The following is a 54,690-nucleotide window of genomic DNA, read 5'->3' on the forward strand; positions in this document are numbered from 1 at the left end:
CAACGGCGCGCCGTTCACCGAGCTGCCGGTGGCCTTCAAGAAGCTGCAGACCGAGCTGCTCAAGAAGCCAGGCGGGGACCGCGAGATGGTGGAGGTGCTGGCGCTGGTGCTGCACCACGAGGAGCAGTCAGTGCTGGCCGCCGTGGAACTTGCGCTGGAGGTCGGCGTGCCGACCAAGATGTACGTCATCAACGTGCTGCACCGTCTGCTCGATGGCAAGGCCGATCCACCGCCGGTGGACGCACCACAGGCCCTGCGCCTGACGACCGAACCCCAAGCCAACGTGACGCGCTACGACGACCTGCGCAATGAAAGGAAGGTGCGCCATGCGTGACACCAAGATCAACGCGCTCGTCGTGGCACTGCCCGAGCTGAAGATGTTCGGCATGGCCCACGCGGTGGGCGAGTTGGCCGAGCAAGGCGCACCGGCCTTCGAGGCTGCGCAGCCGCTGCTGGCGCAACTGCTCAAGGCCGAGACCGCCGAGCGCGAGGTGCGCGCCGTGGCCTACCAGCTCAAGCAGGCGCGCTTCCCGGTCTACCGCGACCTGGCCGGCTTCGAGTTCGCGCACAGCGAGGTCAACGAAGCGCTGGTGCGGCAACTGCACCTCGGCGAGTTCATGGACCGCGCCGAGAACGTCGTGCTCGTCGGCGGGCCTGGCACGGGCAAGACCCACCTGGCCACGGCCATCGGCGTGCAGGCGCTGGAGCATCACAGGCGGCGTGTGCGGTTCTTCTCTACGGTCGAGCTGGTCAACCAGCTCGAACAGGAGAAGGTCTGCAACAAGACCGGGCAGATGGCGCACCGGCTGGCCCACATGGACATGGTCGTGCTCGACGAGCTGGGCTACTTGCCCTTCAGCGCGTCGGGCGGCGCGCTGCTGTTCCACCTGCTGAGCAAGCTCTACGAGCGCACCAGCGTCGTCATCACGACGAACCTGAGCTTCAGCGAATGGGCCAGCGTCTTCGGCGACGCCAAGATGACCACGGCCCTGCTGGACCGGCTCACGCATCACTGCCATATCCTTGAAACCGGCAACGACAGCTACCGGTTCAAGAACAGCTCAGCTCAACCCACCACCAAGAAGGAGTCCAAACCGAGGAAGTTACCCACAACCTGAGCCCGAGAGGCTCGAACAAGGGTGGGTCAGGATTGGATGGAAACGGTGGGTCAGGATGACGTGGGAATCAACATGGATGGTAGCGATTGCCTGCTGGGCAGCGTGCGGTGAGATGAGCGGCTCGCTTAGGCAGATGTCGGAGACGACACCAACCGGAACGGCCAAAGAAAAAGCCCCACACGCTTTCGCATGTGAGGCTTCTTGAATGGCTCCCCGACCTGGGCTCGAACCAGGGACCTACGGATTAACAGTCCGGCGCTCTACCGACTGAGCTATCGAGGAATGGATTTCTATGTCGGCATGACAAGCGGTTGCGTCATGCGTCTTGGCATCTTGCGATGCAATTCTGTGGCTCCCCGACCTGGGCTCGAACCAGGGACCTACGGATTAACAGTCCGGCGCTCTACCGACTGAGCTATCGAGGAACAGAGCCCATGACTATAGCAGCTTTTTCAGGCTCTCAGAGCCGAACCTCCAGACTTGCGCGCAAAGTCCGCGGCGCGAGGGGGTAGAGGTAGCTGTGTTCGTACTGCCAGGGCGACTCGCGCCAGGCGCGGCGGTTGGCGAGGTTGTCGACGGCGGCGCGCCAGATCCAGGTCTGGCTGCCTACGCCCTGCATGTAGCGCAGGCCGGCGTCGGCGACCGTCCAGGCAGGCACGGGGACGCTGTTGTCAGGCGTGGCGTAGCGCCGGCCTTCGTACTGCAGGCCGAACTGCGCCTGCAGGCCCGGCAGCAGGTCCTGGCGGAACTGCGCCTTGATCGTCGTCTGCGGCACGTTGGGCGGCACGAGGCCGTTGAGGCCGGCGTTGCTGCTGCCTTCGCGGCGGGCGCGCAGCCGCGTGGCGCTGGCGAACAGGCCGCCACCGCTCCACTTCAGGTCGGCGCTGGCCTCGATGCCGCGGTGGTGGGCGGTGCCGTCGATGCGGCGCTCGCAGCTGTCCTTGTCGCTGCATTCCGTGAAGCCGGGCAGCGGGATGTCGCTGTAGGTCGGGCGGCGGATGTCGAAGACGGTCAGCGAGCCTTCGACGCGCTGCGTGCCGGTCTTGAGGCCGATTTCGGTCTGGCGGCTCTTGAGCGCCGGCAGTGCCTGGCCATGGTTGGCGTACATCGGCAGGTTGGGCACGACCTCGCTCTCGACGCCCTGGCCCCAGCTCGCGTAGACCAGCCAGTCGGCGGCGATGGCGTGGCTGAGCGCGACCCAAGGCGTCGTGAGGTCTTGCGAGTAGTTGGTGGCCTCCTCGCCGTCCGTCTGCACGCTCTCGCGGTGCAGGCGGGTGTGGCGCAGGCCCAGCCAGGCGCTGGTGTCGGCGCCCAGCGCCACACGGTCGCGCAGGTAGAGCTCGTTGCTGCGCTCGTCGCGGTTGGTGTTCGTGCCGGTCAGCTCGGGCTGGGGCGCCGTGACGGCGCTTCCGTCGATGTTGCCGGTGCCCGCCGGGTTGTAGGCCTGGCCCTGGAAGCGGCTCTTGAACCGGCTCGTCAGGCCGCCGACGGTGAGGTCATGGCGCATGCCTGCGAGCTGCACTGGGCCGCTGGCCGAGACGTCGAGTGACGTCGTGTCGCGATGCTCGTTCTCGCTGCGGTAGTCGTAGAGGTCGTAGGTGCCGTCGGGGCAGAAGCTGGAGGCGTAGTAGGTGGTGCCGTCGGCGGCCGTGCAGCCGAAGGCGTAGGCCAGGCGGTCGTCGGTGCGCAGGCGCTGGATGCCGAGGCTGGCCTGGGCGCGCCAGTCGTTGCCCAGTTTCTGCTGCACGCGCAGCGACGCGTGCGTGTTGTCGAACACGACGGGTTGGCTCCACGGCTGGTTGTTCAGGTTGAGCTTGGGGTCGATGGTCTTCGCGTCGGGCAGCTGGTTGCCCAGCAGGCTGAAGCCTTGCTGGCTGGGCTGGGCCTGGTGGCTGAATTCGACCTCGGCTTCGACGAGGGTGTCGGCGCTGACGCGCCAGTCGGTGGCGACGGCCAGCGTGTGGGAGTTGCCCTTGCTGTTGCGCAGTTCGGGGTCGAGCCGGGCCGCTGCGAGATTGACGCGCAGGCCGAACTCGCGGTTCGCGCCGAAGCGCTGCGAGTGGTCGATGCTGGCCTCCACGGTGCCGTTCTGGACGACGCCGACCGCCAGCGTGGTGGCGTCATCGGCCAGCGGCCGCTTGACGACGAGGTTGAGCAGGCCGGCCGGCGAGCTGGTGCCGGCCTGGATGCCGGAGCTGCCCTTGAGCACCTCGATGGCGGACTTGTTGGCCAGCGTCAGCGCCGTCTCGCCGCTGACCGGCAGGCCGTCGCGGCGGATGTTGTAGCGGTTGTCGAGGTCGAAGCCGCGCACCTTCAACTGCGACCAGTAGCCGGTGGCGTTGTAGGCATCGGAAACGGAGGCGTCGAGCCGGGTGATGCCCGAGAACTGCGTGATGCCGAGGTCGTCCAGCCGTTCGGCGGACAGGCTCAGCGCCTGCATGGGCAGCTTGGCCGGCGGATCGGTGAAGCCGCTCAGGCTGGGGGCGGCCTCGATGGCCTTGCCGGTCACGGTGACGGCGGGCAGGGTCTGGGCGGATGCGAGGCCGGCGGCCAGCAGGGCGGCCGCCGTGGCGATGAGGGAGAGAGAAGTGCGTGCCATCGGAATGCGAAGCGATGGCAGGTCGGCAAACACTGAAGACGTCAGGCCCTCGGAGACGGGAGAGGAGGGGCTGCGATTCGGCTGCTTCCCTGCGCGAGGATTACCTCAATCAGGTTCAAAGGGACTGTCTCAGTCGATGGCGCCAGGCCATCAACACCCCTAGCGAAGACGCGCCGCATGAAGCGACGCGCAGCGGGATTCTATTCGTGGCCGTTGCCAGGCTTGCGCAATGGCGTCACAGCAAGGCGCACGGGCGCAGACAGTGGCATCGCCACGGCAGGCCCGCGCAACGCCGCTGTGGCGTCATTTCGCAAGCCCAATCCCGTCAGTCGAAGACGGGGGATTCGACGCCCAGCACCTTGTGCAGCTTGGGGCTCGTCGTCGTGTACTGCAGGTGCACGCGCTTGTCCGGGAAGACGTAGGGCGCGGCGCCGAAGGCGGCCAGCGCGGCCTCGTGGAAGCCGCTCAGGATGAGCTTCTTCTTGCCCGGGTAGGTGTTCACGTCGCCGACGGCGAAGATGCCCGGCACGCTGGTCTCGAACTTCTCGGTGTCGACGACGATCTGCTTGCGCTCCAGCGCGAGGCCCCATTCGGCAATCGGGCCGAGCTTGGGCGACAGGCCGAAGAAGGCCAGCACCTGGTCGCAGGGCACGACGCGCGTGATGCCGTCGTTGCCGGCGATCTTCAGGCCCGTGAGCTGACCGTCGCGTTCCTCGATGCCGACCGTCTGGCCGACGACGAACTGCATCTCCTGCGCCTCGCACAGCTCGCGCATCTTGGCGACGCTGGCCGGCGCGGCCCGGAAGCCATCGCGGCGGTGCACGAGGATGACGCTCTCGGCCTTGTGCGGGTTGCCGTCGGCGTGGGCGGCGCAGAAGTTCAGCGCCCAGTCCAGCGCCGAGTCGCCGCCGCCGATGATGAGCAGGTTCTTGCCGGCGAACTGCTCGGGGCCCTTGACGCGGTAGTGGACCTGCGTGCCCTCGTAGGGCTCGACGCCTTCGACCTTCAGCGTGCGCGGCTGGAACGAGCCCACGCCGCCGGCGATGAAGACCGTCCTGGTGACGAACTGCGTGCCCTTGCTGGTCTCGACAACGAAGCCGCCATCTTCCAGCTTCTGCACCTGCGTGACTTCCTGGCCCAGGTGAAAGGTCGCGCCGAAGGGCTCGATCTGCTTGAGCAGGCTGTCCGTCAACTCCTTGCCGGTGCACATGGGCACGGCCGGGATGTCGTAGATGGGCTTGTCGGGGTACAGCTCGATGCACTGGCCACCGGGGTAGGCCAGGCTATCGATGATGTGCGCCTTGATCTCCAGCAGGCCCAGCTCGAAGACCTGGAACAGGCCGACCGGCCCGGCACCGACGATGACGGCGTCGGTCGTGATGGCGTCGGGGCGGATAGCGGCTGCCGGCATGGAGAAGAAGGGCTCAGCGGATCAGTTCGGGCAGCTTGCCCGTCTTGTCCTTCCACTCCTCGGCGTCGGGCAGGGCGGGCTTGCGCTTGGTGATGCTGGGCCACTTCTTGGCCAGGTCCGCGTTGATCTTGATCATGTGGATCTGATCGCCGGGCACGTCTTCCTCCGGCAGGATCGCATTGACCGGGCATTCGGGGATGCAGACGGCGCAGTCGATGCACTCGTCGGGGTCGATGGTGAGGAAGTTCGGGCCTTCGCGGAAGCAGTCGACCGGGCAGACGTCGACGCAGTCGGTGTATTTGCAGCGGATGCAGGCTTCGGTGACGACGTGGGTCATGTGCGGCTCTGGGAGGTAAGGGGTGCCTGTTCAGGCGAAACAGCGATTTTATTGGACGCCGGCAGGGCGCCCGTGCCGACGATGAGAACGGCGGGGCGGCCGCCGTGCAATGGGGCCGCGTCGGCGAGGTCGGCCAGCAGGTGTTCGCTGGTCAGCGCGTCGGCGCAGCCGGCGCGGCTGACGACCAGCGCGGGCGTGTCCGCGGCCCAGCCGGCGGTGATGAGCTTGGGGCCCAGCGTGTCGAGCTGGCGGCCGGCCATGTAGAAGACTTCGGTGTCGGCCGACAGTGCCGCACGCAGCTCGCCCTCGGCTGTCATGGCCGTCGTGAGGCTGACGTTGCGGCCGCGGCCGCGGCGGGTGAGTGGCCGCTGGGTCAGCGCGGCAGCGGCCGAGGCGGCGGTGACACCGGGGATGATTTCGCTGGCGATGCCGGCATCGGCCAGGGCCTGCAGTTCCTCTTCGAGCCTGCCGAAGATGCTGGCGTCGCCGCCTTTGAGCCGAACGACGACGGCGTGTTCGCGGGCAGCCTGAACCAGTAACGCGTTGATCTCGGCCTGCTTGGCCGAGTGCTCGAAGCCACGCTTGCCGACGTAGGTCCAGCGGGCATTGGGCGCGAGATCCTGCAGCGCAGGGTCGGCAAGGGCGTCGGCCAGCACGATGTCGGCCGTGGCCAGCGCGCGGGCGCCGCGAACCGTGATGAGGTCCGCCGCGCCGGGGCCGGCGCTGACGAAGATCACGCGGCCGGTCGGCTGCGTGTTCCCATCCTCACGGCCCAGGCCCATCACCAGGCCTCTTCGACCGGAGCAGCCTGCACGTCCACCAGCAGCGCGCCGCTGGTGCGGTGGCTGGCGGGGTCGACCACGATCAGCGCGCCGCCGACGCGGTTGTCCTTGAACGGCTCGACCGGCAGCTCATGCTGCACTTCCATCTGCACGCGGCCGATGGTGTTGACGGGCAGTTCGTGCGCGTCCTGCGGCTGCAGCGTGTTGATGTCCAGCACCGACTTGATGGCCGAGATGCGCGCCTGCACCCAGCGGTTGCCGTGGCGCACCCAGTACTTGCGGCCGGGCTTGGCGGCTTCGGTGTCCAGCCAGGCCAGCGTGGCCGGGAAGGTCTTGGTCTGCGAGGCCGAGCCAGGCGTGACGATCCAGTCGCCGCGGCTCACATCCAGCTGGCGGTCCAGCACCAGGCCGGCCGAGTCGCCGGCGGCGGCGCTGTCCACGGTCTCGCCGGCCAGGCGCACTTCGGCGACGACGGCGGTCTGCTTGGACGGCAGCACCTCGATGGTGTCGCCGGCCTTCACGGCGCCGTGGGCGATGCGGCCCCACAGCACGCGCGGCTGGAAGCCGGTGCCTTCGGACTGGTGCGCGTTCTTCTGCACGTACTGCACGGGCAGCGACAGCGGTGCGTCGGTGCGCTCGCTGCTGGTGGGCAGGCGCTCCAGCACCTGCAGCAGGCTCTCGCCGTTCCACCAGGGCGCGTCCAGCGGCTGGGTCACGTTGTCGCCGCGCAGCGCGCTGACGGGCACCGTGGCGGCCACGTTCAGGCCCGCGGCGGCGGCGAACTTGTCCAGTGCCGTCTTGACCTTGGCAAAGCCGGCGCCAGCGTCGTCCAGCGCGTCGATCTTGTTGACGGCGAAGACGATGCTGGGCACACGCAGCAACTGGGCCAGCAGCGAGTGGCGGCGGGTCTGCGGCAGCAGCGTGACCTCGGCTTCGTTCAGGTTCAGCTTGGTGATGTCCACCAGCACGACGGCGGCGTCGCTGCCGGCGGCGGCCGTGACCATGTTGCGCGTGTACTGCTCATGGCCAGGGGCGTCGGCAATGATGAACTTGCGCGTCTTGGTCGCGAAGTAGCGGTAGGCCACGTCGATGGTGATGCCTTGCTCGCGCTCGGCTTCGAGGCCGTCGGTCAGCAGGCTCAGGTCGATGGGGCGGCCGGCGGCGCGGCGCTCCAGCGTGTCGAGCTGGTCGGCGAGGATGGCCTGGCCGTCGAACAGCAGGCGGCCGATCAGCGTGGACTTGCCGTCGTCGACGGAGCCGGCGGTGAGGAATCGCAGCGCCTTCATCAGAAATACCCTTCCTTCTTGCGCTTCTCCATGGAAGCTTCACTGGTGCGGTCGTCCATGCGGGTGGCGCCGCGTTCGCTCACCGTCACGGTCAGCGTCTCGGCCACGACCTCGCTCGCGTTGGCGGCGGGGCTCTCGACCGGGCAGGTGCAGGTCATGTCGCCAACGGTGCGGAAACGCACGGTGGCGGTCTCGACGGTTTCGCCTTCTTCCGGCGGTGTGACGTCGGTCAACGGCACCAGCAGGCCCTTGCGGCGGATGACCTGGCGCTGGTGCGCGAAGTACATCTGCGGCAGCGGGATGTTCTCGCGAGCGATGTAGAGCCACACGTCCAGCTCGGTCCAGTTGCTGATGGGGAAGCAGCGGAAATGCTCGCCCGGGCGGATGCGCGTGTTGAACAGCGTCCACAGCTCGGGGCGCTGCTCCTTGGGCTGCCATTGGCCGAAGCTGTCGCGGTGGCTGAAGATGCGCTCCTTGGCGCGCGCCTTCTCCTCGTCGCGGCGGGCGCCGCCGATGAGCGCGTCGAACTTGTGCTCCTCGATGGTCTCCAGCAGCGTGACCGTCTGGTGGCCGTTGCGGCTTTCCAGCGGGTGGCTCAGGCGGATGGTGCCCTTGGCCATGCTGTCTTCGAGGTGCCCGACGATCAGGCGCTCGCCCATCTCGGCGACGCGCTGATCACGGAAGGTGATGACCTCGGGGAAGTTGTGGCCCGTGTCGATGTGCACCAGCGGGAAGGGCAGCGAGCCCGAGTAGCCGCTCGGGTGCGCGGCGTTCTTCATCTTGAACGCCTTCTCGGCCAGGCGCAGCACGACGCAGGAGTCCTTGCCGCCCGAGAACAGCAGCGCGGGGCGCTCGAAACTGGCAGCGACCTCGCGCAGGATGAAGATGGCCTCTTCTTCCAGCGCATCCAGATGCGCGTGGTCGACGTCGGCGATGAGTTGTTCAGGTTTCACAGCAGCATTCATGATTTGGCGTGCAGGCCGCACTCTTTCGATGAGTCTTCCCACCACCAGCGGCCGGCGCGGAAGTCCTCGCCGACGGCGATGGCGCGCGTGCAGGGCGCGCAACCGATGCTGGGCATGAACTGGTCATGCAGCGGGTTGTAGGGGACCTCGTACTTTTGAACGTAGGCCCAGACTTCCGCCCAGGTCCAGTCGGCGATGGGGCTGATCTTGCGGCGGCCGTTGCCGTCGTCTTCGTCAAACGCAACATCACCACGGGCGCCGCTCTGCTCGCGGCGCAAGCCGGTGATCCAGGCCGTGCGGCCCTTCAGCATGCGGCCCAGCGGCTCCATCTTGCGCACGCCGCAGCAGGCCTTGCGCAGATCGATGCTCTTGTACATCGCGTCCTGGCCCTCGCGGGCGACGAACTGGATGACGGCCTCGGCGACGGGCGTGAACACTTCGACGTCGAAGCCGTAGCGGGCCTTGATCTGCGGCAGCAGGCCCAGCGTCTCGGCGTGCAGCTTGCCGGTGTCCAGCGTCGAGATGTGGACGGGCAGGCCGGTGCGGGAGATCAGGTCGGTGATGACCATGTCCTCCACGCCCAGGCTGCTGCTCTGCACGAGGCCATCGCCATGCGCGATGTTGGCGTCGCGCAGGCGTTGCAGTGCGGCCTCGATCTTGGCGTCCAGCGCCAGCGTCCACTTGGCGTAGAGCCCGATGGCGTTGCCGACGGCAGGCGCCGCCGCCCAGGGCAGGGCGCTCACCTCGCTCATGCCGCACTCCTCAGGAACCACGGGCGCGTCTCGGCCACGTCGCCCTGGTAGAAGCCGACGGGCGCGAACAGGTCCAGCGCCTTCTGCGCCGCGGCCTGCGACTGGTCGCCGCGCATGACGACTTCGTCGAAGCCGGTGCGGGCCAGCAACTGCATCATGTCCACGAGCACCTCGCCGCGGGCGCGGATGGCACCCTTGAACTGGTGGCGGATGCGCAGCAGGTGGGCCTGGCTGTAGGCGCGGCCATCGGTCCACTTCGGGAAGTCCAGCACGATCAGCGCGATGCGCGGCAGGTCAGCCGCAAGCTGGTTGATGTCGGCGTCGTTCGGGAACTCGATGGCGACGGGCACGTCCTGCGGCCAGTGGGCGCGCACGGCGTGCCACTGCTCCAGGGTCAGCAGGCGGTTGGCTGCAGGATCGGGATCGGGCTTGGGGCCGTCCTCGCCGATGGCGTGCTTCCAGGGGCAGGTGGTGGCGTTGATGAACTTCATGCTTGAGCCTTGGCAGTCGAAACGCGCACGGCGTTGGCGGCGGTCTTGAAGGGGTCGAGACCCAGGCGCTTCACGGCGTCGATGAAGTGTTCACCGGCCAAGCGTTCGCGCGTGAAGGTCTCGATGACGGCGTCGATGGCGTCGGCGATCTCGTCGGCCGCGAAGCTGGGGCCGACGACCTTGCCGGCCACGGTGGCGCCGGCGAGTTGGGTGCCATCACCGCCGCCCAGCGTCAGCTGGTACCACTCGGTGCCGTCCTTGTCGACGCCCAGCACGCCGATGTGGCCGCTGTGGTGGTGGCCGCAGGAGTTGATGCAGCCGCTGATGTGCAGGTCGATCTCGCCCAGGTCCTCGAGCTCGTCGATGTCCTGGTAGCGCTCGGCGATCTCGGCGGCCAGCGGCAGCGAGCGGGCGTTGGCCAGTGCGCAGAAGTCGCCGCCGGGGCAGGCGATCTGGTCGGTCAGCAGGCCGGCGTTGGGCGTGGCGAAACCGGCGGCGCGTGCGGCCTGGAACAGCTCGGGCAGGTCGGCCTCTCGCACCCAGGGCAGCACGAGGTTCTGGCGGTGCGACACGCGCAGCTCGCCGTGGCTGAAACGCTCGGCCAGCGCGGCGGCGGTGTCCATCACGTCGGCGCTGGTGTCTCCCGGGGCGATGCCCACGCGCTTGAGGCTGAGCGTGACGGCGCGGTAGCCGCTGACGCGGTGGCCGTGCACGTTGCGCGAGAGCCAACGCGCGAAGGCCGGGTCGCTGGTGTCCAGCTGCGCGGGGGCTTCGGGCTTCACGCCGGCGGGGTCGACGAAGCAGGCGGCCACGCGGTCCAGCTCGGCCTGCGGAATCACCTGCTCGTGGCCGGCCGGGTCATCGGCCAGGATGCGCTGGAACTCCTCGTTGACGGCGTCGAAGAACTTCTGGCCTTCGGCCTTGACGAGGATCTTGATGCGGGCCTTGTACAGGTTGTCACGGCGGCCGGCGAGGTTGTAGACGCGCACGATGGCCTCGATGTAGACGAGGATCAGGTGCCACGGCACGAACGGGTTGATCTCGACACCCGGGATGGGCGTGCGGCCCATGCCGCCACCGACGAAGACCTGGAAGCCGACCTCGCCCGCGGCGTTCTTCTTCAGCTGCAGGCCGATGTCGTGCCAGCCGATGGCCGCACGGTCCTCGGTAGCGCCCGAGATGGCGATCTTGAACTTGCGCGGCAGGTGGGCGAACTCGGGATGCAGCGTGCTCCACTGGCGCAGCACCTCGGCGTAGGGGCGGGCGTCGACGATCTCGTCGGGCGCGATGCCGACGAAGGCGTCGCTGGTGATGTTGCGGATGCAGTTGCCACTGGTCTGGATGCCGTGCATGTCGACCTCGGCCAGCAGGTCCATCACGTCGGCGCTCTTCACGAGCGGAATCCAGTTGTATTGCAGGTTCTGGCGTGTCGTGAAGTGGCCGTAGCCGCCCTGGCCGGCGAACGGGCCGTCGGGCTGGCGGTCGTACTCGCGGGCGATCTTGGCGAGCTGGCGCAACTGGCGCGAGGACAGCTCGCCGTAGGGCACGGCCACGCGCAGCATCGGCGCATGGCGCTGGATGTACCAGCCGTTCTGCAGGCGCAGCGCGCGGAACTCGTCCGTGCCCAGCGTGCCGGCGAGGTGGCGCTCGAGCTGGTCGCGGTACTGCGCGGCGCGGGCGTGGACGAAGCGGCGGTCGAAGTCGGTGTATTGGTACATCGAGAGACAGTCTTTAGTGGATCACTTTCCAGCCGGCCATCAGCAGCGACGCGCACAGCAGGCTGCGCACGACGCCGTCCGGCAGGCGGCGGGTCAATTGGGCGCCCAGCCAGATGCCGGGCAGGGAGCCGATCAAAAGGGACGCCAGCAGCGCCCAGTTCACGTTGCCCAGGCTCGCATGGCCGATGCCGGCGACGAGCGTCAGCGGCACGGCATGGGCAATGTCGGTGCCCACGATGTCGCGGGCCTTCATGCGGGGGTAGATCAGCAGGATCAGCGTCGCGCCGATGGCACCGGCGCCGATGGACGACAGCGACACCAGCACGCCGAGGATCAGGCCGCTGGCGATGGTCAGCCACGGCTTGCGCGACTCGGGAATCCAGCGCTCCAGCCGCAGGCCCAGCGCCTGCCAGCTGGCCTTGAACGCGACAACGACGGCCGTCAGCAGCAGCGCGATGCCCAGCGAGAACGTCAGCGCCGACGCCCAGCCCTTGGTGACGCCGCTCAGGTGCATCAGCGCGATGGTGGCGATGGAGGCGGGCACCGAGCCGGCCAGCAGGCGGCGCACGACGACCCAGTTCACGTGGCCGTGGCGGGCGTGCGCGACCGAGCCGCTCATCTTGGTCAGGCAGGCGAACCAGAGGTCGGTACCGATGGCGACCGCGGGGTTGAGCTTGAAGACGGACAGCAGCAGCGGCGTCATCAGCGAGCCGCCGCCCACGCCGGTGATACCGACGATCAGGCCGACGCCCCCTCCACTCGCGATCGCAATCCAGTCCAGCACCCGAAAAACTCCAGCGGCGACCCCATGACGCCTGAGGGCGCGACTCTAGGGAATGTTGCAGTGCCGCAGAACTACTTAATTCTTGGGGCCATATGCCCAGGCTGAATAAGCAACCTCAGTTTGTGGCGAGGAGCTTCAGCACGGCGACCTGTTCGGCAATGCGCGGGGGCACGGGTTCGGTGCCGTCCAGCATCGCGCGGATCAGCCGGGCATTGTCGCCCGGCTCGCAGGCCGGGGACAGCGGCCAGTCCAGATCGGCGGTGTCCGCCGCGTGCAGCGGCGCGGTCTGGCCGTCCTGGAAGCCGATCAGGTGTGACTTGCGTCGCAGGTGGGCGTAGGCCTCGCCCTCGCTGGCGCGCATCAGCAGCGCGCGGCCGCCGCCCGCCGTCAGGCCGGGCAGGGCGTTGGACATGCTGTCCAGGTACTCCGGGTGCGTCACGGCCACCACCCGCACGCCGCGGCCGGCGGGGAAGGGGTCCAGCAGCTTGGCGAGGCTGTGCGAGCTGTTGCGCAGGCCCAGGCGCGGGCGCAGCGCCATCAGTGCGTTCAAGCCAGGGTTGAGCATTTGCAAAGGCAGCACGGCCAGCCTGTCGGTCGCCAGGCGCTGTTCGGCGTCGGCCAGCGAGGGGCTGGCGTGCAGGTCGAGCGCGTCCAGCAGCTCGAAGGGGCTGTGGCGACTGTCGAAGTCGTGCCGGCCGAAGACCAGCACCGGCACGCCCTCGCGGGCCAGCAGCAGCGCCACCAGCGGCATCAGGTTGGCCTGCTTGCGGGCGCCGTTGAAGCTGGGCAGCAGCACCGTGCGCGGGCCTGCGGGGGCCTTCAGCGCGGCGGTGCGCGTCTGCATCGCCGCCAGGAAGCCGGCCACCTCGTCGGCACTCTCGCCCTTGATGCGCATCGCGACGAGGATGGCGCCGAGCTCGATGTCGGGCACGGCGCCGTCCAGCATCTGGCCGAAGAGCTGCTCGGCTTGGTCACGTGTGAGGTCACGGGCACCACGGGTGCCGCGGCCGATTTCCTTGATCAAGGGGGCGAAGTCCATGCCCGCCAGTGTAGAAACGACGAGAGCCGCTCGTGGCGGCTCTGGCTCTGGCTGCGGCACGGGGCCTCAGAACGCCATGCGTGCGCCCAGCGTCACCATGCGAACGTTGGTGTGCTCGCCTTGGTATTGCGCGCGGGTCGCGTCCACGCCGAGCTCGATGCGGGCCGACGGCGTCAGCGCGTAGTTCACGGCCAAGCCGACGATGGGCTGGGTCTTGCTCTCGCTGTCGGACCCGCTGAGCGTGCCGACATCGGCGCCGATCTTGGTGCGCACGCGGGCCACACCCAGGCGGCCGGTCAGGCCCCAGTCGGGCGACAGGGCCGCGGTGTAGGCGCCACCGAGCGATAGTGCTTCAGGCCGTGCGTTCAGGCCGATGGCGCCCTGCGATGCGTGAAAGCGTCCGAAGTTGGCATAGCCGCCTTCCAGCGCGAAGCCGTTGCCAAACGAGTAGCCCAGCAGCGCCTTGCCACCGGTGGCGTTGCGGTCGCAGGCCTGCACGCCGGTGCAGTCGGCGTTCAGGTGGCCTTGGCCGACGCCCAGCAGCCCGTAGACGCCGGGCTGGTTGCTCGAGTTGCCGGTCTGGGCATGCACGGCGCTAGCGGCCAGTGCGAGGGCGGCGAGGGTGAATGCGGTCTTGGTCATGGGTACTTCCTACTTCGTTCATCGGAAGCGACACGAGCTGTCGCTGGTGTGATCCTCGGAGCCGCTGCCGGGGGGACTTGTAGGAGTGCGTCACTCGGTGGCGACGGACTGACACCCGGCCGGGTGAACGCGGGTAAGTCGACGTAAATCACGCAAGCGGGCTTGCAGAATGCCGGCGCCGGGAAGCAAAAAGGCCGCACAAGGCGGCCTTTGGAATCGGGTGGAAGGCCGATCAGAACGCGAACGTCGCGCCCAGCGAGATCAGGCGCACGGCGCCCTTCTGGCCGACGATCTCGGCGTTGGTGGAGTCCGCGGCCAGTTCCAGCTTGACGGTCGGGCTGATGGCATAGGTCACGCCGACACCGGCGTAGGCCTTGGCCTTGCTTTCAGACCGCAAGCCACTGCCCAGGCCCACCACCACGGCGTCGCCCTTCGTCTTGACCTGGGCGATGCCCAGGCGCACGTTCAGGCCCCAGTCGGTGCCCAGCGGCAGCGCGTAGGCGCCGCCCAGCGTGATGGCGGTGGGCTTGAGCGTCAGGGCTTCCGTGCTGTCGGCGAACTTGAACTTGCCGAAGCTCATGTAGCCCAGTTCAACGCTGAAGCCATTGCCGAACTTGTAGCCGCCGACCAGCTTGCCGCCGGTGTCGGAGCTGTCGCAGGTCGTGGCGCCCGAACACTCGACGTTCAGGTGGGTCGAGCCGGCAGCGGCCGTGACGTAGAACTGCTCGTTGGATTGGGCTTGAGCCGAGGCGGCGCCGATCAGTGCGGCCAGGACGATTGCTTGCTTTTTCATTGTGAGAACTCTCCCTTGTTCTCTCGGTTGAGGGCCGATCTGGTGCCGGCTCTGGCCTTTGCGAGGCGGGCGCATCGTAAATAGGTGCAGCCCCGGTTTCGGTCTTGTTTGTCGCCGTGATGCGACAACGTGGCGGTGTGCGTGTAGTGACGATTCACGCACGACGGCCGGGCATGAAAAAAAGGCCGCACGCGGCGGCCTTTCTTGCTGCGGGGCGGCGGATCAGAACGCGTAGGTCACGCCGGCCGAGTAGAGGCGGACGGTGGGCTTCTGGTCGACCACGTCGGCTTCGGTCGAGTCTGCGGCGACCTCGACCTTGAAGTTCTTGTTGATGGCGTAGGTCGCCGCCAGGCCGTAGTAGACCTTGGGCTTGCTCTCGGTCTTGGCGACCGTGGCGGCCGTGTCCTGCGACCTCACCTGGGCGTAGCCGAGGCGCAGCTTGGCGCCGAAGTCGCCGTTCAGCGGCAGCGCCAGCGCACCGTTGAGCAGCAGGGCCGTCGGCTTCACCGTGTACGTCGTGTTGTTGGCGAAGGCGCTGAACTTGCCGAAGCTGATGTAGCCGACCTCCAGCCCCAGGCCGTGGTTGAACTGGTAGCCGCCCAGCAGCTTCATGCCGGTGTCGCTGGTGTCGCACGAGGCGGCGCAGTCGGTCTTGGCGCGGCTGGCGCCGACGGCAGCGGTGGCATAGAAGCCCTCGCCCTGCGCCGGCAGTTCGTCTTCCTGGCCCCACTTGGCACCGAACGCGTAGGTGGCGCCCAGCGTGACCTGGCGGGCCGAGCCCTGGCCGCCCACTGCCGCGCTGATGTTGTCGACGCCCAGTTCGATGTCCAGGTCCTTCATGACCCGGTAGGTCAGGCCCAGGCCGAGGTAGCCGCGGGTCTTGCTGTTCGTCGTCTTGCTCGCGAGCGTCGTGGTGGTGGTCGTGGTGCCGGTCACGACCGTCGTGGTCGTGGAGTCGGTCTTGGTTTTCACCTGGGCCACGCCCAGGCGCGCCTTCACGCCCCAGTTGTTGCCCAGCGCCTGCGTGTACGCGGCGCCGAGCAGGATGGCGATGGGCTTGTAGGTTTCGCTGGTGGTGATCTTGGTGGTGCTGCTGGGCGAAACCACGTTGGTGCCGCCGAACTTGCCGAGCTCGACCGCGCCCAGTTCCGCGCTGATGCCGTAGCCGAAGTTCTGGCCCAGGAGGATCTTGCCGCCCTTGCCCTTGTTGTCGCAGGACGTGTTGCAGTTCACGTCCAGGTGGCCGGCGCCGATGGCACCGGTCACGTAGAAGGGATTGCTGTCCTGGGCGTGCGCGTGGGCGCCAACGACCAGCGCGGCCAGCACGATTGCATGTTTTTTCATCTGGATCTCCTCCAAAGGTTTTGTCATCGGGGGTCCGGGCGGACGCACGGACCCGGCGCCTTTTCGAAGGCGGGGCGGATGCTAGTGAAGGCGGTGTTGCAGCGGGCGGCGCGAGATCGGTTTCGCAGCAACGTGACCATTTGGGGGGCTGCCCTTGACAGGTGCCGGCGTCGGAAGTATCCGCAGGAGGCCGTGCCATGCCGCCCGGAATGCCACGCCGCGCGTGGATACTCATGCCATCACGTCCGCTAACGGCACTCATGCTGCACATCAAGCCCAAGACGCTCTACATCACGCTCAGCATGTTGATGATCGGCCTGGTGATGCTGGTCTGGAGTGTGCTGATGCTGTACGAGCGCTCGCGCAGCGACTCGCTGCTGCTGCAGCAGGCGGGTGCCGCCGCCGGGCGCATCGGGCGAGAGGCTGCGGCCACCGTGGAGGCCGAGTTGCGGCCCGCGCGGGTCAGCGTGACGTTGCTGGCAACTGGTGTGCTGGGCCGCGCGACGACGCAGGCCGATCGCCTGGCCGCGCTGCCGCAGATGGCAGCGGCGCTGCGTGGCAATGCGTCGGTGTCGGCCGTCTATGTCGGCACGGCGGGCGGGTCTTTCGTGTTGCTGCGCCGGCTGAGCGACGACGCCGCGCGCAAGCGCATGGGCGCGCCGGCGGCGGCAGCGCTGGGGCTGCAGATCGTCAATCGCGACGGCGATGCGGCCGCGGGCGCCTACCGCTTCTACGATGCCGGACTGCGCGAGCTCGCGCGCGTCGAGCGGCCCGAGTACGACTTCGACCCGCGCACGCGGCCCTGGTTCGAGCTGGCGCGGCGTGCGGCCGACGGCACGGTCGTGCAGTCGGCACCCTACCGCTTCTTCACGACCGGCGAGACCGGCGTGACGCTGGCGCAGGCCCATGGCAATGCCGTCGTGGGGGCGGACGTGAGCCTGCACGAGCTGGGCGAGATGCTGAAGCGGCCGCAGATCAGCCGCTCGGCGCAGCTGCTGATTGCGACCCCGGGCGGCGAGGTGGTGGCCGAGGCCCGCCACGAGGCCGAAGGAAGCCCCCGGGACGGCCAGTCGCTGGCCCGCGTGGCTGATGCCGCCTCGCCGCTGATGCGTGCGTTGTGGCAGCGCCGTGACGGCGCGGGTCATCTCGATCCGGTGCAGGTGGTGGACGGCGTCGAGTGGGTCAGCCACGCCCTGCCGCTGCAGGGCGCGGTGGAGGCCGGCGCGCCGTTGCTGCTGTTGATGGCCGCGCCGCGCGAGGAGCTGCAGGCCTTCCAGCTCGAGAGCCGTCGCAACGGCTTCTACATCTCGCTGGCCCTGATGCTGCTGTTGATGCCGGTGGTGCATCTGCTGGCGGACCGCGTGTCGCGGCCGCTGCGCCACCTGGCGCGCCAGGCCGAGGCCATCGAGCACTTCGAGTTCGACGGCCCGGACCCGGCGCGCAGCCTGATCCGCGAGGTGGACCGGCTGGCCGTCGCGATGACGTCGATGAAGCACTCGCTGCGTCGCTTCCTCGACATCAGCGGCGCGCTCAGCGCCGAGCGCGACTTCGACGCGCTGCTGGACCTCATCCTGCGCGAGACCATCGCCGTCACCGGCGCCAGCGGCGGTGCCGTACACCTGCTGTCCGACGACGGGCAGTCGCTGCTGCCGGCTTCGGCACGGCTCAACGGCGAGATCGTTCCCGAGGCCGGAAAGCGCTGGGACCTGGACGTGGCCGACAGCCTGGGCGCGCCGGTGCAGGCATTGCGCGCGGACGACGCGGTCGAGGTCGAGCTGAGCTGGAACGACCCCGCCCACGTCGCAGCCTACGGCCTCCTGTTCTCGACGCTGGCCGCGGCGCGGCTGCGGTTGCTGTCGGTGCCGCTGAGGAACCGCCAGCACGAGACCATCGGCACGCTGACGCTGAGCTTCCCGCTGCCGGCCCAGGGCAAGCCGGAGCCGCTGGGCGCGGCGCTGGTGGCTTTTGTGCGCGCGCTGTCCGGCACGGCCGCCGTGGCGCTGGACAACCAGTTGCTGCTGCGTGCGCGCAAGGAGTTGCTGGAGAGCTTCATCCAGCTCGTGGCCGGCGCCATCGACGCCAAGAGCCCCTACACCGCCGGCCACTGCCAGCGCGTGCCGGAGCTGACCAAGATGCTGGCCCAGGCCGCCTGTGACGCGACCGAGGGCCCCTACGCGGGCTTCTCGATGAATGCCGAGCAGTGGGAGGCGCTGCACATCGCCGCGTGGCTGCACGACTGCGGCAAGGTCACGACGCCGGAGTTCGTCGTCGACAAGGCCACCAAGCTCGAGACGCTGCACAACCGTATCCACGAGATCCGCACGCGCTTCGAGGTGCTCAAGCGCGATGTGCTGATCGAGAAGCTGCAGGCCGAGGCAGGTGAGGCCGGCACGGCCCGCGCACAGGCCGCCGCCGCGCCGGCACTGGCCGAGCTGGACGCAGACTACGCCTTCGTCGCCGCCAGCAATGTCGGCGGTGAGACGCTGGCGCCCGAGGCGCTGGCGCGGCTGCGGCGCATCGGCGAGCGGCGCTGGCAGCGCACGCTGGACGACAGCCTGGGCCTGTCCGGCGACGAGGCCAGCCGCCAGCTCAAGCCCCGCCCCGCGCTGCCCGCGACGGAGACGCTGCTGCAGGACCGCCCCGAGCACATCGTGCCGCGCCCCGCCGGCGAGAGGCTGACCGAGGGCAACCGCTGGGGCTTCCGGCTGCGCCAGCCCGAGCTTCTGTACCACCGCGGCGAGCTGCACAACCTCGCCATCGCACGCGGCACGCTGACCGACGAGGAGCGCTACAAGATCAACGATCACATCGTGCAGACCATCAAGATGCTGCACGAACTGCCGTTCCCCAAGCACCTGCGCAGCGTGCCCGAGATCGCCGGCGGCCATCACGAGCGCATGGACGGCCGTGGCTACCCGCGCGGCCTGAGCGGCGCGCAGATGAGCCCACAGGCCCGCATGATGGCCATCGCCGATGTCTTCGAGGCGCTGACCGCCGATGACCGACCCTACAAGCCCGGCAAACCGCTGTCCGAGGCGCTTACGCTGATGCAGCGCATGGCCCGCGAGGGCCATCTCGACCGCGAGCTGTACGACCTGTTCCTGAGTGCCGGGGTCTGCGAAGCCTATGCCGCGCGCTTCATGCCGGCGGAGATGGTGGACGTGGCCGACGTGGGCGTCTATCGCGCTTAGGGCCTGTTCACACGACGGCGGCAGGCCGCGTTGTAGCCAAAAAGCCCGCGAGCAAGGCGCAAACCGCAGCCGGGTCAGACACCCGGCGAGGATTTGCAACGCCGCGCGCGGGCTTTTTGGCCACAACCCCACGGGAAGGCCATCCGCCAGGGGGGCACTCCGCGTTGCACCGCTGGCCCGCATATCAATGCGGGCTGCGCGCTGCGCCTTGATTGCCCCCTGGCGGATGGCCTTCGCGGCCTACTGCCGTCGTGTGAACAGGCCCTAGGCGGCCCGCAACTGGCTGTTCAGCTGCAGTTGGCCGAACAGATCCTTGGGGTCGGCCATCAGCGGGATCAGGTCCAACGGCTGTCCCAGGCCCAGCTGCCGGCTCAGGTCGTGCAGCAGTCGCAGCGCGGAGAAGTCCTCCAGCGCGAAGCCGACCGAGTCGAACACCGTGACCTGTTCGCGCGATTCGCGGCCCGGCGCGTCGCCGGCCAGCACGCGCCAGAACTCGGTGACGGGGAAGTCCGCCGGCATCTGCTGCATGTCGCCCTCGATGCGGCTCTGCGGCTCGAACTCGCAGACCACGCGCGCCATGGCCAGCACGTCGCGGTGCAGTTCGGTCTTGCCGGGGCAGTCGCCGCCGACACCGTTGATGTGCATGCCGGGTTCGATCAGGTCCGGCGTCAGGATGGTGGCTAGGCCCTTGTCGGCGGTGACGGTGGTGACGATGTCGGCGCCGCGCACGGCATCGGCAATGGAGGTGCAGATCGTCAGCGTCAGGCCCGGCGTGCCCTGCAGGTGCGACACGAGCTTGGCTGTTGCCGCCCTGTCGATGTCGAACAGCCGCAGCTCGCGGATGCCCAGCAGGTGGTGAAACGCCAGCGCCTGGAACTCGCTTTGCGCGCCGTTGCCGATCAGCGCCATGACGCGGCTGTCGGGACGGGCCAGGCGCTTGGCGACCATGACGGACGTCGCCGCGGTGCGCATGGCCGTCGTCAGCGTCAGCTCGGACAGCAGCGCCGGAGCGCCGGTGGCCACGTCGGCGAGCACGCCGAAAGCCATCACCGTCGGCAGGCCGACGCGGTGGTTTTTGGGGTGACCGTTGACGTACTTGAAACCGTACAGGCTGGCGTCGCTGATCGGCATCAGCTCGATGACGCCATCGGCGGAGTGGGCAGCGACGCGGGGCGTCTTGTCGAACTCGGCCCAGCGGCCGTAGTCGGCCTCCAGGTAGGCGACGAGGCGGCGCAGCAGGTCGGGCAGGCCGATGCGCTGCACGAGGCGGGCGACATCCTGAGTGGAAAGAAACGTGGTCATGGCAGCGGCTGGCTGTGGCGTTGGCTTGATTCTTCCGACCCCGCCCGCCAGGCAGAAGCGCAACTCTTGTTCAGTAATGCTGGCTGATTTGCCAGAATGGCAGCCCGTACTGACGATTTGATCAAGATGGACGCGCTCGACCAGCAACTCATCGCGCTGCTGCGCACCGATGCCCGCGCCAGCGTCGCCACGCTGGCGGCCAAGCTGAAGGTGTCGCGCGGCACGGTCACCAACCGCATCGCCAAGCTGGAGGACAGCGGCGTCATCACCGGCTACACGGTGCGCCTGCGTCCCGATGCCGCGCCGGACCAGATCTGCGCGTGGATGAGCATCACCGTGGAAGGCAACCGCACACGCGAGGTCGTCGCCATGCTGCTGGGCGAGCCCGGCATCACCGGCCTGTTCGACACCAACGGCCGCTGGGACCTGCTGGCCGAGATCAGCAGCGCCAGCCTGCAGGAGCTGGCCGACGTGCTGGAGCGCGTGCGGCTCATCAAGGGCATCGCGGGCACGGAGACCAGCATCCATCTGCAGAGCTACAAGCTGGGCTGAAGCCGTGCAGAAACACCGCTCGGTTATCGTGCCGCCGCTCTCTGCATTCCTGAACATGATCTCTGCCCTGATCCGCCGCGCCTCGCTCGCGGCCCTGCTGCTGGCGCTCGCCGCCTGCTCCGTCCCGCTGACGACGCCGCAACCCCCTGTCGTCACGCCGCCGCCGGTAGACCCCATCCCTGTCGTCAAGCCGGTTCCGAAACCACCGCGCCTGGGCCTGGCGCTGGGCGGCGGCGCGGCGCGCGGCTTTGCGCACATCGGCGTCATCCAGGTGCTGGAGGAGAACGGCATCAAGGTCGACCTGGTCGCAGGCACCTCGGCCGGCAGCCTGATCGCGGCGATCTACGCCGCCGGCAGGAACGGCAAGGAGATGCAGGCGCTGGCCGAGGGCATGGACGAAGGCGCCATCACCGACTGGTCCTTCCCGTTGCGCGGCCTCATCCGCGGCGAGGCGCTGGCGCGCTTCGTGCGCGAGAAGACCGGAGGCAAGGGCATCGAGCAGATGGCCGTGCCGTTGGGCATCGTCGCGACCGACCTGTCCGACGGCTCGCCCATCCTGTTCCGCAGTGGCGACACCGGCACGGCCGTGCGCGCCTCCAGCGCCGTGCCCGCGGTGTTCCAGCCGGTCAAGATCGGCCAGCGCGAGTACGTGGACGGCGGCCTGGTGTCGCCGGTGCCGGTGCGCTTCGCGCGTGAGATGGGCGCCCAGCTCATCATCGGCGTGGACATCAGCTCTCCGCCCGAGAAGGACCCGCCGGGCGACGCCTTCCGCATGCTGATGCAGACCTTCTCCATCATGGGCCGCAGCATCAACACCTTCGAGCTGCGCGAGGCCGATGTCGTCATCCGCCCGCGGCTGGACGGTGTCGGCAGCGCCGACTTCACCGCGCGCCGCCGCGCCATCCAGGCCGGCCGCGAAGCGGCGCAGGCGATGCTGCCGCTGATCAGGCAGCGCATCGCCGAAAAGACCCGCTGACGCGATGAGTGCCGAGACGCCGCCTGAGACACCACTCTTCCCGCTGCGCTCGGTGCTGTTTCCGGGCGGCTGGCTGCCGCTGCGCATCTTCGAGCCGCGCTACCTGGACATGGTGAGGCGCTGCCACGCCGACGGCCAGCCGTTCGGCGTCGTCGCGTTGACCGAAGGCCAGGAGGTGCGGCAGCGCGATGGCGGCGGCTTCCAGCGAGAGACCTTCCATGCCGTCGGCACGCTGGCGCGCATCGAGCACTTCGAGCACGAACAGCCGGGGCTGATCCGCATCCGCACGCGTGGCGCGCAGCGCTTTCGCGTGCAGTCTTCGCGCTGCCTGAGCCACGGTCTGTGGGTGGGCGAGCTGGCGCTGCTGGCCGATGACGCCGTCGTGGCGGTGCCGGACGACCTGCGTCTGGCTTCGCGCCAGCTGCAGAGCCTGCTGGAGGGCTGGCGCGAGCGCGTCGGCCCAGAGGAGCTGCCGTTGCAGCCACCCTATGCCTGGGAGGATGCCGGCTGGCTGTCCAATCGCTGGGCCGAACTGCTGCCGATGCCGCTGGACGACCGTCAGCGGCTGATGGCGATGGACAACCCGTTGCTGCGGCTGGAACTGGTGGTCGACCGGCTGGAGTCGATCACCGGTTCAGCCAACCGGTGAGGGTGCCCAGCACCTGAGCCTTCTCGGGCTCGTTGAAGATTTCGTGGAACAGCGCGGGCCAGGGCTGCGTCGTGACGACGCCGGCCGGCGCCGATGTCGCGAAGACCTCGCTGCCGCGCGGCGCGACGCAGCGGTCCGCACCGGCCCACATCAGCAGCGTGGGCACGGCCCAGCGCGACGCGTCGGCGATGACGCGCGGGCCGGCGTCGACGATGAAGCGGGTCAGCCGCGCGGTGATGCGGTCGTGCACCAGCGGATCGGCGGCGTAGGCGGCCACGACGGCCGGGTCTCGGCAGATCCACGCGGGCTTCAGGCCGTTGCCGACGGCCAGGCCAGGCGCCAGCTTCTCGGCCATCGCCAGTGCCAGCCTCTGCGCGGTTCTGAGGCCGGCGTCCAGCGCCGGCGACGACAGCACCAGCGCGTCCGGCGGCCGGCTCCATGCGGCCGGCTGGGCCGACAGCGCCTCGGCCGCGAAGCGTGCGGCGACGAGGCCGCCGAGGCTGTGGCCCAGCAGCACGAAGCGCGCGCCGGGGCGGCGCACCGCGTCGATGACGCGGGCCGTGTCGCGCAGCAGCGCGTCGTGGTCGGGAATGTCTCCGCGCGGGCCGGCGCTGTGGCCGTGGCCGCGGTGGTCCCAGCCGTGCACGTCCCAGCCGGCAGCGTTCAGCGTGGCGGCGACGTGGGCGTAGCGCTCGCAGTGCTCGCCCAGGCCGTGCACGACGAGCACCTGCCCGCGTGCGGCGGTGGGCGTGTTGGCGGGCCAGTGGCGGGTGTGGAGCTGGAGGCCGTCGTCGGTGGTCGTCGTCATCGCGTCGTCGGTGGGGGGCGGAGGCGTGAGTCTAGAAGCCGGCCCGCGAGCCCGGTGCACGCAGCTCCCGCGGGTCAGCGCGTCACGATGGGAAAGTTGCCCGACGCGCCCTGGAACAGGCCGAAGAAGCGGCTAAGCGCCAGCGGGTTGCCGCCCAGCTGCACGTCGCCGCTGGTCAGCGCTTCGCGGGCCGACAGCTGGCCGCTCAGCAGCCGCAGGTAGACGGCCTTGGGCAGCGTCAGCGTGGCGTTGGCGCCTGCATCGGCCGCACCCTTGCGATAGCGCAGCACCGAGTTCGCGACGGTCAGCACGTAGGTGTCGCCGAGGTCGGTGAAGACGAGGTTGATCTTCAGGTTCACGCCCTCGGCCTTGGCCGGGTCCAGCGATGCGGCCGAGCGCTCGAAGAAGCGCTCGATGGGCACGTACTGCAACAGGTCGCCGAGTGCGGCCAGGCCACCGGCCCGCGGCGTGCTGGCGCCGCGCAGCTCCAGCGCGCCGGACAGGTAGAAGTTGCGCTGCGGTGCCGACTCGGCCTTCCAGGCGAGCTGCTCGAAGGTCCTGGCCAGCAACTCGCGCGCGGGCTGGTTGCCGGCGTCGGCGAGCACGGCATGGCGCAGCAGCTCAGCGGCCCAGCGGTGGTCGCCCGCGTCGAAGGCGGCCTGCGCGGCGGCGACGATCTTGTCGGGCCCGCCGGCCAGTTGCACGTAGCGCCGGGCCATGTCCACCGGCGGCAGCGGGTCGAGGTGGCTGGGGTGGCCGTCGAAGAAGCCCAGGTAGAACTGGTAGACGGCGCGTACGTTGAACTTCAGCGCGCCGTAGTAGCCGCGCACGTCGAAGTCTTCCTGCAGCGCCTTGGGCAGCTGCATGCGCTCGGCGATCTCGTCGGCGTTCAGGCCCTGGTTGATGCCGCGCACCGTCTGGTCGTGGATGAAGCGGTAGACGTCGGCCTGCGCACTGATGAACTGCTTGATGCGCGCCGTGCCCCAGACCGGCCACTGGTGGCTGTTGAAGACGACGTCGGCGTTGGCCGCCCAGGACTGTGCGGTGTCGAGGTAGCCGGCCCAGCGCAGCGCGTCGCGCACCTTGGCGCCGCGCGGCGTCAACAGGTTGTGCAGGTTGTGGCTCAGCAGCTCGGCGCCGCAGAAGGCCTTGAACTCCGGCAGCTCGATGACAAACTCAGCCGGCGCTTCGCTGCCGGGCACGTTGTGGAAGACGAGCCGGCGGCCGTCGACGACCAGCTCCTGCCCCTCGCCCTCGATGAGCTGCGTCGGCGCGAGGATGCCCAGCCGCCCCAGCGCCAGCGCCTTGCCCAGGCCCGTGTCGACGGAGCCGGTGGCGCTGCGTGGCAGCAGGTTGCCGTACATCCACGTCGCACGCCGGCCCATGGCCGTGCCGACGAGCAGGTTCTCGCTGGTCGCCTCCTCCATGAATCCGGCCGGCGCGATGACCGGCACCTGGCGTGCCTTGACGTCCTCGGCGCTGATGACGCCCAGTGCGCCGCCGAAGTGGTCGGCATGGCTGTGCGTGAAGACGACGGCCGAGACGGGCTTGTCGCCCAGGTACTGGCGCGCGAACGCCATTGCGGCGGCGGCTGTCTCGCGCGAGGACAGCGTGTCGATGACGATCCAGCCGGTCTTGCCGTCGACGAGAGTCAGGTTGGCGAGGTCGAAGCCGCGCAGCTGCCAGATGCCTCCAGCTGGGCCTTCCGTGACCTTGAACAGCCCGATCTCGTTGTTCAGCTTGGCGTGGCGCCACAGGCTGGGGTTGACCGTGGCCGGCGCGTCGCCGTCGATGAAGGTGTAGTCGGCGAAGTCCCAGACGACGTTGCCGTCGGCGGCCTTGATCTGGCCGCTGGGGCGGGCGATGAAGCCGCGCTTGGCTTCGGCCGGTGCCGGGTCGTCGGCGTGGGCGCTCGGCGTGGTGAATGCCGCGAGGGCGAGGAGGGCGGTGGCGAGGAGGCGCATCGCGTGATTCTGCGGGTTCAGACGGCGGCGCGCAGCCGTTCGTAGCCACTGCGGCTGACGGGAATGCGCTTGCCGTTCTTCATGCGGGCGATGTAGGCATCGCTGTCGGTCTTCTCCAGCCCCTGCAGCGCGGCGAGGTTGATGATGAAGGATCGGTGCACGCGCACGAAGCGGGCAGGGTCGAGCTGGGTCTCCAGCTCGGAGATGCGCTGCGGCTTCAGGTGCTCGCGGCCGTGGGCGTGGAAGGCGACGTTGTCGGCCTGGGCCTCGATGTAGGCGATGTCGTCGACGAGCAGCACCTGCATGCCGCCGTCGAGGCTGGCGTCGCGCACCAGCACGCGCGTGATGCGCGGCCCCGCCGGGGCGATCAACTGCTCCAGCCCCGGCGCGGCTTGGCCGATAAGGCGGCGGGCGCGCTCCAGCGCGGCGTCGAAGCGGGCCTGCGAGAAGGGCTTGAGCAGGTAGTCCACCGCGTGCAGCTCGAAGGCACGCATTGCGTGCTGGTCGTAGGCCGTCGTGAAGATGACGCCGTCGCGCCGGCCTGTCAGTTCCAGCACCTCCAGGCCGGTGAGCCTGGGCATCTGGATGTCGAGGAAGACCAGGTCGGGCTTGAGCTCGGTGAGGGCGCGTGCCGCATCAAGGCCGTTGTCGGCCTCGGCGACGACGGCGATGTCGGCGTGCGGGCGCAGGTACTCGGCCAGCAGGCGGCGGGCCAGCGCTTCGTCTTCGGCAATCAAGGCTCGCATGGGGGCACGCAGCGTCATGGTGTCGTCTCGAAGGGAGCGGAAATCTCGACGGCGAAGCCCTCGGGCGTCGCGCCCCACTGCACGCGGGCGCGGCCGGCGTACTGCGCGGCCAGGCGCTCGCGCAGGTTACGCAGGCCCAGACCCAGGCCGGCCTCGTTGGAAGGGATGTCGGGTACCGGGTTGCGCACGGCCACGTGCAGCCAGCCGTCGCGCACCAGCGCCTGCAGGCTCAAGAGCCCGCCGTTGTCACGCGGGCGCAGGCCGTGCTTGAGCGCGTTTTCCACCAGCGGCTGCAGCGTCAGCGGTGGCAGCAGCGCGGGCAGGGCGTCGGGCGCGGCGTCGATGTGCGTGGCGAGCTTGTCGCCCAGGCGCTGCTGTTCGATGGCCAGGTAGTGCGCCACGAGGCCCAGCTCGTCCTCCAGCCGGATGCGCTCGCGGCCGGCGAGATCCAGCGTCTGGCGGAAGAACTGCGCCAGGTCGATGGCCATCGCGCGCGCGGCGGCCGGGTCGAGGTGGGTGAGGGCGCTGATGGAGTTCAGGCTGTTGAACAGGAAATGCGGATCGATCTGCAGCCGCAGCAGCTGCAGCTCCATGTCGCGGGCCAGCAGCCGCGCCTGGGCCTCGCGGGCGGTGGCGTCCTGCGTGTTCTGGAAGGCGATCAGCAGGTCGTGCGTCAGCACCGCCAGCGTCAGCAGTCCGAGCAGCGCCGCTGCCAGCAGCGCAAGTCCGCGTGGCCCCAGCCCCACCCAGCCTTCAAAGTGGCCGAACAGTGCGCCGGCGGCGTCCCAGGCGGCGGCCAGCGCCAGCATGACGGCAGCCAGCGTTGCCACGAGGCCGACCCGGTAGCCCAGCGCGGCCGTCCACGTCGCGGCGCCGAAGGGGCGGGTGCGGCAGGGGTAGTAGGTGGCCAGCGCCACGAAGGCGAACACGCCGCACAGCGGCACGGTCCACGGCAGCGCCCAGCCCAGCGGCGCGAGGCCCAGGGCCTGCAGCAGCGCGGCCAGCGCCGGGCCGGCCAGCGCCCAGGCCAGCAGGTAGACGGCCAGCCCGCGCCAGTGGTTGAACAGCGGATGCACGACGGCGGGCCGTCAGTTCTTGATCTCGACGCCGCCGAACATCACCTCGCCACGCAGCACGAGGCGCGGGCCGGCGTTCATCGGCGGGACGGTCTTGTTCTCCACGCCGCCGAAGGTCGACATCACCTCGACGACGACCTGCCAGTCCCGCGGCACGCGCAGCTCGATGCCGCTGAAGCGGGCGAAGATGTCCAGCCGCGCTTCGGGGCCTTCGATGGTGGCCTGGGTCAGGTCCAGCTCGACACCGCCGAAGGTGCTGGTGATGCGCCCGCCCTTGAAGGTGCGCGAGTCGTGGCGCTGGCTGATGGTGCTGAAGCTGGCGTCGATGTCGGCCAGTTCGCCGTGCTCCAGCGTGGAGGTCGGGAACCAGTCCGTGCCCCGGCGGCGCTGGAAGAAGCCGCGCGTCAGGATGGACAGGCCGGCCAGGATGACGACGACGGGCCACCAGTCACGCCAGTGGAACTGCAGGTAGCCGAGGTTCTGCCCGGTCATGATCAGGCCCACGCCGATAAGCACGAGGCCGAACAGGCCGCTGCCGCGAGGCTGCGGCCAGGCCAGCCGCCCCAGCCCCCACAGCACTAGGCCCAGCGGCCAGAAGGTGTGCAGCAGCGCGATGTCGAAGAGACGCAGGTTGTCGAGCAGCGCCAGCGTGCCGACACCGACGACGGCCAGGCCGAACAGGATGCGATGGCCGGGGTTTTGGTCGTGGCGGTGGCGATGGCGGGAGCGGCGCATGGGCGGTGACGATCTTTGACGAGGCCACCAGTAGACCTCGGCCCGGCCCGTGCGCGGGCGCCATGTCGGCGAATCGCCGCGTTCGGCCGATGAATCGACGCTGCGGCCTCAGGCGCCCGGCTTCGGGGGCTGGCTGCGCCACAGCATGGACACGCCGCCCAGGATGACGAAGGCCGGCCACCACTCGTGCATCGCGAAACCGGCGTAGCCCAGGTTCCGGGCAGTCATCAGGCTGCCGATGAGGACCATCGCCAAGCCGGCGATGGGGCTGCCTTCGTGGCCGACGAGGCGGGCCACGCCCAGCATCACCAGCACCAGTGGCCAGAAGGTCTGCAGCAGCGGCAGGTCGAAGACCCGGTGCTGGTCCAGCAAGGCCAGCGTGCCGGCGACCAGGAGGCCGGCACCGAGAAGCATGTGGCGGGCAGAGCGGCGGAGCGGGGTCTGGGCGGCGAGGTGAAGGCGGTTCATGAAGGTCTCCTGGGGATCAGTGATGCCAGTGGACCTTCAGCGCCGCCGCGGCGCGACGGATTTGCGCCGGGCGGACGATGGGGGCGACGAATGGACACGGGGCGTCGCGAAATCAATCAGGCGCGCCCGGCCTCGGAAATTCTTCAGGCGCTGCAGCCACCCAGTTGGCAACGGGCCGGTGGTATCGGCCTTTGTGCCCGTCGCCCCTGCCAGACCGCGAGAATCAGCAGGGAACCCAGCAGCCACTGTGCCCACTGCGCGGGCTCCGGCACTGCGGAGACGGCGAAGCTGAGTGTGTCGCTGCCACCCACGACGCGGTACCCCACCATCACGCTGGAACCGCCCTCGCCGACAGGTGCAGTCAACGCCGTGACTTCGGAGTACGGCGTCGTCGAGCTGAACGGGTGGTCGGCAGCGATGTTCAGCGTCAACGCGCGGCCGGCCGGCAGGTCGATTGACAGCCCGCTGAGTTGCGTGAAGGTGAGCACGGCCGTGAAGCCCAGGCCATTGGCGCTGTTCGCCGGCGCCATGGCACTGAAGAAGCCTGCGGCCAGCGCCACCGGAGAGGCACCGGCCTCCAAAGCCACTGTCGCGGCACCGGTTGTGGCGTCAAAGCCGAAGCTGGCCTTGCCCTGGGCGGCGTACAGCGTCGCCGTGCTGAGCCCGGTCGAGTTCACGTCGAATTTCGCGTACAGCGAATGACCGGATGGTTGAACCGTGCCACCCGCCACCAGGTAGGCGCTGATGTCGATGTAGCCGCTCTCGACAAAGTTGCCCGTGTAGTCGGTGAACCGGATCACCGACCACTCCGACCCGGTGAAGCCGGTGGCCTGCACGGAGGAGGGGGCTCCGGCGGCACCGGCATCAACGGCCACCGTGGTACTGGCTGACACGATGCCGGGGCTTGCTGCCCCGGCGACCGCAAGCGCGACTGCGGCGCCCCAACAGCGGGCCAGCCGCGTCCACTTGACCGCTGCGCGGGCCTCGTCGTGGCCCAACGACTGCGTCCTCGCCCTGGGCGAGGGTCCATCGCTTTTAAACATCGTCACTCCCTGACACATTGTGTTGGCACCTGTCCTCACTGGCCGGATTAGCACGTGCTGTGCCAGATGCGTCTGAGGAGGCTAGCATTTCGATGACGTGACATGACCCGCCCCACGCCGCCTCTTTGAGTGACTACCCCGCATGTCGGGGAAGCGCTCGCCCACCGCCCCGCAGGCGCTGCGACCCGATCCGCCAGAGTCTTCCAGCGTCCTGGAAGCCGAGTGATCGCGGAGCGTGAAGCTCTGATACGCAGCGCGGGCGCGCTTCCATCGAGGGCATCTGCCACTCTCGATGGTGCAAGAAATAAAAAAGCCCGGTGCGTGTGCACCGGGCTTTCATCGGGTGGGAGCCTGAAGGCTTCAGGCGGCAGCGCGCTTGGCGGTGCGGGTGGCCGTCTGCGTGGCCTTGACGGCTTGCGTCGTGGCAGCCTGGAAGTTGGCTTCGGCGACTTCAACAGCTTGCTTGGTGGCCTTCTGGACCGACTCGAAAGCGTTGTTGGCGGCAGCGACGGCGGACTTCACCAGGGCCACGGCGTTCTCGGTGCCGGCCGGGGCGTTCTTGGCGGCGGTGTCCACCAGCGTGGAGAAGGTCTTCTGCGCGTCGGCGAACTGGCTCTCGGCAACCTTGGCGACTTCGGCGCCGGTGCTGGAAGCGATGTCGTAGATGTGGCGGCTGTAGGAAGCAGCCTTCTCGGCGGTCGGTTGCAGCAGGGCGGCCTGCAGGGACAGCAGTTCTTGCGCGTCCTTGACGGACAGCGCGGCGGCGGTCGTGTCGGCGGCTTCGGTCAGCGCGGTCTTGGCGACTTGCAGGTTCAGCTCGACGAGTTTCTCGACGCCTTCGAACGCCTTGTTCGTCAGGCCGAAGAGGGTTTCGACGTTGGCCTTGTGAGCGGCGAGGACTTGTTCAGCGGTCAGCATGGTGGACTCCAGTTTCGAGTGAATGAACCGATTGCTGTGCTTGATTGCTGCACTGCAACATGAAGCGAATGATAGGGGTCCCGCGCCGGATTGCAAGAACTATTTTGTGCGGTGCAGCAAATTAGGGGTGAAGGCGTGTGACAAAGCGCTGACGCTATCGTTGTCACGGGTCTGTTTACGCTACGGCAACAGGCCGCGTTGTGGCCAGAAAGGCCGCAGGCACGACGGCAGACCGCAAGCCGGACTCGTGTCCGGCGAGGATCTGCAACACAGCCTGCGGCCTTTCTGCCCACAACCCGAAGGGAGGGCCCGCCGCCAGGGGCCACTCGTTGTTGCAGTGCTGGCCCGCACGTAAGTGCGAGCGGTGCGCTGCGCCTAGATTGGCCCCTGGCGGCGGGCCTTCGCGACCCGTTGCCGTAGCGTAAACAGACCCCGATGTTCGCCTTCCATTCAGACGCCCACAGCCTGGCCTTGCCGCCCGGTCATCGCTTCCCGCAGTCCAAGTACCGGCTGCTGCGCGAGCATTTCGAGCGCGAGCCGGGGCTGCTGCGGATGCAGCCGGCGCCGGCTGCCAGCGAGGGCGAACTGGCGCTGGCGCACACGCCGGACTATGTCGATGCGGTGCTGCTGGGGCGTCTGAGCGCGGCGCAGCAACGCGAGATCGGCTTTCCGTGGAGCCCGTCCATGGCCGAGCGTTCACGCCGCTCGGTGGGCGCCAGCATCGCTGCGGCGCGCGCGGCGCTGGAGGAGGGCGTGGCGGCCAACATGGCGGGCGGCACGCATCACGCTTATGCCGACAAGGGTTCGGGCTACTGCGTCTTCAACGACGTGGCCGTGGCGGCGCGGCTGATGCAGGCCGAGTGGGGGCGGCGACATCGGAGCCTGCTGCGCGTGCTGGTCATCGACCTGGACGTGCACCAGGGCAACGGCACGGCGGCCATCTTCCGCGATGACGACACGGTGTTCACGTTCTCGATGCACGGCGCGCGCAACTTCCCGTTCCGCAAGGAGCCCAGCGACCTGGACGTGGACCTGCCCGACGGCTGCGGCGATGCCGACTACCTGGCGGCGCTGGACCGGGCGATGGACGAGGTCTGGCGGCGATGCGAGCCGGGCCTGGCCTTCTACCTGGCGGGCGCCGACCCGCACGAGGGCGACCGCCTGGGCCGGCTGAAGCTGACCTACGACGGGCTGGCCGAGCGGGACCGCCGCGTGCTGACCGCGCTGCGCGAGCGACGCATCCCGGTGGCGCTGAGCATGGCTGGTGGCTATGGACACGACCTGGCGACGACGGTCGCCGTGCAGGTCAACACGCTGACGCTGGCCGCGCAGTCCTGGCAGGCATTCAACGCACGCGGAAACGACTGACCACCTGCGCCAACCTCTGTGCCTGCTCGCGCAGCGACTCGGCTGCCGCAGCGCTTTCCTCCACGAGGGCCGCGTTCTGCTGCGTCATGTCGTCAACCTGTGTGACGGCCTGGTTGACTTCGTCGATGCCCCGGCTCTGCGCGGCGGCGCCGGCGCTGATCTCGCCCATGATGTCGGTCACGCGCTGCACGGCGCCGACGATCTCGCCCATCGTGGAGCCGGCCTCCTGCACGTGGCGGGCGCCGGATTCGACGCGCTCGACGCTGACGCCGATCAGCGTCTTGATCTCCTTGGCCGCCGCGGCGCTGCGGCCCGCGAGGCTGCGCACCTCGCCGGCCACGACGGCGAATCCGCGTCCCTGCTCGCCGGCGCGCGCGGCCTCCACCGCGGCGTTCAAGGCCAGGATGTTGGTCTGGAAGGCGATGTCGTCGATGACGCCGATGATGTCGGCGATGCGCTTGCTGGACGACGCAATGTCGTTCATCGTGTCCACCACCTGCTGCACGACGCTGCCGCCGCGGTGGGCCACGTCGGCCGCACTCGTGGCGAGCTGGTTGGCCGTCTGTGCGTTCTCCGCGCTCTGGCGCACGGTCCCGGTCAGCTGGCCCATCGACGAGCTTGTCACCTCGAGGCTGGACGCCGTCTGCTCGGTGCGCTGGCTCAGGTCCTGGTTGCCCGACGCGATCTCGGCGGACGCCGTGCGGATGGAGTCCGCCACCAGCATGACCTCGCCCACGGTGTTGCCGAGCTGCTCGCACATCTGGTTCAGCGCCTGCATCAGCACGGCCAGCTCGTCCTTGCCCAGCGGCGTGGCGCGCTGCGTGAGGTCGCCGGCTGCGACGGCCTGGGCCAATGACAGCGAGGCGTTGACGTCAGCCGCGATCTTGCGCTGGTTGGTCAGCAGCAGGCCCATGCCGACGCCAGCAGCCAGCAGCGACACCAGTGCGAACAGCCATGTGCGCTGGTGCGTGTCGGCCAGCTGTGCCTCGGCCGCGCTCTGCTGGTCGGCGCCCATGCTCTGCACGATCTTGGCGATCAAGGTCGCCAGTTCCTTGTAACGGTCCTCGGCCTCCTGCATCGCGGCCACGCCGGTATTGGGGTCGACGGAGGCCAGGTCGATGGCCGCGTCGGCCTTGGCGAGATAGGCCTTCAGCAGCGGCAGCGCCGCGTTGATGTGGGCATCGGTCTCGGCCTGCGTGATGTCCATCTCGGCCAGCGTCGTCAGCGTGCGGGAGAGCCCTTCGACCTGGCTCTTCAGCTGTGCCCGCAGCTCCTTCACCTTGGCGTCGTCCAGCGAGCCGATCAGCGCGATGGTGCGGTAGACGCCGCCGTGCATCTCGCCCACCTGGGTCTGCACGGCCACCGTGGTCATGAAGACCTCGTTGCGCTGCTGGCCGGCGTCATTGGCGGCGACGACGCCGCGCAGCGACAGCATGTTGTTGCCCAGGCCGATCACGAGAACGACCACCAGCGCCGCCAGGGGCGGCATCAGCATTTTTGCAGCCAGCTTCATCTTCAGACTTCGAGTTGGAAGCCGCCGGGCGCCGCACCCAGAGGGCGCGTCGGCCTCTGGGCTGCTGGGTTACTTGTAGATGCCGCCGCAGACGATGGTGTCGTCCAGGCGCTCACAGTACATCTGCTTGGGCTCGATCTTCTTCGTCGTCGGGTTGGTGAACTTGTAGTCCTGCCAGAAGCCAGCGGGCTTGGACTTGCCCAGCTCGACGCGCTCCTTGATGAAGGGCTTGCCGTCGATGTCCTTCAGCTCGATCAGGTTGCGGCCGACCTGCTTCTCGTTGGCGCCGTGGGCCAGGCACTTGCCGTCCAGGCCATAGACGACGAGGTAGAGATCCTGCTTGGTGAACTGCGCGTTCTTGGCGGTGATCTCGCCGTAGGCCTTGTCCTTGCCGCTGGCCTTGATGTAGGCCACACCCTTCTTGACCATGGCCACTGCGTCGTCCTTCGTGGCGTGCTGCGCCAGGGCGGGTTGCGCGCCGACGACGGCGGCGCACGCGAGGACGAGACCTGCAAGGGATCGGTTCATGCGAGTGCTCCTTCCGAGCCGTTGTGAAGCCGTTCTCATCGCTGCCGCCTCGTGGCTGCCGCGACCTGAGCCCGAGAGGCTCCAGGCCAGTGTCTCTCCACGAAATCCCGTCGCGCAAGTGCATATGCCGCAATCCTTTGCAAAGCCTGACCCTTCCCGTGGTGCATTGCACGCATGGAAGAATGCAGCGCCATGACGCGACCGCAGCCCGACGCCCGCCACGCCTACCCCCGCTTCGTGCCGCTGACGACGCGCTGGATGGACAACGATATCTACGGTCACCTGAACAACGTCGTCTACTACAGCCTCTTCGACACGGCGGTGAACTCGCTGCTGATCGAGGCCGGCGCGCTGGACCTGCATGCTGGCGACGTGATCGGCCTGGTCGTCGAGACGCACTGCAACTTCTTCGAGTCGCTGGCCTTCCCGCAGAAGATCGACGCCGGCGTGCGCGTGGCCCACCAGGGCCGATCCAGCGTGCGCTACGAGATCGGCCTGTTCGCCGAAGGCGCCGAGCTGTGCGCCGCCCGCGGCCACTTCGTGCACGTCTACGTGGACCGCGACAACCGCCGCCCGGTGGCCGAACTGCCCGCCGCCTACATCTCCGCCTTGAAGACCCTCACGCCATGAGCCGTTTCGCCACCCCCACGCCCGAGCAGACCGCCGCCGTCGACGCGGCCATCAAGACCCGGCACTCGCTGCGCGCCTTCCTGCCGACGCCGGTGGCGCGCCAGACCATCGAGGACATCCTCGAAGTCGCGTCCTGGGCGCCGTCCGGCACCAACACGCAGCCCTGGCAGGTGCATGTGCTGACCGGCGACGCGCTCAAGCGAGTCTCGGGCCGCATCCAGGCCGCCTACCTTGATGCCGAGCAGAACGTCGCGCATAAGGAGGAGTACGCGTACTACCCGAACGAGTGGCGCAGCCCCTACATCGACCGCCGTCGCAAGGTGGGCTGGGACCTCTACGGGCTGCTGGGCATCGCCAAGACCGACAAGGCGCGCATGCAGCACCAGCATGGCCGCAACTTCATCTTCTTCGACGCGCCGGTGGGCCTGTTCTTCACCATCGACCGCGTCATGCAGCAGGGCTCGTGGCTGGACTACGGCATGTTCCTGCAGAACGTCATGATTGCGGCGCGCGCGCGCGGCCTGCATACCTGCCCGCAGGCGGCGTTCACGCAGTTCCACAAGCTGATCGCCAAGGAGCTGCAGCTCAGCGACGAGCAGATGCTGGTCTGCGGCATGTCACTGGGCTTCGCGGACCCGGATGCCGTCGAGAACAGTCTGGTCACCGAGCGTGCGCCGGTGAGCGAGTTCGCGCGCTTCATCGAAGACTGATGCAGGGCGCGCAACTGGGTCTGGCCTGGGCCCTGCCATTCGCGGGGCTGCTGCTGTCCATCGCCGCCATGCCGCTGGCCGCGCCGGCGTTCTGGCATCACCATTTTGGCAAGATCGCCGCGGGCTGGACGGTGGCGCTGCTGTTTCCGTTCACGCTGGCCTTCGGCGCCGCCGAGACGGGCCACGTGCTGGTGCACACGCTGGTGGAGGAGTACCTGCCGTTCACGATCCTGCTCGGTGCGCTGTACACGACGGCCGGCGGCATCTACATCCGTGGCAACCTGCATGGCAGCCCGGCCCTCAACGCGGGGCTGATGGCGCTGGGTGCGGCGCTGGCCAGCTTCATGGGCACGACGGGCGCGTCCATGCTGCTGATCCGCCCGCTGATCCGCGCCAACGACAACCGCCGCCACAACGCCCACGTCGTCGTGTTCTTCATCTTCATCGTCAGCAACGTCGGCGGCTCGCTGACGCCGCTGGGCGACCCGCCGCTGTTCCTGGGCTTCCTGCAGGGCGTCAGCTTCTTCTGGACCGCAGGCCACCTGTGGGGCGAGACGCTGTTCCTGCTCGCTGCGCTGCTGGCCGTGTTCTGGGTGATCGACACCTGGCTTTACCGCAGGGAGGGCGTCACGCCCGTCGACCCGACGCCGGACGCGCCGCGTCTGGGCCTGGAGGGTGCCATCAACCTGCTGCCGCTGGCGGTGGCCGTGGGCCTGGTGCTGATGAGCGGCACGTGGAAGCCCGGTATCGTCTTCGACCTGTGGGGCACGCCGCTGCCGCTGCAGGCCTTGGTGCGCGACGCCGGGCTCGTCGCCGTGACGGGCGCATCGCTGTGGCTGACGCCGGCCGGCGTGCGCGAGAAGAACCGCTTCTCCTGGGCGCCCATGCAGGAGGTGGCCAAGCTCTTCATCGCCATCTTCCTGACCATGGTGCCCGTGATTGCGATGCTGAAGGCCGGCGCCGCGGGCGTGTTCGCGCCGGTGGCCGGCGCGCTGGATTCGCCGTGGGCCTACTTCTGGCTGACCGGCGGCCTGTCCTCGGTGCTGGACAACGCGCCCACCTACCTCGCCTTTTTCAACCTCGCTGGCGGCAACGCGGCACGGCTGATGACCGAAGGGGCGCCGGTGCTGGCCGCCATCTCGGGCGGCGCCGTCTTCATGGGCGCGATGACCTACATCGGCAACGCGCCCAACTTCATGGTCAAGGCGATTGCCGAAGAGCGGGGCGTGAAGATGCCCAGCTTCGGCGGCTATCTTCTGTGGTCTTGTGCGGTGCTGTTGCCGCTTCTCTTCGTGATGGCCTGGATATGGATGCATTGAAGGTTCTGGTGGCGCGCCGTGCGCCGACCGCGGTGCTCGAACGGCTCTCGGCCCGCTTCGACGTGGACTACCACGATGGCGAGGCGCCGCTGACGGCCGATGAGCTGCGCGCACGTCTGCAGGGCCGGGTCGGTGTCTACATCACCGGCACCGAGCGGATCACGGCCGAACTGCTGGATGCCTGCCCCGACCTGCGCGTCGTCAGCACGATGAGCGTGGGCTACAACCACATCGACGTGCCCGCCTGCACCGCGCGTGGCGTGCTCGTCACGAACACGCCCGACGTGCTGACCGAGACGACGGCCGATCTCGGCTTCGCGCTGCTGATGGCCACGGCCCGGCGCATGAGCGAGGGCGAGCGGCTGCTGCGCGACGGCGGCTGGAAGAGCTGGAGCTGGGACTTCCTCGCCGGTTCGGAAGTGCATGGCACGACGCTGGGCATCCTCGGCATGGGTCGCATCGGCCAGGCGCTGGCGCGGCGCGGGCGCTTCGGCTTCAACATGAACATCGCGTATCACAACCGCTCGCGCCTGCCGGCGGATGTCGAGGCCGAACTGGGGGCGCGCTACCTGTCCAAGGAAGACCTGCTCAAGCAGGCTGACCATCTCGTGCTGGTGCTGCCGTACTCGGCCGCGTCGCACCACGCCGTCGGCGGGCCTGAGCTGGCACTGATGAAGCCGACGGCCACGCTGATCAACATCGCGCGCGGCGGCATCGTCGACGAGGACGCGCTGGCCGCTGCGCTGCGTGACAAGCGCATCGCCGCCGCGGGCCTGGACGTCTTCGAGGGCGAGCCCAAGGTCAAGCCTGTGCTGCTGACGCTGCCCAACATCGTGCTGACGCCGCACATCGGCAGCGCGACGATGCCCACGCGGCTGGCGATGGCCGGCCTCGCGGCCGACAACCTGCTGGCCGCGTTGACCGGCGGGGTGGCGCCCACGCCGGTCAACGTGCCGGTTCAGCGCCAGGCCGCCTGACCCGTCGCCCCGCCGCAAAGGCATGCGACACAATCGCCCGGCACCGCCCCGTTGCCGGCGACGCTGAATCCCGACCCCCGTTCCTGATGAAACCCCTGCTGTCCGTCCTTGCTGCCCTCGTCCTCGCGCCCGTGCTGGCGTTGGCCCAGCCGCCCGGCGGCCCGCCGCGGGGGGGCAAGCCCGGTGGCGAAGCGTCGCCGCAAGCCGCCGCTGCGGTGGCAGAGGACAAGACGCCGCGGGACCCCAACAAGTACGCCGCGCTGTCCCTGCTGGGCGACAGCGTGCAGTTGCTCAGCCTGACGCCTGCGCGTGGCGACACCGTGCAGACCGGCGAATGGCGTGCCACGCCGGCCGGCAGCCTGGACGAGGCGGTGCTGCAGACACTCAACGAAGCCGTCAGGACCAGCGGCGGCAAGCGCGAGGCCAAGCTCTACACCTCGTCCACGCGCAGCCTGTTCGGCGACCCGGCCAATCTGTTCGTCGACGGCAAGCTCACGCTGCCGGGCAACCTCGCCGCCGCGGTGCGCCAGAGCGGCGCCCAGCACCTGCTGCTGATCACGCGCAGCCGCCAGGAGCCGGCGCTGGCCGCAGCCATGCCGGCGCACCTGCTCGCCACGCTGGAAGGCCCCGGCTTCGTGCTGGACCAGCGCCCCAGCGCGCAGATCGGCTTCGACGGCCAGGGCGGCCTGCCGGTGTTCGTGCCCTACGTGTCCATCCGTGTCGCGCTGGTCGATCTCGTTGACCTGCGCCTGCGCCGCGAACAGTCCATCGCCGTCGCCGCCCGGCTGCCGGTGGACCGCGCCAACGCGGCCAACCCCTGGGCCGCAACGACAGCCGAGCAGCGCGTGAAGGCGCTGGAGACGCTGATCGAGACCGAGCTGCCGAAGGCGGTCAAAGGGCTGGTAGCGCCTTGAGGATGTCGGCCGGGTCGTAGCTCTGCTTGACCTGGCGCAGCCGCGCGAGGTTGCTGCCGTAGCAGGCCTCGGCCGGCTTGTCGAGCAGGCCGTCCAGGTAGTTCACGTAGGCGCCGCCGGTGCTCCAGGCGGCCATCGTCGTGCGCATGCCATGGGCCCAGGTGGCGGCCTCGTCCAGCGTCGACGCGGGGCTGCCGGCCGCGTACTCGGCCAGGTACTGCGCGCTGAAGAGGGCGCCGCGGTGCGGGAAGGCAGTGGCGTCCGCCGCGACGCGGCCGGCGGTGCCGCCCATCAGGTTCAGCAGCACGGAGCCAGCGCGTCCGCTGTCGCGACGCTTCTGCACGGCCTGGCCCAGCGCGGCGATGCCGCTGCCGTCCAGTGGTTTGTCGAAGAAGTCCGAACTGGCTGCCATCGCGACGCGGCCCAGCGTGCCGCTGGCGTTCTGGCTGGGCAGGTGGCACTGGGCGCGGCTCAGCGAGGCGCAGTTGCCCAGCATGACGTCGCGGTAGGTTCGTGCCTGCGTGAAGGTGTCCGGCGGCGTGCGGCCGATGCGTGCCAGCAGGCCTTGCCAGTGCGGCTGCAGCGCGGCCGCGTCGCCGATGGCGATGCCCCACAGGTAGGCGCCGCTGCCTGACAGCGCGAGCTGCGACCAGATCGTGTCCGGCATCGTCTGCGGCCATGCCTGCCAGGCGCTCATGACGGCCGGCAGCTCGCTGAGCGCGAAGGTGGCGCCGAACTGCGTCAGCGGCGCGATGGCGTGGGTCTGGAAGGTCAGCTGCGTGACCCACGCCACCTGCCCGCCACCGCCGCCGCGCAGCGCCCAGAACAGGTCGACGTTCTGCGTGGGGCTGCAATCCAGCTGCCGGCCGTCGGCCGTGACGACGCTGGCCGACAGCAGCTGGTCGCAGGTGAGCCCGTAGGCGCGGTCCAGCACGCCCACGCCGCCGCCCAGCGTGATGCCGGCGATGCCCACCGTCACGCAGCTGCCTGAGGCGATGCAGCGGCCGGCGGTGATCAGCGTGTCGTAGATGTCGGACAGCTTGGCGCCAGCGCCCACCATGACGCGGTCGCCGTCCAGCTGCACCGTGTCCATCGCGCCTACGTCCACCACTAGGCCGGTGGTGTTGCTGGTGCCAAGGTAGCTGTGGCCGCCGCTGCGGGCCGTGAAGGCCAGTTTTTGCTGTTGTGCGAACGCCAGCGCCGCAGCGACGTCGGCCGCGTTTGCGCAGCGGGCGATGGCCTGTGGCTGCGTTGCGTCGTAGCGTGCGTTGGCGGCGCGGACGACGCGGTCGAAGTCCGCCTGGCCGGGCAGCAGCAGCGTGCCTTGCATCCGGCCCGACAGGCCGCTCCAGTCGATGCTGCTGGGCGGCGACGGCGCGGGTGCAGGCGAGGGTGCCGACCCACCGCCACCGCCGCCGCAACCGGGCAGGCCGCCACCGAACGCGGCCACACCGCCCAGGGCCAGAAAACGCCGTCTCTCCATCCTGCCTCCGAAGATGCCAATAAAAGACCAATTGGCAACTTTATGCGATGCCAAATAAATACCAATTTGAATTTGACGCCTCGGGAGACAATGCCGGGATGACCTTGATCGACGTGTTGCTGCTGGGCCTGCTGGCCCTGGTTTTGGTGCTTCTGGTTTTGATCTGGTCGCGAATGAAGCCGGTGTCGCCCGAGCTGCTGCAGCAGGGCACGGAGCGCCTGGAGCGCGAGCTGCGCGATGAGCTGGGCCGCAGCGCCAGCGGCACTCGCCAGGAGCTCGTGCAGGGCTTCGCGCAGTTCCAGCAGGTGCTGACGCAGGGCCTGCAGGGCAGCAACCAGTCGCTTGCCGCGCAGGCACTGGCGGCGCGTGAGGCGCAGGATGCCGCCGCGTTGCGCAGCGCGCAGGCGCAGGCCGAATCCATGCAGCGGCTCAACGATGCGATGCGCGAGCAACTGCAGGCGCTGTCCAAGACCAACGACCAGCGCCTGGCCGAGTTGCGGCTGACGGTGGAGCAGCGTCTCACCGCCATCCAGCAGGACAACGAGAAGAAGCTCGAGCAAATGCGCGCCACCGTCGACGAGAAGCTGCACGCGACGCTGGAGCAGCGCCTGGGCGAGAGCTTCAAGCAGGTCGCCGAGCGGCTGGAGCAGGTGCACAAGGGCCTGGGCGAGATGCAGAACCTGGCGCGCGACGTCGGCTCGCTGAACCGCGTGCTGACCAACGTGAAGACGCGCGGCGTGTTCGGCGAAGTGCAGCTGGCCGGCCTGCTGGACCAGGTCTTCACGGCAGAGCAGTACGCCGCCAACGTGGCCGTGCTGCCGGGCTCCAACGACCGCGTGGAGTTCGCGATCTCGCTGCCGGGCCAGCGCGACGACGGCAAGCCGCTGTGGCTGCCCATCGACGCCAAGTTTCCGCGCGAAGACTACGAGCGTTTGCTGGACGCGCAGGAGCGCGCCGACGCGCCCGCCGCCGAGGCCGCCGGCAAGGCCATCGAGAACCGGCTGCGCCTGGAGGCCAAGACCATCCGCGAGAAGTACGTCGCGCCGCCGCATACGACCGACTTCGGCATCCTGTTCGTGCCGACCGAAGGCCTCTATGCCGAGGCGCTGCGCCGCCCGGGCCTGCTGGAGAGCCTGCAGCGCGAGCACAAGGTCATGCTGTGTGGCCCGACGACGCTGCTGGCCACGCTAACCAGCTTGCAGATGGGCTTCCGCACGCTGGCGCTGGAGAAGCGCTCGGCCGAAGTCTGGGAAGTGCTGGGCGCCGTGAAGACCGAGTTCGGCAAGTTCGGCGACGTGCTGGCCAAGGCCAAGAAGAAGCTGGAGGAAGCCGGCAACACGCTGGACGCCGCCGAGGTGCGCACGCGCGCGATGACGCGCAAGCTCAAGGGTGTGGAAGCGCTGCCCGACGACGCCGCCCAGCAACTGCTGCAGCTGAGCCTGGGCGAGGACGCCGAGTGAGCGCCGCGTGAGCGACACCGCCCCAGCGGGTCAGCAGAACCTGCGCCACGCTTTCTCGTGGCTGATCGCCACGATGATCTGCGTGCACGCCTGCATGGCCACCACGCGCGTGACGGCCAGCCTGTGGGTGCTGAACCAGGGCTACGGCGAGGCCTCGGTGGGCATGCTGCTGAGCCTGTTCGCCGTGGCGCCCATCCTGCTGTCGCTGTGGGCTGGCCGGCTGGCCGACCGGCATGGCTTCCACCGCCCGGTGGGCGTGGGCGTGGCGCTGGCCTTCGTGGGCGCGCTGCTGGCGCTGCTGATCCCGAAGTTGTGGGCCATCGCCACCGGCTGCCTGCTGTGCGGCGGCGCGGTGTCCGTCGCGGCCGTGGCCATGCAGCGCGAGGCCGGGCTGATGGCGGAGGAGCCGGGCGAGCTGAAGAAGATCTTCAGCTGGATGGCGCTGGGGCCGGCCATGTCCAACGCGCTGTCGCCCATCATCGCGGGCCTGCTCATCGACCACATCGGCATGACGGCGGCGTTCGCGTTCGCGACCGCGTTGCCGTTGCTGGCCTGGGCGTTGGCCCGCAAGGTGCCGCCCAACCCGCCCCAGGTCCGCACCAAGAGCTTCCGCGAGCCGGCGGCGTGGGACTTGTTCCGCCTGCCGGCCTACCGCCGGCTGCTGCTGGTCAACCTCGCACTGTCGGCCGGCTGGGACGCACACAGCTTTGTCGTGCCCGTGGTGGGCCACTCGCGCGGGCTGTCGGCGGCCAGCATCGGCCTGGTGCTGGGTAGCTTCGCGGCGGCGGCCACCGTCGTGCGGCTGGCCATCGTGCGCTTCGGTGACGACATCGACGAGGCCAAGGCCCTGCGGGGCGCGATGACGCTGGCGACGCTCGTGTTCGTCGCCTACGCCTGGCTGCCCGGCACCGTCGGGCTGATGTGCGGCTCGGCGCTGCTGGGGACGGCGCTGGGCTCCGTGCAGCCCATGGTGCTGGCGATGCTGCACCGCGCGACGCCGCCCGAGCGCCATGGCCAGGCGCTGGGCCTGCGCATGCTGACGCTGAACGGCGCGACGGTGGGCATGCCGGTCGGCTTCGGCATGCTGGCCGCGGCAACGGCGCTGACCGCGCCGATGTGGGTGATGGCCGCCGCGCTGGTCGCGGCGCAATGGCCGGCGCGCAAACTCTGAGCGCCTCACCCGGCGCCGCGTTGGTTGGGGGCGAATCCTGCAGTCCGGCGCATTCTTGATCCTCGTCAAGGAGGGGCAGGCGCGTGATGCCGAACATGGTGTCAACCGCTAGGAGGTTTCCATGTTCAACGTCGGCACGCTGGATCGTTTCGTACGCATTGCCATCGGACTGGCCCTTGTCGCCGCTGCCTGGCTGGGCAGCGTCGGCCCGTGGGGCTGGATCGGCCTGCTGCCCCTGTTCACCGGGCTGATCGGCTCCTGCCCCGCCTACCTGCCGTTCGGGTTCACCACCTGCTCGACGAAGAGTCACAAGGGGAGCCGGCCATGACCGACGTCAACACCGATTTCCGCAAGCTCACCCAGGGCATCAGCGCCGAGCTGGTTTCGCTGCGTGCCAGCACGCCCGACACGATGAAGGCATTCAACGACCTGGGGCGTGCGGCCATGGCGGATGGCGCGCTCAGCCGCAAGACCAAGGAGCTGATCGCGCTGGCCCTCGGCGTGGCGGCGCGCTGCGATCCGTGCATCGGCTTTCACGCGCAGGCGCTGGTGAAGCTGGGCGCGACGCGCCAGGAGCTCGACGAGACGCTGGCCGTCGCGACCTACATGGGCGGCGGGCCGTCGCTGATGTACGCCGCCCGGGCGGTCAGCGCCTTCGACGAGTTCTCGCGTCTCTAGGACCGGCCACGCAGCCGCCGGCCGCGCTGCCGGCAGGACGGTGCGTCGGGCCTATTTGGCCTGGGCGAACCGGATGACGCCGCGGTGGTTGTCCGCCTCGCCGTCGAAGACCGTGAAGTAGCCGTTCATCAGCGGCAGCCCCAGGATGGCCATGCCGTCGTCGCCAGAGGTGATCGCTGGCAGCACCGCACCCACCTGGTAGGCGTTGACCTGCCAGTAGTTCTGCGGCGGCACCGCGAGCTGGGCGTCAGGCTTGCCGGCCTCGCCTTCGAGCACGAAGGTCAGCGTGGGCCACTGGTCGAGCTTGATGTCGTCGACGGTATAGACGGTGCCACGGAGCACCGCGTTGCTCAGCATCTCGGCCTGGGCGGCGGGGAGCTTCGCGAACAGCGCGTGCAGCAGCTTGGGCCCGAGGTTGAGCGAATTGGTGCCGCTGTCGACGATGGAGTTGGAGGGGTAGCCTCGCGCGGGCCTTGAAGGCACCTGGATCGAACCGCTCTGGCCCACCACGATCGCCTTGAGGTTGGTGTTGTACCAGGCGTCCGCCAGCACCCGGACGCCCTGGAAGGAGCCGGAGTAGAGGTCTGTCGCCTCGGTGCCGCCGCCGATGATCATGACGCCCTGGTTGAGCGGGTCATCGAGCCCCTTGCCGCCCAGGTGCGTGTAGGACCTGCGCGTCAGGAACGAGACCACCTCGAACGCGACGCCCTCCGTGTCCAGCTGGGTCAGGTAAGGCGCAATCGACTGGCGTTCGCCGGCCATCACTTGCGATGAGGAGTACTTCTTCTTCCACGTGACATCCGGCATCTGGTACGCGTCGTCCAGTGGTGCGTAGGCCAGGCCCAGGATGCCGTCGCATCCATCGAACATGCGGTTGGATTCGCGGTAGGCGACAGCGACGTTGGCATCGCTCAAGGCGACCAGGGCCGCACCGCTCCCGACGGTGACCTGCGTGTTGATGACCGCGCCCGTCCAGCTGCTGCCGTCACCGTAAGAATCCGATTGCGCGAGCTTGGTGAGCTTGTCGCTGGAGGTCGGCTTGTACTTCTTGCCGTCGATGGCGAGCGCGGAGCTGCCAGTGTCGACCAGCAGGTTGAGCGGCACCTTGTCGGCGCCGAAAAGCATGCTCGCGGAGTAGTCCCCGCCGACGTAGAAGTTCGTGATCGGAACGCGTGCAATCTTGCCCATGGCAATCTCCAGTGCGAAGAACGTGCTGCCGAGAATCGTCCCGTCCAGACGGGCTGTCCAGCCGGGGCGTCCTCACTATTGAGGGTGGCCGGGGCAACGCGGAGAAGCCAGGCATCCAGCCCCTTGCCAGGCGTTGGCCGGACCGGGGCATCAGTCCTGCCGCTCGAACCACCTGGACCTCAGCAGTGCGGCCGCGTCGCCCTCGTTGACGTACAGCGTCGGGTGGGTCGCATCGAACTCGTACAGCCGACCGCTGGCCACGCCGCGCACGGCGACCGGGGCGTTGGCCCGGTAGTGCACCAGCACGCGCCGCTCGGCCGGGCCGGCTGCCGCGCGTGGCGCGGGCGAAGGGTTCATGGCCTGGCGCAGCGCGGCGCGGCCTTGTCCGCAACATCCCATGTCAGTTCTCCTTGCGGTGCGAGGCGAGGGCGTCCAGCGCCGCCTCGATGATGCAGACGGCGCCTGACAGCGCCACCGTGCCCAGCAGCCACCCTGCCAGGTCGCCCGCCAGCAGCAGCGCCAGCGGCGCGGCCACCCACAGCGACACGCAGTAGGGGCAGTCCATCAACTGTCCCCATACCCCGATACCGAGGCGGCGGCGAAGCCTCAGCACCAGGTCGAACGGCCCGTCCTCCGCCGCCAGCAGGTGCGTGAGCCGCCAGGCCGCGAGCACGGCCAGCGCGAGGCGGGGCCAGAAGCCGAGTTCGTCCAACGTCACACAGGCTCCGGACCGTTGATGATCTTGATCGGGAACAGCTTCCAACCCGAGTAGTGCACCGTGCCTTCGTTGACGACCGTCTTGTCCCAGGCCTCCAGCACGACGACGTAGACGCAGGCCTCGCCGGGGCCCAGCAACTGGTCGGCCGGCAGGCCCAGCGGGTTGTTGGCGGCGTCCAGCACCTGCAGGTTCCACGGCGTCAGCGTGCCGGTGGACAGGCTCTCGGCCGGCAGCGCCAGTGCGCGGGCGGGCACGGTGTTGGTGGAGTTGATCAGCAGCACCTGCGGCGACACGGCGCCCTGCTTGGTGAAGCGCACCTGGTAGCTGTCGAAGTTGTTGCTCGTCGGTGCGGTCAGGTCCGTGCGGTCGATGTACTGGTCCCACGCGTAGCCGCGGATGTCGACGGTCTTGAACACGCCTTCGGGCGTCTGCGTGTACATGTCGGAGCAGGGCGCCTGGTTGCCGATGCCGACGATGGCGGCCTGGATGGGCTCGTTGTCGACCCAGGCGCGCTGGATGTCGTAGTAGGTGTTGCCGGCGGTGTCGATGACCTGCAGCAGGAAGCTGAACTTGCCGGTCGCGCCCTGTTGGTGGGGCGGGTCCTGCTGGGGCAGGCTGTTGCTGTCGAAGCCGCTGGGCTCCAGCGACGGCACGTTCCAGCAGGTGCAGAAGTTGGTGGAGTCGATGTGCACGCAGATGCACTCGCTGCGCGCACTCCAGACGTTGGTCAGCACGCTGGGCGTGGGGTCGCCGTCCAGCACGTTGCTGGCGCGCACCTGGTCAGCCGTGTAGTTGATGGGCGGGCCGCTGGGCTGGCCGATGCTCATCGGGCCGAACTCGATGTGCCGCACGAGCCGCCAGTCGCCGCCGGGCACGATGCTCGTGAACGGCGCGGGCTGTGGTTGGGTGAACGTGGGGTCGGGGATGGCCCAGATCGTGTACTCGCGGATCTTCTCGCCCGCGCAGCCGTACACGTTGGCCGCGCCGCGCACGTGCATGCCGCCGCCTACGGTGGAGAGTGCCGCGGCTGCGCTGTCGGCCGCGCGCAGCGGCTCGTCCGGGGCGGTGTAGTCCACCGACCAGGGCGTGCTGACCCGCTTGATGTAGACCTCGTTGACCGACAGCGAGAAGCTGGTGGTGCAGGGCGGCTGCAGCTCGGCGCCCGTGGCGGAGAACACGCGCAGCGTCAGCGCGAAGGTGGTGGAGGTCAGCAGCTCGATGCCGGCGTCGACCGCGCATTTGCGCGTGTCCACCCAGCCGAGGTTGCCGCCCGACACCGAGAAGTTGCCCTGCGTGGCGGCGACGTCCGGCAGGGCAAGGTTGTTGGGGTAGACGACCACGCCGCCGAGCAGGTTGCCGCCGGGGCTGCGAACCTCGATGACGTAGTGGCCGAAGCCCGTGCCCTCGGCATCGCCGCGCACGGGTTCGAGGATGCGGCCGGGCAAGATGTCGGTCTCGCCACGCACGCAGCCGCTTGGGGCCGTCAGCGCGCAGTGCAGCGGGCGCTGGCAGCGGCGCAGGCAGGCGCGGTAGCTGCGCAGGCAGCGGAACACGTCGCGCAGGTTGCGTGCCCGCGCCAGGCAGCAGCCGAAGCGGATGGCGCACAGCGCCCAGCAGCGGCAGAACCAGAAGAACGGGTCGGCGCGGTGCTTGGCGATGAGCTCGCGGCCCATCAGCGCCGCTGCGGTGTCGGTGCTGAGCAGGCGCTCCAGGATCTGCGTGTTGACGTCGCCGTCCTCGAAGCAGTCGACCTGGCCGGACAGCACCTGGTCCGGCAAGCCTTGCGCGAACTCGACATTGGCGAGCTGGTCGTCCAGATAGGGCTTGTAGGCCTTGGCCAGCGCCTTGACGAGCTGGTTGAAGTCGGCCTTCTCTGCGGCCGTGGGCGGGTTGGCGACGGGCGCGCCCAGCACCTCGCGCACGCAGCGCCAGTAGCGGTAGAGGTAGTAGCTGGAACCGCGGAAGCTGCGCGGCCCGCGGCACATCAGCCAGCCGAAGACGATGCAGCAGCGCAGGTGCAGCAGGCACCAGCGCCAGCGCTCGATGGGCCCGAGCTGCTCTCGAATGTCAGCCGGCAGCACGCGCTGCGCAACCTCCTCGCTGCTGAAGCGCTCGAACAGCGCCATCGCCTGCGCGAACTCGTCCTCGCAGCTGGGCGGGTTGGCCAGCGCGTCCTTGATGAGGGCGTCGGGCGAGTCGGCGCGCTGCAGGTCGGCCGCGAGCACGGGTTTGTAGGCGTTCAGCAGCTCGCCGAGGACGAAGTGGAAGTCGTCGTCGAGCGGCTCGTTGCCGTCGTCGTCGCCGGTGGTGGCGGCCTGCAGCACGTGGTCGAGATGAGTCGGGGCGGGCGCCGGGCGGGCCGGCTTGGGCGAGGTGGTGGCCATGGTTGCCTCCTTGAATCGGCATGGCGAAAGGCGGGCCGCGCGAAGGGTGTGCGGCGGCCTGTGTTGAAAAGCTAGGTGGCGACCGGTGCCGCCGCCTCCCTAGAGCCCCGGAGAGAAATTCACCAGCCTTTCGGGTGCGACAGGCCGGCGCGCGCTGCGGTCAGAATCGGCGCCTCATCGAAATGACCGGCGCAGCCGGCATCTGGAGACCTGAATGAAGTGTTTGCGACTCGGTCTGGCCCTGGCCTGCATCCTCACGACCGGCGTGGTGCAGGCGCAGACCACGCAAGTGGCCGTGCGGCCCGTGGCCGCCAAGGTTGCGAAGCCGTCCGTGGCGGCCCCGGTCCAGCCTGTCGCTGTGCGCGAACTGGGCGGCATCGAGGAATACCGTCTGCCCAACGGCCTGCAGATCCTGCTGTTCCCTGACGCGACGCAGACCACGACCACCGTCAACATCACCTACCGCGTCGGCAGCCGCCACGAGTCGCCGGGCGAGTACGGCATGGCCCACCTGCTGGAGCACATGCTGTTCCTCGGCACGCCGCGCCAGCGCAACATCAAGGAGGCCATGGCGCAGCGCGCCGTGCGCTACAACGGCACGACGACGGCGGACCGTACGAACTTCTTTGCCAGCTTCAACGCCAACGCCGACACGCTGGCCTTCCTGCTCGACCTGGAAGCCGATCGCATGGTCAACAGCCTCGTCGCCAAGGCCGATCTCGACAAGGAGATGACGGTCGTTCGCAACGAGTTCGAGCGCGGCGAGGACCAGCCGTTCTCGGTGCTGAACCAGCGCGTCAACGCGGCGGCCTTTGCCTGGCACCCGTACGGCCACGCGACGATCGGGCCGAAGAGCGACATCGAGAACGTGCCCATCGAGAAGCTGCAGGGTTTCTACAGGCGCTATTACCGCCCCGACAACGCGACGCTGCTGATCGCGGGGCAGTTCGACAAGGCCGCGACGCTGGCGCTGATCGGCAAGCACTTCGGCCCGTTGGTGAAGCCTGCCGCGCCGGTGCCGCAGCCCTACACGGTCGAGCCGGCGCAGGACGGTGAGCGCACGGTCGTCGTGCGCCGTGTCGGCGGCCAGCCCATCCTGCTGGCGAGCTACCACGTGCCGGCCATCACCCACCCCGACACGCCGGCCCTCATCGTCTATGGCCTGCTGATGAGCCTGCAGCCCAGCGGCCAGCTCTACAAGCAACTGGTCGAGCCCAAGCTGACGCTGGCCGCCGGCATCGGCGGCGCGGGCGGCGTGGACCCCGGCACCGCCAGCGCCTACGCGGTGCTGCCGCCGGATGCCGACGTGGGCAAGATCGAGACGCTGCTGCTGGACCTCGCCGAAGGCCGCAGCGCCAAGCCCTTCGACGAGAGCGAGCTGGTGCGGGTGCGCGACATCGCCGTCAACAGCTACCGCCAGCAGATGAAGAACCCCGAGGCGCTGATCCAGCAGATCTCCGGCCTGATCGCGGCGGGCGATTGGCGGCTGCTGTTCCAGCTGATGGAAGACATCCCCAAGGTCACGCTGGCCGACGTCGAGCGCGTGCGCGCGGCCTACTTCCGGCCCGCCAATCGCACGCTGGGCCGCTACCTGCCGGCCGCGGCCGTGGAGCGCGTGGAGATCCCCGCCGCACCGCCGCTGGACCAGCGCCTGGCCTCGCTCCAGGGCCCGCCCAAGGTGGAGGCCGGCGAGCAGCTGGAGCCCGTGCCCGCCGTGCTGGAATCGCGCATGTCCCGCACGACGCTGCCCAGCGGCATTGCGCTGCACACGCTGCGCAAGCAGACGCGCGGCAACACCGTCGTGCTGCAGGTGCAGTTGCGCTGGGGCGAGCGCGATGCCACCTACGCTCGCAACGGCACCGGCGTGGTCGGCCAGCTGATGGACGAGGGCAGCGCGGGCTACACCAAGCAGCAGCTGCAGGACGCGCTCATCAAGCTGCGCGCCAGCTTCAGCGTCAGCAGCTATGACCAGGGCGCGACGATCTTCGTCAGCGCCGAGCGCGACACGTTGTTGCCCGCGCTGCGCGTGGTGGCCGATGCGCTGCGCCACCCGAACTTCCCACAGGACGCGTTCGACCGCGACATGAAGGCCGGTATCGCCAGCCTAGAGTCCTCACGGCAGGAGCCGGGTGTGCTGCGCCAGGAGGCCACGCGCGGCCACTACAACGCCGCCCGCGGCGTCACGCTGGGGCACCCGGACTACGTGATGGGCGTGGACGAGCGCATCGCCAACCTCAAGGCCACGACGCTCGACGACGTGAAGCGCTTCTACGCCGACTACTGGAGCTTCAACGACGCCCAGGTGAGCGCCGTCGGTGCGCTGCCCGACGGCCTGGGCGCCGAGATCGACCAGCTCTTCGGTGACTGGAAGAAGCCCGCGGCGCCGAAGTTCGTGCGCCACGTCGCCCAGCACGTGACCGTGCCGCCGGCGCGCTTCGACGCCATCGCGCGCGACAAGACCAACGCCATCGTGCGCCTGCACCAGACGCTGCCGCTGAACACCGAGGACGCCGACTACGCCGCGCTGGAGCTGGCCGTGCACATCTTCGGCGGCGGCGGGCTGGAGAGCCGGCTGTCCGAGCGCGTGCGCCAGAAGGAAGGCCTGACCTACGGCATCGGCGCCAGCCTGGGCGCCAGCTACTGGGGCAACGCCGGCAGCTTCGCCATCCAGGCCAGCTACCAGCCGAGCAACCGCGATCGCGTCATCGCCGTCGTGCAGGAAGAGGTGGCACGCATGGCCCGGGACGGCGTGACCGCCGCCGAACTGGCGCGGGCGAAGAAGGACATCCTGGAAGGCCGCAGGCAGGGCCGTGCCGACCCCGGCGCGCTGGCCAGCGGGCTGACCAGCCTGGCCGAGCGCGGCGAGACCTGGGCCGCCGCGCAGAAGCGCGACGATGCGCTGGCCGCCGTCACCGTCGAGCAGGCCAACGCGGCCTGGCGCAAACATATCGACGCGAAGAACTTCATCATTTCGACAGCCGGCGACTTCAAGAATCCGTAGAGTTGCCTGACACGTTCGCTCCAAGGAGATTGCCATGAAGATCGAGCCCTACCTGTTCTTTGACGGCCGCTGCGAAGAAGCCATCGAGTTCTACAAGAAGGCGCTGGGCGCCAAGGTGGAGTTCCTGATGCGCAACTCCGAGAGCCCCGAGCCGCCGCCGCCCGGCACGCTGCCGCCGGGCTCGGAGAACAAGATCATGCATGCCTCGTTGCACATCGGCGGCGCGCTGGTCATGGTGTCCGACGGCCTGTGTACCGGCAACACGGCCTTCAAGGGCTTCTCGCTGTCGCTGGACTGCCCCGACGCCGACTCGGCCCGTGAGGCCTTCGCCGCGCTGGCCGACGGCGGCCAGGTCCACGTGCCGCTGGGCAAGACCTTCTGGGCGCCGCTGTTCGGCATGGTCAACGACCGCTTTGGCGTGGGCTGGATGGTGGGCGTGTCGGACGACGCGGCGAAGTGACGGCACCTTTCCAACTGCCGAGCCATCTCAAGGCAGATTGCTCGGCCTGTGCGGCGCTGTGCTGCGTGATCCCGCCGTTCGACGCGTTGCAGGGCTTCGGCTTCGACAAACCGGCCGAGACGCCCTGCCAGCACCTCTGCGCCGACCACCGCTGCGGCATCCATGCCGACCTGGTCGAGCAAGGCTTCTCCGGCTGCGTCGCCTTCGACTGCCTGGGCGCCGGCCAGCGCCTCACGGCGGCGGCCGTCGCGCGCTTCGACAGCGCCGACTGGCGCCATCGCCCGGACGTGGCGCGATGGCTGTTTGCCGCCTACCCACGCGTGCGGGAGGCGCAGGAGTGGCTGGCCCGGCTGCATCTGGCTGCTAAGGTGTCGGGTTTGGGCGAGCTGCAGACGCTGGCGGACGAACTCGATGCCGAGTCGCCGCGCTGGCCGGACTGGAGCGCCGACGAGCACGCGGCGTGGCAAGCCCGCGTGCAGGCCGCGCTGGCGCCGCTCGCCACGAACCGAATGACCCGGAATTGATGCAAACCATGGAATCCCCCAAGCCAGCCCCGTCGGTGATCGCGCTGGCCGATGAACTCACGGGGCGGGGCTGGCGCCGCTCCCGCAAGGGCGCCCGCATCGTCGCCGTGGGGGCCGCGCTGGTCGCCGCCAGCGTCCTGTTCGGCCTGTTCAACCGCTTCGGCACCCCGCCGAAGGGCGAGGTGAAGCCCGCACGTCAGCTCATCGCCAGTGTCGACCTGAGCGTGGGCAACCCCGTGGCGGCGGCCAGCAACGGCGAAGCCCGGGCCCGTGCGGACATCGAGGCCGGCCGGCTGGAGCTGCACATCTACGGCCCTGCGCCGGGCGAAGACGAGGCCGCCCAGGCCCAGCGCCTCAAGCAGCGCTACGGCATCACCCGGGTCTACAAGGGCAAGACGGGGCCAGAGGTCGCGCTGGCCTTTGCCGAGGGCTACAACCGCGTCATGCGGGCCGAGATCGAGCGCCGCCACGGGCGCGAACTGGCAGACCGCCTGCTGCCCAGGCACGACAGCGCCACCAACGTCTCCCCCTCCGCGTCCAAGGAAACTCCATGAAGCTCATCGGCATGCTCGACTCCCCCTTCGTGCGCCGCGTCGCGATCTCGATGCGGCTGCTGGGGCTGCCGTTCGAACATCGGGCCGTGTCGGTGTTCCGCGGCTTCGACGAGTTTCAGCGCATCAACCCGGTCGTCAAGGCGCCGACGCTGGTCTGCCGGGCTGAGGACGGCGGCAGCGTGCTGATGGACTCGACGCTGATGCTGCAGTACGCCGAGGCGCTGGCCGGCCGCAGCCTGATTCCTGCCACGCCTGCAGAGCTGGCGCGCGAACTGCGCCTCATCGGCCTTGCGCTGGCGGCCTGCGAGAAGACCGCGCAGATCGTCTACGAGCGTGGCCTGCGCCCCGCGGAAAAGCAGCACGCGCCCTGGCTGGAGCGTGTCACCGGCCAGCTGCATGCCGCCTACCGCGCGCTGGACGACGAGCTGGCCGCGCAGCCGTTGGACACCACCGAGGCGGGCCTGCGCCAGTCCGGCATCACGGCCGGCGTGGCCTGGAGCTTCACGCAGTTCGTGCTGCCCGAGGTCGTGCCGGTCGCGGCCTTCCCGCACCTCGCCGCGCATGCGACCGCCGTCGAGCAGTTGCCGGTGTTCCGCGCCATTCCCTGCGACGATGCCGTCCAACTGAACTGACTCGATATGTCCCCACGCTCGCCTTGCTCACTGCCCCCCAAGGGAACAGGTCAGTGCATTCGGTCGGCCGGGCGGCGCTGACATGGCCACGCGTCGTCCCCCCCAGACCGTCTACGTCTTCCAGGGCGGTGGTGCGCTGGGCGCCTACCAGGCTGGTGTCGTGGAGGCGCTGGCGCACGCCGAGCTGGCACCCGACTGGCTGGTGGGTACCTCCATCGGCGCCATCAACGCGACGCTGATTGCTGGCAATGCGCCGGGCGACCGGGTCCAGGCACTGCGCAGCTTCTGGGACCGCGTGACGCAGCCGGGCTTCACGGCGCCGCTGCCGGCCAGCCCCTGGACGGCGATCTGGCAGCAAGGCCTGCAGACCTGGCAGACGCTGACCCGCGGCATCCCCGGCTTCTTCAAGCCGCGCGGCCCGCAGGCCTGGGACATGAACCGCCGCGCGCCGCTGGGCGAGCTGGGTTTCTACGACACCTCGCCGCTGGCCGAGACGCTGCGCGAGCTGGTGGACTTCGACCGCATCGCCGCCGCCGAGACGCGGCTGACGCTGTGCGCCGTCAACGTGCGCTCGGGCGAGCTGGCCTTGTTCGACAACCGCGACGGCCGCACGAAGATCGGCCCCGAGCACGTGATGGCCAGCGGTGCGCTGCCGCCGGGTTTCCCGCCCGTCACCATCGGTCGCGACGCGTTCTGGGACGGTGGCATCTACAGCAACACGCCGTTGGACGTCGTGCTGGACGACGCCGAGCGCCGCGACACGCTGTGCTTCATGGTGGACCTGTGGGACGCGAGCGAGGCCGCGCCGCACACGATGGCGCAGGCGCTGACGCGCTACAAGGACATCCAGTACGCCAGCCGCATCCTGGAGCACCTCGGCGACCACGAGCGCATGCAGAACCTGCGGCGCGCGCTGCGGCTGGTTGGCCGCAAGCTCGACGGCAAGACCGCTGCCAACCCGGCCGTGAAGGAGCTGCTGGCGCTGGGCTGCGACTCGCGCATCGATGTCGTCCACCTCGTCATGCGCGCGCTGCCGGGCGAGGACTCGTGGCGCGACATCGACTTCAGCGACGCGCGGCTGCGCGCCCGCTGGGCCGCCGGCCTGCGCGACGGCCACCGCGTCCTGAAGCGCGCGGCCTGGCGCGAGCCGCCGGACGACAACGTCGGCATGCGGGTGCATTCACTGCCGGAGACCTGACATGGACGTCGTGCAATCCATCCTCGACTTCAACGCCGGCCGCGACCCGGAGCGGCTGCGCCTGAAGTTCGAGAAGATGCGCCAGAGCTCGTTCATCTTCCTGCGCGGCACGGCCCATCTCTTCCATGAACGCGTGCAGCGCCGCGGGGTGCTCAGGAGCGCACCGCCGGCCTGGTGCTGCGGGGACATGCACCTGGAGAACTTCGGCAGCTACAAGGGCGACAACCGGCTGGCCTATTTCGACCTCAACGACTTCGACGAGGCCGCGCTGGCGCCGGCTGCCTGGGACCCGTTGCGGCTGCTGACCAGCCTGTGGCTGGCGGCACCCGAGCTGCACCTGGACACGGCCCACACCCAGCGCCTGTGCCGCACGCTGCTGGATGGCTATGCCGATGCGCTGGCCGTCGGCAAGGCCTACTGGCTGGAGCGCGAGACCGCGTCCGGCCCGGTGCGCGAGCTGCTGGACCAGACCAGCCAGCGCAAGCGCGCCGACTTCCTCGCCAAGCGCTGCGGCCCGCCGTCGCGGGCCGGCCGCTACCGCCGGCTCAAGGTCGATGGGCAGCGCCTGCTGGCGGCCAGCGACGCGCAGAAGCAGCAGGTCGCCGGCTTCATGCACGGGTTCGCCAAGACCCAGCGCAACCCCGAGTTCTTCGAGGTGCTGGACGTGGCCCGGCGCGTAGCCGGCACCGGCAGCCTGGGCCTGCAGCGCTATGCCATCCTCGTGCGTGGCAAGGGCGTGGCCGATGGCCAGTACCTGCTCGACCTGAAGCAGATCCTGCCGTCGGTGCTCG

At 69.2% G+C, this 54,690-nt stretch carries 52 protein-coding genes, 2 tRNA genes, 1 pseudogene and 1 riboswitch (1 of these 56 only partly in view); of the genes and pseudogenes, 23 read left to right on the plus strand and 32 right to left on the minus strand.

Features of this window, described 5'->3' with window-relative positions:
• Nucleotides 1-334 (plus strand): annotated as a pseudogene (locus tag ACG04R_RS20145) (IS21 family transposase); the annotation flags it as partial.
• Complete coding sequence (gene istB, locus ACG04R_RS20150; protein WP_394415026.1) at nt 327-1,118, plus strand: IS21-like element helper ATPase IstB; 792 nt, start codon at nt 327-329, stop codon at nt 1,116-1,118. The pseudogene ACG04R_RS20145 and the gene istB, both read left to right, overlap by 8 nt.
• 206 nt (nt 1,119-1,324) lie before the next feature.
• Here istB and ACG04R_RS20155 read toward each other — a convergent pair.
• The 16 genes from ACG04R_RS20155 to ACG04R_RS20230 all read right to left on the minus strand — a co-directional run bounded on the left by ACG04R_RS20155 (nt 1,325) and on the right by ACG04R_RS20230 (nt 16,061).
• Nucleotides 1,325-1,400 (minus strand) — tRNA-Asn (locus tag ACG04R_RS20155).
• Between the two features lie 67 nt (nt 1,401-1,467).
• Nucleotides 1,468-1,543: transfer RNA gene (locus ACG04R_RS20160), tRNA-Asn, on the minus strand.
• 35 nt (nt 1,544-1,578) lie between these two features.
• On the minus strand, nt 1,579-3,717 hold the full coding sequence (locus ACG04R_RS20165) for a TonB-dependent siderophore receptor (protein WP_394415029.1): 2,139 nt from the start codon (nt 3,715-3,717) through the stop codon (nt 1,579-1,581).
• 69 nt (nt 3,718-3,786) lie between these two features.
• Nucleotides 3,787-3,888: riboswitch (TPP riboswitch) on the minus strand.
• A 154-nt stretch (nt 3,889-4,042) separates the two neighbouring features.
• A complete protein-coding gene (locus tag ACG04R_RS20170) occupies nt 4,043-5,128 on the minus strand; it encodes an NAD(P)/FAD-dependent oxidoreductase (protein WP_394415032.1) in 1,086 nt (361 codons plus the stop codon).
• A gap of 13 nt (nt 5,129-5,141) precedes the next feature.
• Entirely contained in the window at nt 5,142-5,465 is a 324-nt protein-coding gene (gene fdxA, locus ACG04R_RS20175) for a ferredoxin FdxA (RefSeq protein WP_394415035.1), read from the minus strand.
• Entirely contained in the window at nt 5,462-6,247 is a 786-nt protein-coding gene (cobA, locus tag ACG04R_RS20180; protein ID WP_394415038.1) for a uroporphyrinogen-III C-methyltransferase, read from the minus strand. The genes fdxA and cobA overlap by 4 nt, the downstream gene beginning before the upstream one ends.
• Complete coding sequence (locus tag ACG04R_RS20185; RefSeq protein ID WP_394415041.1) at nt 6,247-7,533, minus strand: sulfate adenylyltransferase subunit 1; 1,287 nt, start codon at nt 7,531-7,533, stop codon at nt 6,247-6,249. The genes cobA and ACG04R_RS20185 overlap by 1 nt, the downstream gene beginning before the upstream one ends.
• Nucleotides 7,533-8,498, minus strand: a complete 966-nt coding sequence (gene cysD / locus ACG04R_RS20190; protein ID WP_394415043.1) for a sulfate adenylyltransferase subunit CysD — start codon at nt 8,496-8,498, stop codon at nt 7,533-7,535. The genes ACG04R_RS20185 and cysD overlap by 1 nt, the downstream gene beginning before the upstream one ends.
• Nucleotides 8,495-9,250: a phosphoadenylyl-sulfate reductase gene (locus ACG04R_RS20195; RefSeq protein ID WP_394415046.1), complete on the minus strand. Its 756-nt coding sequence runs from the start codon at nt 9,248-9,250 to the stop codon at nt 8,495-8,497. Before ACG04R_RS20195 ends, cysD begins: the two co-directional genes overlap by 4 nt.
• Nucleotides 9,247-9,741 carry a DUF934 domain-containing protein gene (locus ACG04R_RS20200; protein WP_394415049.1) on the minus strand — a complete coding sequence of 165 codons (495 nt, stop codon included), beginning with the start codon at nt 9,739-9,741 and terminating at the stop codon, nt 9,247-9,249. Before ACG04R_RS20200 ends, ACG04R_RS20195 begins: the two co-directional genes overlap by 4 nt.
• Complete coding sequence (locus ACG04R_RS20205) at nt 9,738-11,459, minus strand: nitrite/sulfite reductase (RefSeq protein WP_394415052.1); 1,722 nt, start codon at nt 11,457-11,459, stop codon at nt 9,738-9,740. The genes ACG04R_RS20200 and ACG04R_RS20205 overlap by 4 nt, the downstream gene beginning before the upstream one ends.
• 13 nt (nt 11,460-11,472) lie before the next feature.
• On the minus strand, nt 11,473-12,240 hold the full coding sequence (locus ACG04R_RS20210) for a sulfite exporter TauE/SafE family protein (RefSeq protein WP_394415488.1): 768 nt from the start codon (nt 12,238-12,240) through the stop codon (nt 11,473-11,475).
• Between the two features lie 118 nt (nt 12,241-12,358).
• Nucleotides 12,359-13,282: a DNA-binding protein YbiB gene (gene ybiB / locus ACG04R_RS20215; protein WP_394415055.1), complete on the minus strand. Its 924-nt coding sequence runs from the start codon at nt 13,280-13,282 to the stop codon at nt 12,359-12,361.
• A gap of 66 nt (nt 13,283-13,348) precedes the next feature.
• On the minus strand, nt 13,349-13,924 hold the full coding sequence (locus ACG04R_RS20220) for an outer membrane beta-barrel protein (protein WP_394415058.1): 576 nt from the start codon (nt 13,922-13,924) through the stop codon (nt 13,349-13,351).
• A 232-nt stretch (nt 13,925-14,156) separates the two neighbouring features.
• Nucleotides 14,157-14,717 (minus strand): outer membrane beta-barrel protein, encoded by a 561-nt coding sequence (locus ACG04R_RS20225; RefSeq protein ID WP_394415061.1) that lies wholly within the window; start codon nt 14,715-14,717, stop codon nt 14,157-14,159.
• A gap of 222 nt (nt 14,718-14,939) precedes the next feature.
• The gene (locus ACG04R_RS20230) at nt 14,940-16,061 is read right to left on the minus strand and encodes an outer membrane beta-barrel protein (RefSeq protein ID WP_394415063.1); all 1,122 of its coding nucleotides are present in this window, start codon (nt 16,059-16,061) and stop codon (nt 14,940-14,942) included.
• Between the two features lie 260 nt (nt 16,062-16,321).
• Between ACG04R_RS20230 and ACG04R_RS20235 the strand changes: the two genes are divergently transcribed.
• Nucleotides 16,322-19,252, plus strand: coding sequence for an HD domain-containing phosphohydrolase (locus ACG04R_RS20235; RefSeq protein WP_394415065.1), 2,931 nt, complete (start codon nt 16,322-16,324; stop codon nt 19,250-19,252).
• 264 nt (nt 19,253-19,516) lie between these two features.
• On the opposite strand, the gene ACG04R_RS20240 is transcribed toward ACG04R_RS20235, so the two are convergent.
• The gene (locus ACG04R_RS20240) at nt 19,517-20,554 is read right to left on the minus strand and encodes an ornithine cyclodeaminase (RefSeq protein ID WP_394415068.1); all 1,038 of its coding nucleotides are present in this window, start codon (nt 20,552-20,554) and stop codon (nt 19,517-19,519) included.
• Nucleotides 20,555-20,680: 126 nt separating this feature from the next.
• On the opposite strand from ACG04R_RS20240, the gene ACG04R_RS20245 reads away from it, so the two are divergent.
• From ACG04R_RS20245 to ACG04R_RS20255, 3 genes are read left to right on the plus strand one after another with little or no spacing between them, the layout of a single operon-like run.
• Nucleotides 20,681-21,106: an Lrp/AsnC family transcriptional regulator gene (locus tag ACG04R_RS20245; protein ID WP_394415071.1), complete on the plus strand. Its 426-nt coding sequence runs from the start codon at nt 20,681-20,683 to the stop codon at nt 21,104-21,106.
• 55 nt (nt 21,107-21,161) lie between these two features.
• On the plus strand, nt 21,162-22,082 hold the full coding sequence (locus ACG04R_RS20250) for a patatin-like phospholipase family protein (RefSeq protein WP_394415073.1): 921 nt from the start codon (nt 21,162-21,164) through the stop codon (nt 22,080-22,082).
• Between the two features lie 4 nt (nt 22,083-22,086).
• Complete coding sequence (locus ACG04R_RS20255) at nt 22,087-22,731, plus strand: LON peptidase substrate-binding domain-containing protein (protein WP_394415076.1); 645 nt, start codon at nt 22,087-22,089, stop codon at nt 22,729-22,731.
• On the opposite strand, the gene ACG04R_RS20260 is transcribed toward ACG04R_RS20255, so the two are convergent.
• From ACG04R_RS20260 to ACG04R_RS20295, 8 genes are all read right to left on the minus strand, one after another.
• Entirely contained in the window at nt 22,709-23,539 is an 831-nt protein-coding gene (locus tag ACG04R_RS20260) for an alpha/beta hydrolase (RefSeq protein WP_394415079.1), read from the minus strand. The two genes, ACG04R_RS20255 and ACG04R_RS20260, sit on opposite strands and share 23 nt — an antisense overlap.
• 74 nt (nt 23,540-23,613) lie before the next feature.
• Nucleotides 23,614-25,503 (minus strand): alkyl/aryl-sulfatase, encoded by a 1,890-nt coding sequence (locus ACG04R_RS20265; RefSeq protein WP_394415082.1) that lies wholly within the window; start codon nt 25,501-25,503, stop codon nt 23,614-23,616.
• A 17-nt stretch (nt 25,504-25,520) separates the two neighbouring features.
• Nucleotides 25,521-26,267 (minus strand): LytR/AlgR family response regulator transcription factor, encoded by a 747-nt coding sequence (locus tag ACG04R_RS20270; protein ID WP_394415085.1) that lies wholly within the window; start codon nt 26,265-26,267, stop codon nt 25,521-25,523.
• Entirely contained in the window at nt 26,264-27,325 is a 1,062-nt protein-coding gene (locus tag ACG04R_RS20275; RefSeq protein ID WP_394415088.1) for a sensor histidine kinase, read from the minus strand. Before ACG04R_RS20275 ends, ACG04R_RS20270 begins: the two co-directional genes overlap by 4 nt.
• 12 nt (nt 27,326-27,337) lie before the next feature.
• A complete protein-coding gene (locus tag ACG04R_RS20280; RefSeq protein WP_394415091.1) occupies nt 27,338-28,060 on the minus strand; it encodes a LiaI-LiaF-like domain-containing protein in 723 nt (240 codons plus the stop codon).
• 108 nt (nt 28,061-28,168) lie between these two features.
• On the minus strand, nt 28,169-28,528 hold the full coding sequence (locus tag ACG04R_RS20285) for a LiaF transmembrane domain-containing protein (RefSeq protein WP_394415094.1): 360 nt from the start codon (nt 28,526-28,528) through the stop codon (nt 28,169-28,171).
• Nucleotides 28,529-28,671: 143 nt separating this feature from the next.
• A complete protein-coding gene (locus ACG04R_RS20290; protein ID WP_394415097.1) occupies nt 28,672-29,526 on the minus strand; it encodes a hypothetical protein in 855 nt (284 codons plus the stop codon).
• A 405-nt stretch (nt 29,527-29,931) separates the two neighbouring features.
• Complete coding sequence (locus ACG04R_RS20295) at nt 29,932-30,489, minus strand: phasin family protein (RefSeq protein ID WP_394415100.1); 558 nt, start codon at nt 30,487-30,489, stop codon at nt 29,932-29,934.
• Between the two features lie 435 nt (nt 30,490-30,924).
• Here ACG04R_RS20295 and ACG04R_RS20300 point away from each other — a divergent pair, with 435 nt between their 5' ends.
• Nucleotides 30,925-31,857: a histone deacetylase family protein gene (locus ACG04R_RS20300; RefSeq protein WP_394415103.1), complete on the plus strand. Its 933-nt coding sequence runs from the start codon at nt 30,925-30,927 to the stop codon at nt 31,855-31,857.
• Here the strand turns inward: ACG04R_RS20300 and ACG04R_RS20305 are convergent.
• Entirely contained in the window at nt 31,835-33,370 is a 1,536-nt protein-coding gene (locus tag ACG04R_RS20305) for a methyl-accepting chemotaxis protein (protein WP_394415106.1), read from the minus strand. The genes ACG04R_RS20300 and ACG04R_RS20305 overlap by 23 nt on opposite strands.
• Nucleotides 33,371-33,439: 69 nt before the next feature.
• Nucleotides 33,440-33,898, minus strand: a complete 459-nt coding sequence (locus ACG04R_RS20310) for a cache domain-containing protein (protein ID WP_394415109.1) — start codon at nt 33,896-33,898, stop codon at nt 33,440-33,442.
• A 192-nt stretch (nt 33,899-34,090) separates the two neighbouring features.
• Between ACG04R_RS20310 and ACG04R_RS20315 the strand changes: the two genes are divergently transcribed.
• From ACG04R_RS20315 to ACG04R_RS20335, 5 genes are all read left to right on the plus strand, one after another.
• Nucleotides 34,091-34,528 (plus strand): acyl-CoA thioesterase, encoded by a 438-nt coding sequence (locus ACG04R_RS20315; protein WP_394415112.1) that lies wholly within the window; start codon nt 34,091-34,093, stop codon nt 34,526-34,528.
• Nucleotides 34,525-35,238, plus strand: coding sequence for a nitroreductase (locus tag ACG04R_RS20320; protein ID WP_394415115.1), 714 nt, complete (start codon nt 34,525-34,527; stop codon nt 35,236-35,238). Before ACG04R_RS20315 ends, ACG04R_RS20320 begins: the two co-directional genes overlap by 4 nt.
• Nucleotides 35,238-36,557, plus strand: a complete 1,320-nt coding sequence (locus ACG04R_RS20325) for a sodium:proton antiporter (RefSeq protein WP_394415118.1) — start codon at nt 35,238-35,240, stop codon at nt 36,555-36,557. The genes ACG04R_RS20320 and ACG04R_RS20325 overlap by 1 nt, the downstream gene beginning before the upstream one ends.
• Nucleotides 36,545-37,534, plus strand: a complete 990-nt coding sequence (locus tag ACG04R_RS20330) for a 2-hydroxyacid dehydrogenase (protein ID WP_394415121.1) — start codon at nt 36,545-36,547, stop codon at nt 37,532-37,534. The genes ACG04R_RS20325 and ACG04R_RS20330 overlap by 13 nt, the downstream gene beginning before the upstream one ends.
• An 86-nt stretch (nt 37,535-37,620) precedes the next feature.
• Nucleotides 37,621-38,448, plus strand: coding sequence for a hypothetical protein (locus ACG04R_RS20335; RefSeq protein ID WP_394415124.1), 828 nt, complete (start codon nt 37,621-37,623; stop codon nt 38,446-38,448).
• On the opposite strand, the gene ACG04R_RS20340 is transcribed toward ACG04R_RS20335, so the two are convergent.
• Nucleotides 38,426-39,931 carry an FAD-binding oxidoreductase gene (locus tag ACG04R_RS20340; RefSeq protein ID WP_394415127.1) on the minus strand — a complete coding sequence of 502 codons (1,506 nt, stop codon included), beginning with the start codon at nt 39,929-39,931 and terminating at the stop codon, nt 38,426-38,428. The genes ACG04R_RS20335 and ACG04R_RS20340 overlap by 23 nt on opposite strands.
• A gap of 98 nt (nt 39,932-40,029) precedes the next feature.
• On the opposite strand from ACG04R_RS20340, the gene ACG04R_RS20345 reads away from it, so the two are divergent.
• From ACG04R_RS20345 to ACG04R_RS20360, 4 genes are all read left to right on the plus strand, one after another.
• On the plus strand, nt 40,030-41,391 hold the full coding sequence (locus ACG04R_RS20345; RefSeq protein WP_394415130.1) for a DNA recombination protein RmuC: 1,362 nt from the start codon (nt 40,030-40,032) through the stop codon (nt 41,389-41,391).
• 7 nt (nt 41,392-41,398) lie between these two features.
• Nucleotides 41,399-42,562, plus strand: a complete 1,164-nt coding sequence (locus tag ACG04R_RS20350) for an MFS transporter (RefSeq protein WP_394415132.1) — start codon at nt 41,399-41,401, stop codon at nt 42,560-42,562.
• Between the two features lie 121 nt (nt 42,563-42,683).
• Nucleotides 42,684-42,890: a YgaP family membrane protein gene (locus ACG04R_RS20355; RefSeq protein WP_394415135.1), complete on the plus strand. Its 207-nt coding sequence runs from the start codon at nt 42,684-42,686 to the stop codon at nt 42,888-42,890.
• Nucleotides 42,887-43,240 carry a carboxymuconolactone decarboxylase family protein gene (locus tag ACG04R_RS20360; RefSeq protein ID WP_394415138.1) on the plus strand — a complete coding sequence of 118 codons (354 nt, stop codon included), beginning with the start codon at nt 42,887-42,889 and terminating at the stop codon, nt 43,238-43,240. The genes ACG04R_RS20355 and ACG04R_RS20360 overlap by 4 nt, the downstream gene beginning before the upstream one ends.
• A 51-nt stretch (nt 43,241-43,291) precedes the next feature.
• Here the strand turns inward: ACG04R_RS20360 and ACG04R_RS20365 are convergent, their stop codons facing one another.
• The 4 genes from ACG04R_RS20365 to ACG04R_RS20380 all read right to left on the minus strand — a co-directional run bounded on the left by ACG04R_RS20365 (nt 43,292) and on the right by ACG04R_RS20380 (nt 47,530).
• On the minus strand, nt 43,292-44,428 hold the full coding sequence (locus ACG04R_RS20365) for a pepsin-like aspartic protease (protein ID WP_394415141.1): 1,137 nt from the start codon (nt 44,426-44,428) through the stop codon (nt 43,292-43,294).
• A gap of 150 nt (nt 44,429-44,578) precedes the next feature.
• The gene (locus ACG04R_RS20370) at nt 44,579-44,827 is read right to left on the minus strand and encodes a hypothetical protein (protein ID WP_394415144.1); all 249 of its coding nucleotides are present in this window, start codon (nt 44,825-44,827) and stop codon (nt 44,579-44,581) included.
• 1 nt (nt 44,828) lies between these two features.
• The gene (locus tag ACG04R_RS20375; RefSeq protein ID WP_394415147.1) at nt 44,829-45,146 is read right to left on the minus strand and encodes a DUF1360 domain-containing protein; all 318 of its coding nucleotides are present in this window, start codon (nt 45,144-45,146) and stop codon (nt 44,829-44,831) included.
• Complete coding sequence (locus ACG04R_RS20380) at nt 45,143-47,530, minus strand: hypothetical protein (protein ID WP_394415150.1); 2,388 nt, start codon at nt 47,528-47,530, stop codon at nt 45,143-45,145. The genes ACG04R_RS20375 and ACG04R_RS20380 overlap by 4 nt, the downstream gene beginning before the upstream one ends.
• 214 nt (nt 47,531-47,744) lie before the next feature.
• Here ACG04R_RS20380 and ACG04R_RS20385 point away from each other — a divergent pair, with 214 nt between their 5' ends.
• The 7 genes from ACG04R_RS20385 to ACG04R_RS20415 form a co-directional block, all read left to right on the plus strand.
• Nucleotides 47,745-50,531 (plus strand): M16 family metallopeptidase, encoded by a 2,787-nt coding sequence (locus ACG04R_RS20385; protein WP_394415152.1) that lies wholly within the window; start codon nt 47,745-47,747, stop codon nt 50,529-50,531.
• A 34-nt stretch (nt 50,532-50,565) separates the two neighbouring features.
• Nucleotides 50,566-50,991, plus strand: coding sequence for a VOC family protein (locus tag ACG04R_RS20390; protein WP_394415155.1), 426 nt, complete (start codon nt 50,566-50,568; stop codon nt 50,989-50,991).
• Nucleotides 50,988-51,515, plus strand: coding sequence for a hypothetical protein (locus ACG04R_RS20395; protein WP_394415158.1), 528 nt, complete (start codon nt 50,988-50,990; stop codon nt 51,513-51,515). The genes ACG04R_RS20390 and ACG04R_RS20395 overlap by 4 nt, the downstream gene beginning before the upstream one ends.
• Nucleotides 51,516-51,523: 8 nt before the next feature.
• Nucleotides 51,524-52,069 (plus strand): hypothetical protein, encoded by a 546-nt coding sequence (locus tag ACG04R_RS20400; protein WP_394415161.1) that lies wholly within the window; start codon nt 51,524-51,526, stop codon nt 52,067-52,069.
• A complete protein-coding gene (locus ACG04R_RS20405; RefSeq protein WP_394415164.1) occupies nt 52,066-52,701 on the plus strand; it encodes a glutathione S-transferase in 636 nt (211 codons plus the stop codon). Before ACG04R_RS20400 ends, ACG04R_RS20405 begins: the two co-directional genes overlap by 4 nt.
• Nucleotides 52,702-52,783: 82 nt before the next feature.
• Entirely contained in the window at nt 52,784-53,899 is a 1,116-nt protein-coding gene (locus ACG04R_RS20410; RefSeq protein ID WP_394415167.1) for a patatin-like phospholipase family protein, read from the plus strand.
• A gap of 1 nt (nt 53,900) precedes the next feature.
• A protein-coding gene (locus tag ACG04R_RS20415; RefSeq protein WP_394415170.1) for a DUF2252 domain-containing protein crosses the window boundary here: on the plus strand, nt 53,901-54,690 show its 5' portion. 446 nt of this gene lie beyond the right edge of the window; the window shows 790 of its 1,236 coding nt (coding positions 1-790); the start codon lies at nt 53,901-53,903; its stop codon lies beyond the right edge, outside the window.

Origin of the sequence: Pelomonas candidula (assembly GCF_043555985.1) — a bacterium.
Classification (GTDB): Bacteria; Pseudomonadota; Gammaproteobacteria; order Burkholderiales; family Burkholderiaceae_C; genus Pelomonas; species Pelomonas candidula.

What these genes read in the sequence shown, in the direction of transcription:
- istB (WP_394415026.1), top strand. Translation starts at nt 327, where the DNA reads ATGCGTGACACCAAGATCAACGCGCTCGTCGTGGCACTGCCCGAGCTG.
- ACG04R_RS20165 (WP_394415029.1), bottom strand. Translation starts at nt 3,717, where the DNA reads ATGGCACGCACTTCTCTCTCCCTCATCGCCACGGCGGCCGCCCTGCTG.
- ACG04R_RS20170 (WP_394415032.1), bottom strand. Translation starts at nt 5,128, where the DNA reads ATGCCGGCAGCCGCTATCCGCCCCGACGCCATCACGACCGACGCCGTC.
- fdxA (WP_394415035.1), bottom strand. Translation starts at nt 5,465, where the DNA reads ATGACCCACGTCGTCACCGAAGCCTGCATCCGCTGCAAATACACCGAC.
- cobA (WP_394415038.1), bottom strand. Translation starts at nt 6,247, where the DNA reads ATGGGCCTGGGCCGTGAGGATGGGAACACGCAGCCGACCGGCCGCGTG.
- ACG04R_RS20185 (WP_394415041.1), bottom strand. Translation starts at nt 7,533, where the DNA reads ATGAAGGCGCTGCGATTCCTCACCGCCGGCTCCGTCGACGACGGCAAG.
- cysD (WP_394415043.1), bottom strand. Translation starts at nt 8,498, where the DNA reads ATGAATGCTGCTGTGAAACCTGAACAACTCATCGCCGACGTCGACCAC.
- ACG04R_RS20195 (WP_394415046.1), bottom strand. Translation starts at nt 9,250, where the DNA reads ATGAGCGAGGTGAGCGCCCTGCCCTGGGCGGCGGCGCCTGCCGTCGGC.
- ACG04R_RS20200 (WP_394415049.1), bottom strand. Translation starts at nt 9,741, where the DNA reads ATGAAGTTCATCAACGCCACCACCTGCCCCTGGAAGCACGCCATCGGC.
- ACG04R_RS20205 (WP_394415052.1), bottom strand. Translation starts at nt 11,459, where the DNA reads ATGTACCAATACACCGACTTCGACCGCCGCTTCGTCCACGCCCGCGCC.
- ybiB (WP_394415055.1), bottom strand. Translation starts at nt 13,282, where the DNA reads ATGGACTTCGCCCCCTTGATCAAGGAAATCGGCCGCGGCACCCGTGGT.
- ACG04R_RS20220 (WP_394415058.1), bottom strand. Translation starts at nt 13,924, where the DNA reads ATGACCAAGACCGCATTCACCCTCGCCGCCCTCGCACTGGCCGCTAGC.
- ACG04R_RS20225 (WP_394415061.1), bottom strand. Translation starts at nt 14,717, where the DNA reads ATGAAAAAGCAAGCAATCGTCCTGGCCGCACTGATCGGCGCCGCCTCG.
- ACG04R_RS20230 (WP_394415063.1), bottom strand. Translation starts at nt 16,061, where the DNA reads ATGAAAAAACATGCAATCGTGCTGGCCGCGCTGGTCGTTGGCGCCCAC.
- ACG04R_RS20235 (WP_394415065.1), top strand. Translation starts at nt 16,322, where the DNA reads ATGCTGCACATCAAGCCCAAGACGCTCTACATCACGCTCAGCATGTTG.
- ACG04R_RS20240 (WP_394415068.1), bottom strand. Translation starts at nt 20,554, where the DNA reads ATGACCACGTTTCTTTCCACTCAGGATGTCGCCCGCCTCGTGCAGCGC.
- ACG04R_RS20245 (WP_394415071.1), top strand. Translation starts at nt 20,681, where the DNA reads ATGGACGCGCTCGACCAGCAACTCATCGCGCTGCTGCGCACCGATGCC.
- ACG04R_RS20250 (WP_394415073.1), top strand. Translation starts at nt 21,162, where the DNA reads ATGATCTCTGCCCTGATCCGCCGCGCCTCGCTCGCGGCCCTGCTGCTG.
- ACG04R_RS20255 (WP_394415076.1), top strand. Translation starts at nt 22,087, where the DNA reads ATGAGTGCCGAGACGCCGCCTGAGACACCACTCTTCCCGCTGCGCTCG.
- ACG04R_RS20260 (WP_394415079.1), bottom strand. Translation starts at nt 23,539, where the DNA reads ATGACGACGACCACCGACGACGGCCTCCAGCTCCACACCCGCCACTGG.
- ACG04R_RS20265 (WP_394415082.1), bottom strand. Translation starts at nt 25,503, where the DNA reads ATGCGCCTCCTCGCCACCGCCCTCCTCGCCCTCGCGGCATTCACCACG.
- ACG04R_RS20270 (WP_394415085.1), bottom strand. Translation starts at nt 26,267, where the DNA reads ATGACGCTGCGTGCCCCCATGCGAGCCTTGATTGCCGAAGACGAAGCG.
- ACG04R_RS20280 (WP_394415091.1), bottom strand. Translation starts at nt 28,060, where the DNA reads ATGCGCCGCTCCCGCCATCGCCACCGCCACGACCAAAACCCCGGCCAT.
- ACG04R_RS20285 (WP_394415094.1), bottom strand. Translation starts at nt 28,528, where the DNA reads ATGAACCGCCTTCACCTCGCCGCCCAGACCCCGCTCCGCCGCTCTGCC.
- ACG04R_RS20295 (WP_394415100.1), bottom strand. Translation starts at nt 30,489, where the DNA reads ATGCTGACCGCTGAACAAGTCCTCGCCGCTCACAAGGCCAACGTCGAA.
- ACG04R_RS20300 (WP_394415103.1), top strand. Translation starts at nt 30,925, where the DNA reads ATGTTCGCCTTCCATTCAGACGCCCACAGCCTGGCCTTGCCGCCCGGT.
- ACG04R_RS20305 (WP_394415106.1), bottom strand. Translation starts at nt 33,370, where the DNA reads ATGAAGCTGGCTGCAAAAATGCTGATGCCGCCCCTGGCGGCGCTGGTG.
- ACG04R_RS20310 (WP_394415109.1), bottom strand. Translation starts at nt 33,898, where the DNA reads ATGAACCGATCCCTTGCAGGTCTCGTCCTCGCGTGCGCCGCCGTCGTC.
- ACG04R_RS20315 (WP_394415112.1), top strand. Translation starts at nt 34,091, where the DNA reads ATGACGCGACCGCAGCCCGACGCCCGCCACGCCTACCCCCGCTTCGTG.
- ACG04R_RS20320 (WP_394415115.1), top strand. Translation starts at nt 34,525, where the DNA reads ATGAGCCGTTTCGCCACCCCCACGCCCGAGCAGACCGCCGCCGTCGAC.
- ACG04R_RS20325 (WP_394415118.1), top strand. Translation starts at nt 35,238, where the DNA reads ATGCAGGGCGCGCAACTGGGTCTGGCCTGGGCCCTGCCATTCGCGGGG.
- ACG04R_RS20330 (WP_394415121.1), top strand. Translation starts at nt 36,545, where the DNA reads ATGGATGCATTGAAGGTTCTGGTGGCGCGCCGTGCGCCGACCGCGGTG.
- ACG04R_RS20335 (WP_394415124.1), top strand. Translation starts at nt 37,621, where the DNA reads ATGAAACCCCTGCTGTCCGTCCTTGCTGCCCTCGTCCTCGCGCCCGTG.
- ACG04R_RS20340 (WP_394415127.1), bottom strand. Translation starts at nt 39,931, where the DNA reads ATGGAGAGACGGCGTTTTCTGGCCCTGGGCGGTGTGGCCGCGTTCGGT.
- ACG04R_RS20345 (WP_394415130.1), top strand. Translation starts at nt 40,030, where the DNA reads ATGACCTTGATCGACGTGTTGCTGCTGGGCCTGCTGGCCCTGGTTTTG.
- ACG04R_RS20355 (WP_394415135.1), top strand. Translation starts at nt 42,684, where the DNA reads ATGTTCAACGTCGGCACGCTGGATCGTTTCGTACGCATTGCCATCGGA.
- ACG04R_RS20360 (WP_394415138.1), top strand. Translation starts at nt 42,887, where the DNA reads ATGACCGACGTCAACACCGATTTCCGCAAGCTCACCCAGGGCATCAGC.
- ACG04R_RS20365 (WP_394415141.1), bottom strand. Translation starts at nt 44,428, where the DNA reads ATGGGCAAGATTGCACGCGTTCCGATCACGAACTTCTACGTCGGCGGG.
- ACG04R_RS20370 (WP_394415144.1), bottom strand. Translation starts at nt 44,827, where the DNA reads ATGGGATGTTGCGGACAAGGCCGCGCCGCGCTGCGCCAGGCCATGAAC.
- ACG04R_RS20380 (WP_394415150.1), bottom strand. Translation starts at nt 47,530, where the DNA reads ATGGCCACCACCTCGCCCAAGCCGGCCCGCCCGGCGCCCGCCCCGACT.
- ACG04R_RS20385 (WP_394415152.1), top strand. Translation starts at nt 47,745, where the DNA reads ATGAAGTGTTTGCGACTCGGTCTGGCCCTGGCCTGCATCCTCACGACC.
- ACG04R_RS20390 (WP_394415155.1), top strand. Translation starts at nt 50,566, where the DNA reads ATGAAGATCGAGCCCTACCTGTTCTTTGACGGCCGCTGCGAAGAAGCC.
- ACG04R_RS20400 (WP_394415161.1), top strand. Translation starts at nt 51,524, where the DNA reads ATGGAATCCCCCAAGCCAGCCCCGTCGGTGATCGCGCTGGCCGATGAA.
- ACG04R_RS20405 (WP_394415164.1), top strand. Translation starts at nt 52,066, where the DNA reads ATGAAGCTCATCGGCATGCTCGACTCCCCCTTCGTGCGCCGCGTCGCG.
- ACG04R_RS20410 (WP_394415167.1), top strand. Translation starts at nt 52,784, where the DNA reads ATGGCCACGCGTCGTCCCCCCCAGACCGTCTACGTCTTCCAGGGCGGT.